The following is a 53,980-nucleotide window of genomic DNA, read 5'->3' as shown; positions in this document are numbered from 1 at the left end:
TTGTCCTTCACGTTGGCGGACAACTTGGCGGCAAAGTGCTCCATCGCCTGGATGTCGGCCTCGATCTGGCTGAAATCCGTGTACCCGTAGTCGCGCAGCCAAGCGGGACCGCGGTCCTCCTCCGGGATCATCTTCGCCTCCCCCGACGTAATACCTCACCGACGCCGGACATCAGCGACGCATTGGTGAGCGTAGTCGGTCACCGCCAGTCCCGGGGCACCCACTCTGCGCCTGTGGACAGTCGGAAACGATCGATGATTGAGGATCTATCGGGGGAGCGCGGACTGCCTCCAGGAGCGAGGCGCGCGCGCCGGGCGGGCGGAGGCTGCCCAGGAGGAGACGGCCGGGCGCGGCGAAATTGTATTCAACGAGGTGGATCGGGCCGCGACCACGGCGACCAGCGCGGCCAGCTCGAGATCGGTCGGGTTGCCCCGGACTACGCTGACCAGCGGTTCCTCATCCATCGACCGAGCGTACGACGTCGCGGGGGATGTCCGGTGACACGCGTCCCACACTCGGCTGATCGATTCGCTGTCGCTGGACATGACCGGGTATTTTCCTTCCGATGTCTTCTTCTCCCCCAGCCGTTGTCGCTGACCGTTACCGGCTTGTCGCGCCGCTCGGTCAGGGCGGGATGGGTCGCGTCTGGCGTGCGACCGATGTCGTGCTGCACCGCGACGTGGCCATCAAGGAGCTGGTTCCGCCGCCCGGTCTGACTCCGGCCGAGCGGCAGGAGATGCGCGAGCGGTCACTGCGCGAGGCGCGGGCGATCGCCCGGCTCAACAACATCAACGTGGTACGCGTCTTCGACGTCCTCCGTACAGATGCGGACCCGTGGATCGTCATGGAGTACGTGGCGTCCCGCTCGCTGCAGGACACGCTCGCCGCCGACGGGCCGTTCAATCCGGTCCGCGCCGCCGAGATCGGCCTCGGCGTGCTGGGGGCGCTGCGGGCCGCGCACCGCGCCGGCGTCGTGCACCGCGACGTCAAGCCGGGCAACGTGCTGCTCGGCGCCGACGGCCGGGTCGTGCTCACCGACTTCGGCCTGGCGACCGTCCCCGGCGATCCCAATGTCACCCGCACCGGCCTCGTGCTCGGCTCGCCGGCCTACATCGCGCCCGAGCGGGCCCGCGACGGCACAGCGGGTCCCGCCGCCGACCTGTGGTCGCTCGGCGCCACTCTCTACGCCGCGGTCGAGGGCACGTCCCCGTTCGCGCGCCCTTCTGCGATCGCCACGCTCGCGGCCCTGGCCACGGAAAATCCGCCGCCCGCGCGCAACGCCGGCCCGCTCAAGCCGGTGCTCAACGGGCTGCTGCGCAAGGACCCGACGCACCGGATCAACGCGGAGGAGGCCGAGCGCCTGCTCAACCGGGCCGCCGGCCGCCGTACGAAGCTTGCCTTCCCGATGAGTCCGACCATGCGCCGTCCGGGCGTCGGTCGTGACCGCCTGGGTGGTCTGATGGCGCCCACCGGGTCGACTCCGGTCGTGCCCGGTCCGAGGCCACCGGTGGCGCCCGCCCGTCCGGTCGATCCGCCGGGCCGCCCGCCCGTGTCGGGGGGACGCCCGGCGGTCGGCGAGGGCCGGCCGCCGGTTTATGTGCCGGGCAAGGCACAGGTCGGCCGCCCGCCGGCCGATCGACCCACGCGCGTCGACGGACCGAAGGTCGACGCCCAGCCACTCGACGCCACGAGAGTCGACACGCCACCAGTCCGAGAAGACAGAGCACCAAGACGATTCGGTACGCGAGAAGCGTCCCCGATCACACCCGGCCAGCCGCCGGCGGCCCGCCCGACGCCGCCCGTGACTCCGCCGCCCGTGACCCCGCCGGCCAGGACGACCCGTGGCGCCGCCGGCTTCACCGCCGCCGACGTGGCAGCGAACCGCCGCCGCCAGGCGGCCCCCGAGCACGAGCAGTCCCTGGCCGACGCAACTGCCCTGGTCACCCGCGGGGAAGCCCCGCCCGCCGACCCCACCACGGTCGTCGGCCCACCCATCGACCGCACGACGGTGGTCGGCCCGCCCGCCGACCGCACGACGGTGGTCGGCCCACCCGCGGACCGCACGACGGTGGTCGCTCCGCCCGCGGACCGCACGACGGTGGTCGGCCCTCCCGCGGACCGCACCACGGTTGTCGGCCCGGTCGACGCCACCAGCATCGTCGGCCCGCTGGCGGTGCCCTCCGGCGACGCGACCACGATCGTTCCCGCGCCGAAGAAGCAAACCCCGACGACGCCCCCAGCAAAGGCGGTCCCGGCGGAGCCCAAAGCGGCCGCCGCGTCGACGGCTACTCCGGAGAAGGTCGAAAGTCCCGACAAACCGGAAATCGTCCTACCGGCGACCACGGACAAGGCTGCGCTTGCCGGCAAGTTTGTAACTCCGGAGAAGGCGACAGCTCCGGAGAAGGCGACAGCTCCGGAGAAGGCGACAGCTCCGGACAAGACGACAGCTCCAGAGAACGCGACAGCACCGGACAAGACGACCGCTCCAGAGAAGACGACAGCTCCGGAGAGGGCGGCGTCTCCGGAGAACGTGACCTCTGCCGAGAAAACAGCACCCGCAGAGGAAGCAGCGGCGTCGGAGAAGACCGCTGCCGCCGAAAATGCCTCTGAGAAGACGGCTGCCGCGAACAAGGCGGCAACGCCGACCAAGCGGAACCGGTCCAAGTCGGCCAAATCGTCTCAGCTCAAGGGCGCTGCCGCGAAGGCAGCTGCGGTGACGGCGCCGGCTGCGGTGACGGCGCCGGCTGAGGTCAAGCCGGAGAGCGCGGATCAGGCGGATCAGAAGGCCGCCGAGCCCGCCACCGAAGATGAGGCCACGAAGTCCGAGTCGGAGCAGGTCAGCGACAATGCCGGAGCCGACCCTCAGCTCCACGAGCCGGATGCCAAGCAGAAATCCGGTGCCGACTCGAACGCTGCGCCCAAGCCTGGCGCCAAGGCCGAGCTCGCCGCGACGGCCGATGCCGACGCCAAAGCCGGATCCGACGCGACCGCCGCGGCTGACGCGAACCCCGGATCCAAGGCCAACGCGAACGCCGAGACGAACGCAAACGCCGAGACCGACGCGAACGCCGCGGCCGACACGAGCAACGAGCCGAAAGCGAACGCCGCGCTCGGGACCAAGCCGGAAGCGGCCAAGGCCCGAACCACGAAGATCCAGCCCGCTTCCCCGCGCCGGACCAAGGCCACCCGGGACGACGATGAGGCGATCGAGCCCATCTCGCCGGTCCCGGCGATCAACCGGTCGACGCGGCCGGCCTGGCGTCCGATGGAGGTGCGGCCGTCGTCGCGGGGTGGGGTCACCGTCTTCGGGACTCGGCTCACCTATCCGCAGGCGGGCATCGGGGCCGGAATTCTGCTGCTCATTCTGATTTTGGTGGTCACGCTGGGCGTCAAGGCGTTCGGCAACGACGACGAACCCGGCACCAAGCCGACCGCCGCGCCCACGGCCGCCGGCGCCGGCAATGGCAGTGGCAACGGCAGTGGCAATGCCAGTGGCAGTGCGAACGGCAAGGGCAACGGCGCCGCTACCAGCACCGGCAAACCGTCCGCCGGTGCGGCCCAGCCGCCCGCCGGAGGTGGGACCTCGGCGAAACCGTCGAGCGCGCCGGCGTCCCCGGCGGCCTCGAGCGCGCCGGGCAACCTCGTCCTGCCCGCCGGGTGGCGCATCTACACCCAGAAGGCCTCCGGCAGCGCGCCGGGCTACACGATTCCGATCCCCAGCGGCGCGAAGATCTCCGGCGGCAGCGGGTCGTCGCTCGAGTTCCGGTGGAACAACCGGCTGCTGATCGTGGACCGCTCGGGGTCGCCGCAGGCAGATGCGTACCAGGACTGGAAGACGCAGGAAGCGTCGCGGCGTGGGGGCTACCGCAACTACGGGCTGATCAAGCTGGTCCGGGTGACCTACCGCGACTTCGACTCGGCCGCCGACTGGGAGTTCACGTACACCACGAACAGCGGGAACCCGCAGCACGCGGTGAAGCGCAACATCCGGGTCGACGACAGCCGGGCGTACTCGCTCTCCTGGTATGTGTCGCCGGAGGACTGGGGTGCCGCGCAGAGCGATCTTCAGCTGCTCTACCAGGGCTTTCAGCCAAAATAGCCGCTGATTGGCGCGCCGATGTGCGTGAAGCCGGATGAATGGGTAATTCATTCGGCATCACGGATGGAGGTGCAGTCATGAACTGCCGACGGCACGGCAGTAAGCCCACGATCGGTCTCTGGATGCTGGTCGCGGTCGCCGACCTGGGGATCCTGGTCGCGGCCACCAGCGCGCTCACCGTTCTTCTCGTTCTCGCCGGCCTGGTCGTGCTAGCCGGCGGCGTCCTCGCCGCCCGCTCGATGCTACGACGGACCGACGCCACCCCCGCGGTCGCGCGCGCGACGCAGACGGTCGCCCGCCGCCGCGTCTGATCGGGCGCCGACCCGACGGCCACCGGAAAAGGCCAGCGCATAGCGCGATCGGCTACAGTCCCCGGGTGTCGATCGACGGTGTGACTGATCTCTGGGACAAGCTGCTCGGCGCTCAGCCCGACCCGCCCGCCCTGCTCGTGCTGCTCACGGCCCTGGCCGCCCTGCTGGCGGTGTCCTTCCGCCCGGTCTGGCGGGTGGCTCGCAACGCGGTGACCATCGCGCACGAGGGCGGCCACGCTTTGATGGCGCTGCTCACCGGGCGCCGGCTCCGCGGCATCCGGCTGGAGTTCGACACGTCCGGCCTCACCCTCTCGTCCGGTCGCCCGACCGGGCCGGGGATGATGCTGACGCTGCTCGGCGGCTACATCGCGCCTTCCCTGATCGGCGTGCTCGGCGCCTGGCTGCTCGGCGGCAACCGGATCACGCTGCTGCTCTGGCTGGCCGTGGTGCTGCTGCTGCTCATGCTGATCAACGTGCGGAACCTGTTCGGCGTGGTCTCGCTGCTGATCACCGGCGCGATCGTCTTCATCGTCTCCTGGTACGCATCACCGCAGGTGCAGGCGGCTTTCGCGTACGTCGGCGTCTGGTTCCTGCTGTTCGGGGGTGTCCGTCCCGTCTTCGAGCTGCAGAGCCTGCGCAGCCGCGGCCGGATGCCCGAATCGGACGCCGACCAGCTCGCCCACATCACGCACGTCCCGGCCCTTTTCTGGGTCGGCGTCTTTCTCCTGGTCGACCTGGCCGCCCTCGTGGCCGGCGGTTTCCTGCTGGCCGGGCAATGGCTGCCCACTGCGACCGGCTAAAGCCGCGATCGGCCGAAGCGGCGACCGGCTGAAGCCGCGACCGGCTAAAGGGGAATGTTGCCGTGCTTCTTCGGCGGCAGCGTCTCCCGCTTGGTCCGTAGCGTGCGCAATGCCCGGGTGACCTGCACCCGCGTCGACGACGGCCGGATGACCGCGTCCACGTAACCGCGCTCGGCCGCGATATAGGGATTGGCGAGCGTGTCCTCGTACTCCTGAATGAGCTCGGCCCGCCGCTCGGGACTGTCGATCTGCCCGCGATAAAGAATGTTCACGGCGCCCTGCGCACCCATCACCGCGATCTGGGCGGTCGGCCAGGCGAAGTTCAGATCCGCGCCGAGATGCTTCGAACCCATCACGTCGTACGCGCCACCGTACGCTTTCCGAGTGATGACGGTGACCTTCGGAACGGTCGCTTCGGCGTACGCGTAGATGAGCTTCGCCCCCCGCCGGATGATGCCGTCCCATTCCTGCGAGGTACCCGGGAGGAAGCCGGGCACATCGACGAAGGTCACCACCGGAATGTTGAAGGCGTCGCAGGTGCGCACGAATCGGGCCGCCTTCTCGCTCGCCGCGATGTCGAGTGTGCCGGCCAGATGCATGGGCTGATTGGCGACCACGCCGACCGGGCGCCCTTCGACCCGGCCGAAGCCGACCACGATGTTCTGCGCATACAGCGGCTGCACCTCGAGAAAATCCTCGACCACGTTCTCGACGACCTTCTTGATGTCGTACGGCTGATTGGCCGAATCCGGGATCAGCGAATCGAGCGCGAGATCGTCGTCGGTCGGCGAAAGCGTGGACAGCTCCTCGAAGACGACCGGCTCATCGAGGTTGTTGGACGGCAGATAGGACAGCAATGCGCGTACGTAATCGATGGCGTCCTCTTCGTCGGAGGCCAGATAGTGGGCGTTTCCGCTGCGCGAGTTGTGCGTACGCGCGCCGCCCAGCTCCTCGAAGCCGACCTCCTCGCCGGTCACCGTCTTGATCACATCGGGACCGGTGATGAACATGTGCGACGTCTGGTCGACCATGACCGTGAAGTCGGTGATCGCGGGGGAGTAGACGGCGCCGCCCGCGCACGGGCCCATGATCAGCGAGATCTGCGGGATGACGCCGCTCGCCCGCACGTTGCGGAAGAAGATGTCGGCGTAGAGGCCGAGCGCGACCACGCCCTCCTGAATGCGGGCGCCGCCGGAGTCGTTGATCCCGATGATCGGGCAGCCGATCTTCATGGCCAGGTCGAGGACCTTCACGATCTTCTCGCCGAAGACCTCGCCGAGCGAGCCGCCGAAGACCGTGAAGTCCTGCGAGAAGACGCAGACCTGTCGGCCGTCGATGGTGCCGTAGCCGGTGACCACGCCGTCGCCGTAGGGCCGGTTCTTGTCGAGCCCGAAGTTGGTGGTGCGGTGCCGGGCCAGCTCGTCGAGCTCGACGAACGAGCCCTCGTCGAGCAGCAGCTCGATCCGCTCGCGGGCGGTCTTCTTGCCCCGGGCGTGCTGCTTCTCGACCGCCCGGGCCGAACCGGCGTGCACGGCCTCGTCGGTGCGCCGCTCGAGGTCGGCGAGCTTCCCGGCGGTGGTGTGGATGTCGGCCTGGGCCGAGTCCTGCTGCGTCGTCACGGGTGATCCTCGCGGTTCATGAACGGTCGTGAAGGAGCCTCACCGGTGATCGTAATGCCGCGCCGGGCGGGCGTCGCTACGGGTGCGTTTCGCACCCAATGCCCTATTCGTTACTCCGGTCGTGACGAACTGGATGACCGCGGCCGGGCTCGCCCTCATCGCAGGTGGCCTCGCCACATTGATCAGCTTCCGGGCGATCCTGTTCGGCGGCCGGGGCCGGGGCCGGGGCTCGCGCCGCCGCCAGGCGCGGGCGATCGAGGCGCCCCGGAGGCGCCCGGCGCTCACGTCGGGCCGGCCGGCGGAGGAGCCGACACGCCGCCGCTCGGGGGTCCCGGTCGGAGAGACGGCGCGTCGCCGGTCGGGTGCCTCGGTCCAGGGGCCGGCGCGACGCCGGTCGGGGGCCTCGGTCGAGGGGCCGGCGCTTCGCCGGTCGGGGGCACTTGTCGAAGAGGCGGCGCTTCCACAGTCAGGCGTCTCGGTCGAGGAGGCGGCGCTTCGCCGGTCGGGTGTCTCGGTCGAGGAGGCGGCGCTTCGCCGGTCGGGCGTCTCGATCGAGGAGGCGCCGCGTCGCCAACCGGTCGATGAGCCGGCGCGGCGCCGCTCGGCGGCGCCGGTCGAGGAGAGTGCCGTCCCGGGGCCGGTGATGCCCGAAATGTCCCGTCGGTCCCGGCGAGGCCGACGGCGGGCGTTGGTGGCGGCCGCGGCAAAGGAAGCGCAGCCGATCCGCCACCTGTCCGAAGAGGACGACGATGGCGGCCTGGCGTCAATCGGATTCGCCGCCGACGAGGGCTTCGACGCCGATTTCTCCCCCGAAGCGGAAATGTCGGAAATCGGCGCCGGGCGAGCGGACAGCACGGTGAGCCAGGCGGCCACGGTCGGCGAGCAGGAGTTCGAGGTCGAGGCGGAAACGGAAGCCGAGCGCGACCCCGAGCCCGGGTTCGAGCCCGATCCCGGGCTCGTTCTCGACCCCGACCTCGACCCCGGACTCGATCTCGAGCCCGAGCTCGCGCCCGTCCCCGAGCCGGTTCCCGCGCCGAGGGCGGAACGCTACGGCGACCGCGTTGAGGGCTGGGTCCGCCCCGCCTACCGCGACCAGCCCGACGAACCGCGGCCCGGCGAATACTGGACCCCCATCCCGGTCGACCTGGCCGGCGACCCCGAGCCGTCGGCCAAGGGCTACGGCTGGCCGCGACCGGTCGAGCGCCTCCCCGCCGTCCCCGACTACGAGCCGGCGACCGGCTTCGACCTCGTCCCGATCTCCGAGCCGACCGAGGTCGTCCCGGCCTGGCCTCGCAACGACGAGCGCCCCGGCCGCATCCGCCTGCCGCGCTCCTGGTCGACCCGCAACGACAAGAACGAGATCCGCAACGACAACAACGAGACCCGCAACGACAACAACGAGGCGAGCAACGACAACAACGAGGCGATCAACGACAAGAACGACAAGGCCCGGAAGGGCGAGCCACGCCGCCGCCCCCGCCCCCGTCCCCGGCCCCGCCCCGACGAGCCCGAGCGCAGCACCACCGTCTACGTGAGCCGGCACGCGGCCGATCCACCGCCGCACTAGGCTCGGTTGATGCACGCCTCGCCGTACAGCGACCTCGACCGCCCGCCCCTCTCGGTGCGCGGCCTCGAGCGCGCGCTGGTCACGCCGGATTCGCTGTGGACCAAGATTGAGGTACGCGCGGAGACCGGCTCCACCAACGCCGACGTCACCGCCGCGGCGGTCGCCGGCGCGCCCGAGGGCCTGGTGGTGGTGGCCGAGCAGCAGACCGCGGGCCGAGGCCGTCGCGACCGCACCTGGACGTCCCCACCCCGGGCCGGCCTCACGTTGAGCATGCTGCTGCGCCCCGGCGTACCGGATCCGGAGCGTGACTGGCCGGCGGCATCGCCCGGCGCGTTCTCCTGGTTGCCGCTTCTGGTCGGGGTCGCCCTGCTCGAGGCCGTGCGCCGGGTCGCCGAGGTCGAGGCCGCCCTCAAGTGGCCGAACGACCTGCTGGTCAAGGACGGCAAGTGCGCCGGCATCCTGGCCGAGATGACCGGCGACGCGGTCGTGGTCGGCATCGGGCTGAACGTGTCGACCCGCGCCGAGGAGCTCCCACAGACGAACGGCGTGCCCGCGACCTCGCTGCGGGTGGCCGGCGCCGCCAGCACCGACCGCGATCCGCTGCTGCGGGCCCTGCTGCGCGGCGTCTCGAGCTGGTACGGCGGATGGCGTGAGGCGGGCGGCGACGCCGAGCTGTCCGGATTGCTCGGGGCCTATCGACGGGGGTGCGCGACGATCGGCCGGCCGGTGCGGGCGCTGCTGCCGGGCGGGGGCGAGGTGAGTGGCCGGGCCACGGGGGTCGACGTCGATGGCCGGCTGGTGATCCGTACGGCTGATGAGACCGACCTTCGCGTCTCGGCGGGTGACGTGCTGCACGTACGCTGAGCGCGTGGCGTTCCCGGACGAGGTTCTCACCGACGAGGAGGAGGTCGTCTTCCACCTGCATCCGCACGGGAAGACGGCGATCCGCCCGGCCCTGGTCTCCCTGCTGGCGCTGGCCACGCTGATCCTGGCCTGGGTGATGCTGCCGCAGAACGGCGGCGGGTTCCTAGCGTTCGGCGCGGTCGCGCTCATCATGGGCTACTACGGCATCCGGTACGGCGTGGCGCCGCTGATCGTCTGGCGCTGCACCCACTACGTTGTGACCGACGAGCGCATCCTGCTCCAGGACGGCGTCTTCGCCCGGGAACGGCGCGACCTGCCGCTCAACCGGATCAACGACCACCTGCTGAGCCAGTCCGTGCTGGACCGTCTCTTCGGCACCGGCACGCTGACCATCGACTCGATCGGCGAGCAGTCGGCGGTCCTGACCGCGCTGCCGCACGCGCACCAGTTCCAGACCGCCCTCTACGAGCTGATCGAGCGCGCGCCCGCCGACGAGGAAGACGAAGAGGAAGAGGAAGCGCCGGCGCCGCCGGCTAGTGGGTGGCGTCGAGCTCGGCCTCGGCACTGAGCTCGGCGAACCCGGCCACCGCGTCCAGCTCGGCGAGCTCGGCCTCGTGCCCGTCGACCGGCGGCTTCAGGAAGACGAACGTGCGGTAGGCCCAGAACCGGAACACCGTCGCGATGACGATGCCGACCAGCGTCACGCCCATGAAGGCGATCTCGTCGTTCTTCTCGGTGAGACCGAACCCGTACTTGCCGATCGCCACCAGCCCGGACTGGATCACCATGCCGATCAGGTTGAACCCGAAGAACAGCGTGTACTCCCGGCGCAGGGCCGTGCGCGTGTGGTGCCGGTAGGTCCAGTAGCGGTTCGCGATGTACGCCAGCGTGGTGGTCACGACCGTGGCGAGGACGCTGGCCTTGACCGCGCCGATCGGCAGGGCGGCCCAGGTGATCGCCATGTAGAGGAGCGTGTTACCGGCGCCGATGACACCGAAAGCGATCGCCTCGGGGGCGAGGCGGCGCAGTCGATCCGTCAGCGTGCTGGCTGAAGGCATGGGACAACCTAACGGGAGGGAATGGCGGTCACGCCGAGTCACGTACGGGGGATGGCGAGGCCACGTTAGCCGCGTGGCGCTCGGGCTGCTGCCCCGTGCTGACCTGACCGGGGGAAGGTGTGTCACGGAACACGAAGCGGCGGTACGACCAGAATCGGAACAGCGTGCCGGCCGCGGTGCCGACGAGCTGGCCCGATACGTTGTCGGCGAGCGGGGTCTGCAGGGCCGGCCAGATCTGCCCGAGCCCGTAGTGGCTGATCGCCAGGCAGGCCAGGCCGATGCCGAGGCCGATCGCGTTCAGCACGAAGAACATGGTGTACTGCCGGGCCATGTTCGCGTGGGACCGGTGCCGCCAGGTCCAGAACCGGTTGCCGGCGAAGGCGACGGTGGTGGCGATCACGGTGGAGATCGTCTTGGCGAACAGCGTCTCGACGCCGCTCTGCAGCAGCACGTTGAAGATGGCGAGGTCGATCGCGAACGAAATTCCGCCGACCGTGCCGAACTTGCTCAGCTCGCGGATCAGCGCCCGGAACTTGACGCGCAGGCGGGACGGCTGCGTCGGCGAGGTCTCGGGCACGTCCCGAGAGTACCGGCGGTCGTCACGGTCCGCTGTTTTCGCCAGCGGGTCCCGGGCTTTCGTTGGCGAGTCTTAACCGGTTGATCGTGCCGGGTGACGCTGCCGGTACGGTCGGTGACGCAATCCGTCGATCTCGCTGATCTCGGCCAACCGCGCCCGGCACTCGCCGCACCAGGCCAGGTGGGCCCGCATCCGGGTGGCGTCGCGCGCCGCGAGCCGGCCGCGCAGCTGCCCGCCGAGCCGGTCGCCGGCCCACCGGCACTCGGGGTGCTCGGCCACCGCCACGTGCTGTTGCAAGTAGAGGCTGCGTAGCCCCTCACGCGCCCGGTGCGCGAGCACGGCCACCGCGTTCGGCGTCATCCCGAGCATGCCGGCCACCTCGGCCGGGGAGTTGCCCTCGACCGCGGTCTGCCAGAGGACGTCCCGCCAGCGCTCGGGCAGCTGGCGGAACGCGGCCGCGGCGTACGACCGCTCGAGCCGGTCGAGCGCCGGGTCGCTGAACGGCTCACCCTCGTCGTAGCGGGTCAGGTCGTCGGTGAACTCGAGCCGCCGGTCGCGCCGGGCCCGGTGATAGCAGACGTGCCGCATGGTCGTGTGCAGGTAGGCGCGGAAGGCGACCAGCGGGCCGCGCCCGGCGCGCAGGGAGGCGAACACCTTGGCGAAGGTCTCGGCGACCAGATCCTCGGCGTCGGCCGGATCGCGGGTCAGGCCGTACGCGAGGTGCCGCGCCGCCGCTCGGTGCCGCTCGTACAGCGTGCCGAACGCCGCCGTGTCGCCACCCCGGACCGCCGCCAGTAGCTCGGTGTCCGAGTCCGGCGCGTCTGCCGGGATCGTCATTTCCTGCCTCCGGAAGCGGGGACTAGGCGGAAAGACCGTATATCGGCAGTTTAAGGGGTTAAGTCCGATTTGTGGAAGTGGGCCGAACGGTCACCGTTTTCCGGACGGTGCGCGAAGCTGCGTCGTTCGCCGAAGGATCGATCGTCTGCAAGCAAGAGCACCGAGGATTGTGCGGTCTTCCACAGGAATTGCCGATGAACCTCACGTGGCGCGGCCTTAGGCTCAGGTGACTCCCATGACCGCACAGGTCATTGGTCAGTGCCGACCGAAGGAGATCACCTTGCCTCAGCCCCCGACGTCTCACCCCCGCCTGCTCGCCTGGGTCGAAGAAGTAGCCGCCCTGACCACGCCCGACCGGATCGTCTGGTGCGACGGATCGGAGGCCGAGTGGACCGGCATCACCGATGCCCTGGTCGACTCCGGCGCGCTGGTCCGGCTCGATCCGGCCAAGAAGCCCAACTCGTTCTGGGCCCGCACCGACCCCGGCGACGTCGCCCGCGTCGAGGAGCGCACCTTCATCTGCTCGGTCGACGAGGCCGACGCCGGACCCACCAACAACTGGATGGCGCCGGCCGAGATGAAGGCCACGATGACCGAGCTCTACCGGGGCTGCATGCGAGGCCGGACGATGTACGTCGTCCCGTTCTGCATGGGTCCGCTCGACGCGCCGCAGCCGATGTTCGGCGTCGAGCTCACCGACAGCCCGTACGTGGTGGCGAGCATGCGGATCATGACCCGGATGGGGGCCGGGGTCCTGGCCGCTCTCGAGGAGTCGAACGCCGAGTTCGTTCCGGCGCTGCACTCGGTCGGCGCGCCGCTGTCGCCGGGCGAGAAGGACGTCGCCTGGCCGTGCAACGAGACGAAGTACATCTCGCACTTCCCGGAGACCCGGGAGATCTGGTCGTACGGGTCCGGCTACGGCGGCAACTCGCTGCTCGGCAAGAAGTGCTTCGCGTTGCGCATCGCCAGCGTGGCCGCCCGCGACGAGGGCTGGCTCGCCGAGCACATGCTGATCATGAAGCTGACCTCGCCCGAGGGACAGGTCCGGTACATCGCCGGCGCGTTCCCGTCGGCCTGCGGCAAGACCAACCTGGCCATGCTCGAGCCGACGCTGCCGGGCTGGAAGGTGGAGACGGTCGGCGACGACATCGCGTGGATGCGCTTCGGCTCGGACGGGCGGCTGTGGGCGACGAACCCGGAGTTCGGCCTGTTCGGCGTGGCGCCCGGCACCGACTTCCACACCAATCCGAACGCGATGCGCACGCTCGCCCGGGGCAACTCCGTCTTCACCAACGTGGCGCTGACCGACGACGGCGACATCTGGTGGGAGGGCATGGGTACGCCGCCGACGCACCTTCGTTCCTGGCGCGGCGAAGACTGGACGCCGGAGTCGGACGCGCCTTCGAGCCACCCCAACAGCCGGTTCTGTACGCCGATCGAGCAGTGCCCGATTCTCGCCGACGAGTACCACGACCCGCGCGGCGTCCCGATCGACGCGATCCTCTTCGGCGGCCGCCGCAAGACCACGGTCCCGCTGGTCACCGAGGCTCGCGACTGGGTGCACGGCGTCTACCTCGGCGCCACCCTCTCGTCCGAGACGACCGCCGCCGCCGTCGGCCAGGTCGGCGTGGTGCGCCGCGACCCGATGGCGATGCTGCCGTTCATCGGCTACCACGCCGGCGACTACTTCCAGCACTGGATCGACATGGCCAAGGGCGCGCCCGGCGACGCGGCCAAGCTGCCCAAGGTCTTCTACGTCAACTGGTTCCGGCGCGGCGAGGACGGCCGGTTCCTGTGGCCGGGCTTCGGCGAGAACAGCCGCGTGCTCAAGTGGATCGTCGAGCGGCTCGACGGCCGCGGCGAGGCGGTGGAGACCCCGGTCGGCCACGTGCCGACGCCGACCGCGCTCGACCTGACCGGGCTCGACCTTCCCGCCGCGGACCTGGCCGCGGCGCTGGCGGTCGACCGCGACGAGTGGCTGGCCGAGATTCCGCAAGTCACCGAGTGGTTCACCAAGTTCGGTGACAAGCTTCCCGCGGTGTTGTGGGCCGAGCTCGACGCCCTCCGAGCCCGGCTCGCCGACTAGCCCCGCCGGCTTTGTCCGCCTCGGGGACGTTCTCCGGGGCGGACAAAGAGTGTCAACCGCCCGGCCGACGCCGCCGCGCGCGCGGAGGGCTAGGGTTTGGGGCGATGAGTCTGCGGTCCCTGGTCTATTCGTTCTACGAGCGGCGGCTGGCCGGAAAGCTGGCCGGCAAGCCCGTGCCCCAGCACGTCGGCGTCATGTGCGACGGAAATCGGCGCTGGGCGAAGGAAATGGGCTTCGTCGACCCCAACGACGGCCACCGGGTCGGTGCCGCGCGGGTCAAGGAGCTGCTCACCTGGTGCGACCAGGCGGGCATCAAGCACGTCACGCTCTATCTGCTCGCCACCGACAACCTGCGGCGCCCGGCCGCCGAGCTCGACCCGCTGGTGCGGATCATCGAAGATCTCGCGACCGAGCTCGCCGAGGACGGCAACCCGTGGCGGCTGCGCATGGTCGGCGCGCTCGACATCCTGCCCGCCACCACCGCCGCCACGCTGAAGGCGGCGCAGGAGAAGACCCGCGACCGCACGGTCGGCGTCGAGGTCAACATGGCCGTCGGCTACGGAGGCCGCCGCGAGATCGCCGACGCCGTCCGCTCGCTCATGCAGGAGCACGCCGCGCGCGGCGGCACGCTCGAGGAGCTGGCCGAGATCCTCGACGTCGAGCACATCGCCGAGCACCTCTACACCCGCGGCCAGCCCGATCCCGACCTGGTCATCCGCACCAGCGGCGAGCAGCGTCTCTCCGGCTTCCTGCTCTGGCAGTCGGCGCACTCGGAGTTCTACTTCCACGACGCCAACTGGCCCGACTTCCGCCGTATCGACTTCCTGCGGGCGCTGCGGTCGTACGGCAATCGCCAGCGCCGTTACGGGGCCTGAGCTCAGAAGCTCTTCAGGCCCTCCGTCAGGAACTCGGCCACCACGTCCGGCGACTCCAGGGTCAGGTCGGCGGCGGTGGACACCTCGGCGCCGGTCTCCGGGTTGGCGACCGCGACCGCCACGCCGAAGAAGCCGGGGTCGACGGCCTCGCGGGCGCGCAGCGCGTCGAACGCCTTGATGTCGGACATGTCGTCGCCGAAGTACCAGGCGCAGCGCGCGTTGCGGACGCCCTCGGTGATGACCATGCCCTTGTCCTGGTCGACCGGCGGCTTCAGCTCGATCACCATGCGGCCGCCCTGGATCTTGAGGCCCTGCTTCTCGGCCTGCTCGTGACCCCAGCGCTCGACCTCGGTCGCCAGCTGCGGCGCGGTGCGGTAGTGCAGCGCCACCGACAGCCGCTTGAACTCGACCAGGATCTGCGGCGGCAGCTCGGCCTTGGCCCGCTCGGCCAGCTCGCTCATGGCCGGTATCCACGGCAGCGCGGCCGGCTCGGTGACGACCGCACCCTCGTGCCACACCTCGAGCCCGTACAGCCCGTAGAGGTCGACCCGCTCGAGCGACGCGAACCGCGACCGCAGGAAGCTGACCGGCCGCGCCGACACGATGGCCACGCGGTGCACCGACTCGGCGAGCCGCTCGAGCACGCCGGGGATGGCCGCGACCGGCTGCGACGCGTCGGGATCGTCGGTCACCGGCGAGAGGACGCCGTCGAAGTCGAAGAAGAAGGTGGTCTCGGCCGCGCGGCCGGCCGTGACGGCCCAGGCCTCGGCGACGCTCGGCGGATGGTTCGGACGCTGAGTCTCTGCCACGAGGTCAGATTACCTGGCCGACGGCCGGATGGCGGCCTGAGAAATTGCCGCGAGCCCGGTTTTGCGTACTACCGCGTGACGCGGTTGACCGCTAGCGTTCTAACCATGACCCGGGGTCATCCCGAGTCAGCCGGCCGGCCCGGACCTGCGACAAGTGCGCCACAGGGCCCCGCAATCCGACCCTGTGCATGTGCCGGGGGCCGGAGGTGCGGACCGCGGGCGTCGACGGGTTGCACGCCCGCTGGAGCAGGCCTGTGACACCACGCCGATCTGACGCCGAGGTCACCAAATCCAGCAGCAGCCGTGACCGGCACGCTGACTCCGAACCGGCCCCTGCGGGCCGTGTTTTCGTTCTGGACACCTCGGTCCTGCTGTCCGACCCGGCGGCCTTTCGCCGGTTCACCGATCACGAGGTGGTCATCCCGCTCGTGGTCATCACGGAGTTGGAGGGCAAGCGTCACCATCCCGAGCTGGGCTGGTTCGCGCGGCAGGCGCTGCGCATGCTGGACGAGCTGAGGATCAAGTTCGGTCGTCTCGACCAGCCGGTGCTGTGCAACGACGAGGGCGGCACCCTGCGCGTCGAGCTGAACCACGCCGATCAGAGTGTGCTCCCGCACGGTTTCCGCAATGACTCGAACGACACCCGCATCCTCTCGGTGGCGCTCGGCCTGGCCGCCGAGGGCCGCGACGTGACCCTGGTGAGCAAGGACATGCCGCTGCGGGTGAAGGCGGCCTCGGTCGGCATCACCGCCGACGAGTACCGCCACGGCCAGGCCAGCGACCCGACCTGGACCGGCATGGCCGACCTCCAGCTGACCGAGGAGCAGGTCTCGGCCCTCTACGGCGGCGACGAGCTCGAGATCGAGGAGGCCGAGAACCTGCCCTGTCACACCGGCCTCGTGATCCACTCGTCGAAGGGCTCGGCGCTCGGCCGGGTGACCCCCGACAAGACGGTACGCCTGGTCCGCGGCGACCGGGACGCGTTCGGCATCCGCGGCCGCTCCGCCGAGCAGCGGGTCGCCCTCGACCTCCTGCTCGACGAGTCGATCGGCATCGTCTCGCTCGGCGGCCGGGCCGGCACCGGCAAGTCGGCGCTCGCGCTGTGCGCCGGCCTCGAGGCGACGATGGAGCGCAACCGCCACAAGAAGGTGATCGTCTTCCGCCCGCTCTACGCCGTCGGCGGCCAGGAGCTGGGCTACCTGCCCGGCACCGAGAACGAGAAGATGTCGCCCTGGGCGCAGGCGGTCTTCGACACCCTCGGCGCGGTGGCCCACGCCAATGTGGTGGAGGAGGTCATGGCCCGCGGCATGCTCGAGGTGCTTCCGCTCACCCACATCCGTGGCCGCAGCCTGCACGACGCCTTCGTGATCGTCGACGAGGCCCAGTCGCTGGAACGCAACGTGCTGCTCACCGTGCTCTCCCGCATCGGGCAGGGATCGCGGGTGGTGCTCACCCACGACGTCGCCCAGCGGGACAACCTGCGGGTGGGCCGGCACGACGGGGTCACGGCCGTGATCGAGGCGCTCAAGGGCCATCCGATCTTCGCGCACGTGACCTTGACGCGTTCCGAGCGGTCGCCGATCGCGGAGGTGGTCACCGATCTCCTGGAGGACATCCCTCTCTGAGGTGACCCTCGACTGGGGGAGCTTTCGACCGGTTTGCACGTAAATTTGGTGTGAGCAACCCCACAAGAGTGCGTCGGCATTTCACATCTACTTCACCTTGCGCAATGGTGTTCGGCGAGCGCCATCGCGTGGTCATCTTCGTCGGAGATCGACGTCGGGCCACCAGCTCGATCGAGGTTGATCGAGTTGTCGGCCCGAGTGGTCGCGGTGCTCGCGGCACGCCCCACCGCCCTCGCGGCGGCCGGACGTGCCGCGTCATTGCCCCCGACGAAGGGATACTTCGTGAGTCGGCCTTGGAGCCGGGTCGGAGTACGTTCCGCGTCGGTCGGCCTGCTGGTTGCGGGCTTGATCGGCGGCGTGTACCTCGGCAAGGACCGCGTGGTCCAGGCGCCACAGCAGAGTTCCGAAGCGTCGAACGTCGTCCAGGTGGATGTCGACGACATGCAGCTGCTCAAGCAGCGGCAGAGCCAGCACGCCGCGGCTCGCGCGTTCCAGCGCGAGGCCGAGGGCGACGCCGCCGAGAAGGCGGCCGCCGAGGCGAGGGCCGCCGCCGACAAGGCACACGACCTGGAGACGAAGGCGATCGCGGCCAAGAAGAAGGCCGCCGACGATGCCGCGAAGAAGAAGGCTGAGGAGAGCGGCGGCCCGGTGGCCTACAACGGACCGGTTCCGAGCTCCTGCAACGAGTACACCGGCGCCCGGAAGACCGGGTGTGCGCTGATGCTCGACGCCGGCTTCGGCATCGACCAGTTCCCGTGCCTCGACAAGCTGTTCAAAAAGGAGAGCGGGTGGAACTACCGCGCCTCCAACAGCAGCTCCGGGGCGTACGGGATCCCGCAGGCTCTGCCCGGCAGCAAGATGGCGAAGTTCGGCGACGACTGGAAGACCAACCCCGCCACGCAGATCAAGTGGGGTCTGGACTACATCGAGGGTCGCTACAACACGCCCTGCGGCGCCTGGTCGCACTCGCAGAGCACGGGCTGGTACTGACCGGTCTATTTAGACAAACGCGACAAAACGGGTCCAGCGCGGCGATCGCGATGGACCCGTTTTGCTGTGATCAAATGCCTGTATGGTCCGAAATGCCGCGCTCATCGTTATTGGTGCCATCGCGAGCGTGGCGGTTGCCTGCGCGCCGGCGCACGCCGTCGCGTACGACCATCATCGCCCGATCCGCGAGGTGGTCGGCGGCCTGGTCGCGCCGCCCGGCATGTTCCCGTGGATGGTCCGGCTCTCGATGGGCTGCGGCGGCGCCCTGATCGCGCCGCGCGTCGTGCTCACCGCCGGGCATTGCGTCGACGGGACGGGTGACACCACCACCATCAAGGTCACCGCCGGCGTCGTCGATCTCAAGTCGCCCAAGGCGCTCACGGCGCATTCGGTACGCGTGATCCGCGCGGCCGGCTTCCGCGACGAGACCCGTGGTGACGACTGGGCCGTGATCCGCCTCGACCACGTGCTCGACCTGCCCGTCCTGCCGCTGGTCAAGGACAGTTCCGGCGACCGCGGCCCGTTCGTGGTGATGGGCTGGGGCCAGACCCGGGAGGACTCGGTCCGGCAGGAACGGCGCCTGCACTACGCCCCGGTCCCGGCCGTCTCCGACGAGAAGTGCGCGGCCGAGTACCAGAAGGCCGACGTCAAGCTGGTGCCCCGGGAGCAGATCTGCGCCGGCAAGCGGGGCGTCGACACCTGCCAGGGCGACTCCGGCGGCCCGATGGTCGGCAAGAACGCGCTCGGCCAGTGGGTGCAGGCCGGCATCGTGAGCTGGGGACTGGGCTGCGCGCGGGACGGCTACCCGGGCGTCTACACCCAGATCTCGGCGTTCCGCGACGACATCGCGAGGGCGACCCGCAAGCTGAGCTGAGTCGAGTGACTCGTGGCAGCGGTTGCCGTTGCCTGGAACCATGGATGCCATGAGTTACGGCGGCTCGGACCCTCAGTCAGATTCGGCCAGGTTCGGCACCGACGCGTTCTACGCGTCCCTGGGGCGGGCCTTTGTGACCATGTGCGCCGTCATTCCCGTCCTGTTCCTGATCGAGGCGATCGACAAGGGCATCGGCGGCGGCGAGCTCGACGTGGCCGGCGGCATCATCCCGCGCCACGTCTCCGGCCTCGACGGCGTCCTGTTCAGCCCGTTCCTGCACGCCGGCTGGGACCACCTCTACGGCAACGCCGTGCCGCTCATCCTGGTCGGCACGTTCGCGCTGGCCGGCGGCGTGCGCCGGTTCATCTGGTCGACCTTCGTCATCATGCTGGTCAGCGGCCTCGGCGTGTGGATCGTCGGCGATCCCACCACCGTGGTCGTCGGCGCGAGCGGCGTCATCTTCGGCTATCTCGGCCTGCTGCTGACCCGGGGACTGGTCGAGCGCAGCTGGTGGAACCTGGGGGTCGCCGCCTTCATCGGCCTGCTGTACTGGTACCAGCTCTACAACATCCTGCCGACCGACGCCGCGATCTCCTGGCAGGGTCATCTGCTCGGCCTGCTCGGCGGCGTGATCGCGGCCATCCTGTTCCGCCGCAAGAAGCCGAAGACGCAGCCCGCCCTCTACTCGCCGACCACGACGACGCTCCCTCCGATCTGAAGCTTCGAGATCAGCCCGGCCGCCCGCTCGACCGTCCGCAGCTCGCGGTCCCGGGGCATGAGGATGAGGTCGGTGAAGCCGGCGGAGGCGAAATCGGAGCACGCGCGCAACGCCTCGTCGTCGGTGGCGGGCAGCGGGAACTGCACGCCACGCCGCAGCGTCGAGGGGTCGCGGCCCACCGCCTCGCAATGCCGATCGAGCACCCTGAGGAGGCGGGCGAGGTCTCCGGGCTCGGTGTCGAAGGTCGCGGTGAGCCATCCGGTCGCTCTCTCGGCGACGGTACGCATGCCACGCCGCTCGCCGTTGCTGGCGATCCAGAGTGGCAGGGGCCGCTGGACCGGCTTCGGGTCGGAGCGGGCGTCGGTCAGGCGAAAGTGCTTCCCCGCGAAGCTGACCGACTCCTCGTCCCACAGGCGGCGCAGAACGCGGGCGGTCTCGTCGAGGCGCTCGACCCGTTCGCGCGGCGAGAGCGACGGAAGGCCGGCCATCTCGTCGGCGACCGGATCGCCGCCGGCGCCGATGCCCACCTCCAGGCGTCCGCCGCTGACATGGTCGACGGTCGCCGCCATCTTGGCGAAGAGCGCGGGATGGCGGTAACCGACGCCGGTCACCAGCGTGCCGAGCCGGATGCGTGACGTGCTCGCGGCCATCGCGGCCAGCACGGTCCACCCCTCGAAGATGTCGCCGGTGCGGTCGCGGCCCATCGGGATGAGGTGGTCGAAGACCCAGGCGTGGTCGAAGGGCAGGTCGTCGAGCAGCGACCGGTGCTGCCCTCGGGTCTTGATACGCGGCTGGGATATCTGCTCAAACACGCCCAGATCGAGCTGGCCGAGCGTGGCCGGGCAGCGCTCGAGCCGCTGGGTGTCAACGGGCGCGAGCTCGCGGTGCTGACCGTGCTGGGCGAGGGCGAGGCGCTGGCCCAGCAGCAGGCGGCGGGGCGGCTCGGCGTCGACCGCACGACGATGGTCGACCTGGTGGACGCGCTGGAGGGCAAGGGCCTGGTCGAGCGGCGCTCGGATCCGGCCGACCGGCGGCGCAATCTCGTACATCTCACCGCTCGTGGCCGCGAGGTGCTCGCCGACGGCGAGCGGATCCACCAGGACGTGGAGAAGACGTTCCTCGGCGCGCTCAGCGCGCAGGAGGGTGAGCAGCTCAAGGACCTGCTGCGGCGGGTGCTGCGGTCCTGAGCCGGGCACCCGCCGCCGCTGGTCAGAGGACCGGGTCGCCCATCGGCACGGTGGGCAGGTGGCCGTCGAAGTCGACCGCCGAGTAGAGCGCCAGCTTCTCCAGCCGGTGGTACGAGTCGATCACCCGGATCGTCCCGCTCTTGGACCGCATCACGATCGACTGCGTGTGCGCGCCGCCGGACCGGTAGCGCACGCCCTTGAGCAGGTCCCCGGTGGTCACGCCGGTGGCCACGAAGAAGCAGTTGTCGCCGGTGACCAGGTCGTCGGTGGTGAGCACCCGGTCGAGGTCGTGGCCGCCGGCCAGTGCCTTCTCCCGTTCCTGCTCGTCCCGCGGCCACAGCTTCGCCTGGATCATGCCGCCCAGGCACTTGAGCGCGCAGGCCGCGGTGATGCCCTCGGGCGTGCCGCCGATGCCCATGAGCACGTCCACGTCGGACTCCATGCGGGCGGCCGAGATCGCCCCGGCGATGTCGCCGTCCGAGATGAACTTGATGTTCGCGCCTGCCTGCCGGACCTCCTCGACCAGCTTGGCGTGGCGCGGGCGGTCGAGGATGCAGACCGTCACGTCGGACACGCTGGACCGCTTGGCCTTGGCGATGCGGCGCAGGTTCTCCGCCGTGCCGGCGTTGATGTCGACGACGTCGGCGCAGTCCGGGCCGACGGCGATCTTCTCCATGTAGAAGACCGCGCTCGGGTCGAACATCGCACCCCGCTCGGCCACCGCCAGGACCGCGATCGAGCCGGGCATGCCCTTGCTCATCAGGGTGGTGCCGTCGATCGGGTCGACCGCCACATCGACCTCGGGACCGGTGCCGTCGCCGACGTGCTCGCCGTTGAACAGCATCGGGGCTTCGTCCTTCTCGCCCTCGCCGATGACGACGGTGCCCCGCATCTGGATCGAGTTGATGAGCTTGCGCATGGCGTCGACGGCGGCGCCGTCCCCGCCGTTCTTGTCGCCCCGGCCCACCCAGCGGCCGGCGGCCATGGCGGCGGCCTCGGTGACACGGACCAGGTCGAGAGCGATGTTGCGGTCGAGATCCTGCGGAACCCGGGCAGGCATAGGGACGCCTCCTCGCGACGTTGCGGGGGTGGTTGGTCCACCGATCCTCACATGCGCGGACGGGCAAAGTCCCGGATCAGCGACATGGTTAACAATGGTGGGGTGGAACCCGCGCCGCTGACCGATCCCGACCCGTCCTCCCCGGCCGGGGGCGGTGCTCCGGGCGTACCGCAGAAGACCGAAAGCCTTCCGGACGGGGTGCCCACCGACCCCACCGAGGTCCCGCGCCTCCGGCGCCGGGAAGAACGCTCGCCGCGGGACATGGCGTTGTCGCTGGCGGTGCTGCTGGTGCCGATCGCGTTGCTGCTGATCTTCTACCGGGTCGTGCTGAGCGGGGACGCGCCGGTGACCGTCGACCCGGCCGCCACCCTCCAGGAGGCCCGCGCGGCCGGCGTCTTCACCGTCGCCACGCCGACCGGCCTGAGCGACGACTGGCGTCCGGCGAGCGCGACGTTCCAGCGGCAGACGAACGGCGCGACCCTGCGGATCGGCTACGTCGACCCGGACAAAGACCCGGTGCAGTTGGTGGAGAGCAACGTCCCGGCGGCCACGCTGCTGCCGGGCGAGCTCGGCACGAGCGCGAAGGCGCTGGGCAACTTCCGGACGCCGGCCGGGGTGTGGCGCGTCTACGACGGACGCCCCGGGGAGCAGGCGCTGGTCCTGGCCGATCCGGCGCGCACGATCGTGATCGTCGGCAAGACCGACATGAAGAACCTGGAGACCCTGGCGTCCTCGCTGAGTTAGACGGTCATCTAAGCTCCCCCGCCATGATGAATCTACGGGGGGCTTTCGTCCCGTTCGCCATAGCCGGCGTTCTCGCGGCCGGAGCATGTGGCTCGCAAGCCGACGGCACCGGCGCGGCCGCGCCGGCCACCACCGCGACCACCACGAAGCCGGCCGACCCCAAGGCCGCGCTCGCCGCCTCGACCAAGGAACTGGCCGCCGGCAACTACGCCTTCAAGGCCGATTCGCCGATCGCCAAGGCCGACGGCAGTATCGACGCGGCCGACAAGAGCGCCAAGCTTCTGATCGACACCGCCGCCGAGTCGTTCAAGGTGAAGTTCGAAGTGGCGCTGGCCGGCACCGATCGCTGGGTGCGGATCACCACCAACGGCAAGAGCGTGCTCGACCGCGGCGCGAGCCCGGACACCTGGTTCCACGTCGACTCGACCAAGGTCAAGAAAGGCGGCGACCTCGACATCGATCTCAGCAACGCCGACATCATGGATGTCAGCGCGCTTGTCGACGCCGTGAGTGACGTCAAGGCCGACGGGAACACGATCACCGGCAAGATCGACGGCACCAAGGTCGACTCGGCCGACGGGTTCCTCGACAACGACACGATCAAGGACATGGCGGCGGCCGGCAAAGCGCTGCCGTTCACCGCGACCCTCGACGACCAGGGCCGGCTCGCCGAGCTAGCGATCGACGCTCCGGCCGCGGACAGTGTGCCGGCCGGGAAGTGGACCTTCACCGTCTCCGGCTACGGCGAGCAGAAGCCGCAGACCAAGCCGGCGGGCACGGTCAAGGAGATGCCGGCCTCCAGCTATTCGATGCTGAACGGCTGATCTTGTGAAAGGCCGGCGGCTTGCTCCGCGTCTCTTTTTGAGACCGGAGGCCTACTCCGCGTCGCCGGCTCGTGCGGCCCGGGCGGCGTCGATGCGCTCCCGGGCCCCGTCGAGCCAGCGCTGGCAGACGTCGGCCAGCCGCTCGCCGCGCTCCCACAGCGCCAGCGACTCCTCGAGCGAGCTGCCGCCCTGCTCCAGCCGCTCGACCACGGTGGCGAGCTCGGCGCGAGCCTGCTCGTAGCTGAGTTTTTCGTCGGTCATTCGCTCTCCTGTACGGCCGCGTGCAGCTCACCCTCGGCGAGCCGCACCCGGAGCAGATCGTCGGGCTTTACCTCGGTCGCCGCCCGGACCACGTGGCCGTCGGCACGTTGCACGATCGCGTAGCCGCGCTGCAGCGTCGCGGCCGGCGACAGGGCCCGCAACCGGGCCACCGTATGCCGCAGGTCGTCGTCGGCGCGGCGCAGCCGGTGCTCGAGGCTGCGGACCGCCCGCTCGCGCATCGCCGTCACGTCGGCCGCACGCTGGTCGATCAGCAGCTCGGGACGGGCCAGCGCGGGCCGCGACCGCCACGACTCGATGCGGTGCTCCTCGCGCTCGACGAGCGTGAGCACCGACCGCTCGATGCGGCGGCGGGCGATGTCGATCAGCTGCCGTTCCTCGGCCAGGTCGGGCACGATCCGCTTGGCCGCGTCGGTCGGCGTCGAGGCCCGCAGGTCGGCCACGTAATCCAGCAGCGGCGCGTCGGTCTCGTGGCCGATCGCGCTGACCACCGGGGTGCGGGCGCCGAAGACGGCCCGGCACAGCGCCTCGTCGGAGAAGGGCAGCAGGTCTTCGACGCTGCCGCCGCCGCGGGCGATCACGATGACGTCGATCGTGTCGTCGTTGTCGAGCACCTTGAGCGCGTCGATGATCTGCGGGACCGCGGTCGGGCCCTGGACCGGCACGTTGATCACCCGGAAGTCGACGGCCGGCCAGCGGCGTCGCGTGTTCATCAGCACGTCCCGCTCGGCGGCGCTGGCCCGGCCGGTGATCAGGCCGATGCGCTGGGGCAGGAACGGCAGCCGGCGCTTGCGCTCGCGGGCGAACAGGCCCTCGGCCGCCAGCAGCTTCTTGAGGCGCTCGAGGCGGGCCAGCAGCTCGCCCAGGCCGACCTGGCGGATCTCGTCGGCGCGCAGGCTGAGCGTGCCGCGGGCGGGGTAGAACTCGGGCTTGGCGTGCAGCGTGACCCGCGCGCCCTCGGCCAGCTCGGGCGCGCCGGCGTCGAGCACGTCGCGGTGGGCGGTGACGGTGAGACTGAGGTCGGCCGAGGGGTCGCGCAGGGTCAGGAACACCACCGACGAGCCCGGGCGGCGGCTGATCTGGGCGACCTGGCCGTCGACCCAGACCCAGCCGAGCTTCGCGATCCAGGCCCCGACCTTCTGACTGACGACGCGCACCGGCCACGGCTCGTCGGCGGTGCTCTTCGGCGTGGAGGTCGGCTCGGGCTCACTCACCCGGCCAGACTACGGAAGACCTCCGACATTCTCGTCGTCCGCTATCTCGGCCCGCGCCTCGGCGTGCGTGTGCCGCCCGGCCGGGTGACGTGGCGCCGCCCGGTGGGCCGGGGTCAGCACGGTGGCCAGGAGCACGGCGAACAGGCCCGCGCAGCCCCAGAACAGCACGTCGGCGACGGCGTGGCCGGGATGCGACATCGGGAACGGGAAGCCGTTGGCGCCGCCGATGGCCAGGCCGGCCACGCCGATGACGAGACCGGCCAGGTAGGCGTACCGGCTCGGCCGCTTCTCCAGGAGGCCCAGCGTCAGCAGCACCAGGCCGCTCCCGAGCAGCACGACGTGGAAGATCACGAAGCGCGGGTCGTCGAGGCCCATGACCAGGTCGAGCAGGCCGAGCGCGATGAAGGCCCACGCGACCAGCAGCCGGATCATGGTTACCGCGGAGGGGATGAGCCCGCCGTCATCGTCCGCCTCGGCTTCTTCCGGCTCGGCTTCGCCCATGCGACCGAGTATCGCCGCCGGACGGGCCTCATTTGGCCGATTCGTGCGGGTCAGGCCCGGCGGTAACGCACGAGCACGCCGATCACCACGAGCACCATTCCGACGTACGACCAAAAAAGCGCATCGGTGGCGACGGCGACGAAGTCCACCGTCCAGTCGGCGCCGTGCGCGAGCCGCTCCGCGGTCGCCCAGTCGTCGGCCACCGCCCCCCGCTGGGCCCACGCGAAGGGCCAGCCCCGGTCCTCGATGTAGGCGAACTCGCAACACGTACGCACGCGGGCGGACACCAGCCCGACGGCCGTGCCGGCCACCGCGAACAGGATCATCGTGACCGTCGTGACCAGTCGCGGCAACCGGATCCGATGCGGCATGAGCAGCACCAACCCGACCACCGCGAAGACGATGCCGATCGTGAGATCGACTGCGGCGGTCGGCCCGTGCACCGCGAACAGTGCCCAGGTCAGGCCGCCGACCAGGGAGAAGGCGCCGAGCAGCCACCGGCCCGCGGCGACCCAGAGGTTGGTCTTCCGGTCGTGCGCTATGTCATCCACCACCGCACGAGTATCGACGACCGGCCCTGTGGCGCATCTCGCAGAGGGGCACCGCCCACCGAGCGGCACGTACCATGGCCGGGTGACCGAAGCTCGCAAGCGTGTTCTGCTGGCCAAGCCGCGCGGCTACTGCGCCGGCGTCGACCGGGCGGTGCAGACCGTCGAGGAGGCGCTGAAGCTTTACGGCGCCCCGGTCTACGTCCGCAAGCAGATCGTGCACAACAAGCACGTGGTGAGCACGCTCGAGGCCCGCGGCGCGATCTTCGTGGAGGAGAACGAGGAGGTCCCCGAGGGGTCCACCGTCGTCTTCTCGGCGCACGGCGTCGCGCCCGAGGTGCACGAGCAGGCCCGGGCGCGCAACCTCAAGGCGATCGACGCGACCTGCCCGCTGGTCACCAAGGTGCACCACGAGGCGAAGCGGTTCGCCGCCGACGACTACGACATCCTGCTCATCGGTCACGAGGGCCACGAGGAGGTCATCGGCACGTCCGGCGAGGCCCCGGCGCACATCCAGCTCGTCGACGGTCCCGAGGCGGTCGACAAGGTCGTCGTGCGCGACCCGGCCAAGGTCGTCTGGCTGTCGCAGACCACGCTGTCGGTCGACGAGACCATGGAGACGGTGTCCCGGCTCAAGACCCGGCTGCCCCTGCTGCAGTCCCCGCCCAGCGACGACATCTGCTACGCCACGCAGAACCGTCAGCACGTGGTCAAGGAGATCGCCCCGTCCTGCGACGTGGTGATCGTCGTCGGCTCGAAGAACTCGTCGAACTCCGTGCGCCTGGTCGAGGTCGCGATCGACGCCGGCGCGCGGGCCGGCCACCTGGTCGACTACGCCGCCGAGATCCAGGACGAGTGGCTGTCCGGGGCGACCACGGTCGGCGTCTCGTCCGGCGCGAGCGTGCCGGAGGACCTGGTCATGGACGTGCTGGCGCACCTGGCGTCGCGCGGCTTCGGCGAGGTCACCGAGTACACCACGGCCGAGGAGCGCCTGACCTTCTCGCTGCCGCAGGAGCTGCGCCGCGACATGAAGGCCGCGGCCGCGAAGAGCTAGCGCCGGCTTCTCGCGCCTCCCCGCGCTCGCGCCCACCCTTGGTCGCGGGTCCTCCTTTTCCCCGCGCCTTCCCTTCCCGGGCGGGCTAGCTCAGCTCAGGCGCTTGAGGCTGGCGGGGTGCGACCTCGACCTGCGGCGGCGGCGGCATCTCCTGGTGCGACACCCCCATCTCGGCCAGCTTGCGCGCGCTGACCAGCACCCTCGACTCCAACGAGCCAACCGCTTTGTTGTACGCCGTGACGGCCCCGCCGAGCGCCGTGCCGAGCTTGCCGACGTGGTCACCCAGGGTGGCCAGCCGCCCGTAGAGCTCCCGGGCCAGCCCGTGCACCGCCACCGCGTTGCGGGCCAGCTCTTCCTGCCGCCACGAATAGGCCACCGTGCGCAGCATCGCCACCAGCGTGGCCGGGGTCGCCAGCACCACGTTGCGCCGGAACGCGTGCTCCATCAGCGTCGGGTCGTGCTGCAGCGCCGCGTCGAGGAACGGGTCGGCCGGCACGAACAGGACCACGAAGTCGGGCGACGGCTCGAACGCCGTCCAATACTCCTTGGCCGACAGCGCGTCGATGTGTGAGCGCAGGTGGCGGGCGTGCTGGTCGAGGCAGGCGTCGCGGGTGCGCTCGTCGCGCGCCTCGGCCGCCGACAGATAGCCCTCGAGCGGCGCCTTCGCGTCCACCACGATGCTGCGGCCGCCGTGCAGGCGTACCACCAGGTCGGGCCGCACGCCCTGCTGGTCGGTCACGCCGGTGACCTGCTCGGCGAAGTCGCAGTGCTCGAGCAGGCCGGCCGCCTCGACCACCCGGCGCAGCTGATGCTCGCCCCAGCGCCCCCGCACCTGCGGCGCCCGCAACGCCGCCACCAGCTGTTTCGTCTCGGTGCGCAGCTCGCCCGACACCGCGCCCATCTGCCGCACCTGCTCGCGCAGCTCGGCGTAGGCGTCGATCCGCTCCCGCTCGAGCTGGGCCACCCGCAGCTCGTAGCGGCGCAGCGTGTCCTGCAGCGGGGCGACGGCGATGGCCACCGCCTCCTGCGACTGGGCGGCCGACTCGTAGGACAGCGCCCGCATCGACTGCTCCAGCCGCTCCTCGCCGTCGCGGTGGGCCTGGACGGTGGCCTCGAGCCGGGCGATGTCGGCCGCCGCGCGCATGCGGGCCGCGAGCCAGCCGAGGGCAGCGCCGGCCGCCAAGCAGAGGAGCACCACGGCCAGCGTCGAGACGGTCACATCGGGCAGATTGCCAGAAGGGTACGACAAGAACCGCGAGGGTACCGTTGAAACATGAGTGTGTTGCTGATCCTGGGCATCGTCATCGTCGTCCTGCTGGTCGTCATGCTCGCGCGCCGCAACGGCGCCGCGAACCAGCAGACCCACCTCGAGGACGCGCGGGCCGACGCCCAGCGGTGGTACGAGCGGCTCGGCGGTCAGCTGATGAACCTGCACGGCGACGACCCGGCCGCCCGGCAGGCCCTCTCCGACGCCGGCGAGCGCTACAACGCGGCCGGCGGGCAACTCCAGCAGGCCAAGACCGTGCGCCAGTTCGAGCTGGCCCGCGAGTCGGCGCTGGAGGGCCTGAACTACGTGCGCGCCGCCCGGGTCGCCATGGGCATCGACCCCGGCCCCGACCTGCCGCCGCTGGCGAGCGCGCAGGGCGCCGGCCGGCTGACCCAGGAGCGCGAGGTCAACGTGCAGGGCCAGCACTACAAGGCGGGCCCGATGCCCGGCGCCGACACGCCCTACTACTACCCCGGCGGCCGCGTGCAGGGCCGCCCGGTCCCGGCCGGCTGGTATTCGACGCCGGTCTGGAAGACGGCGCTGGGCGCCGGCGCCGGCGTCCTCGGCGGCATGCTGATCTTCGACGCCCTGTTCTCGCCCGGGTTCGGCGACATGGGCTACGGCGACGGCTTCCAGGACGGCTACCAGGACGCCGCCCAGGACTTCGGCGGCGGCGACTACGGCGGCGACAACATGGGCGACTTCGGCGGCGGCGGCGACTTCGGCGGCGGCGGCGATTTCGGCGGCGACTTCGACTTCTAGGAGACGGGTTCGGCCGGCAGCCTTCTCGCCAGCTCCCGGCGCAGGGCTCGCGGGCCGGGCCAGATCTCGGTGAGGTCGGCGGTGAAGGCGACGCCGCCGGCGGTGTCGGTCATGGCCGGGCCGCCCGGGCCTTCGCCCTGCACCGGGTGCACGCGGTCGAGGTCGACCGGCGTGACCTCGAGCACCGACCGCAGCCCGCGGCGGCGCACCACCACATGAGCGATGTCCGGCCACGCCAGCAGGATGGGGTCGCTGTCCTGGGCGGCGAGCTCGAGGCCGCCGGAGGAGAGGCGGATCCAGGTCTTCAGCGCGCCCCGGGTCGACCACGCGTACGCGCCGGCCGCCAGCATGCTGATCGCCGCCGCCTCCAGCCCGGTCTGCCACCAGGGGTTCCCGGTGCCGCCGGCCAACAGCGCGGCGATCGGCGACACCGCGCCGAACGAGACCATCAGCAGTGCGAAGACGGTCACGAACGTCCGCCACGGCGAGGACCGGAACAGCACGGTGTCGGCGGCGGGCGCCTCGACCTGCTCGGGCGCGATCGACATGCCTTTCATGCTGCAACAGCGAGGACGGCCGGGACCGGCGTTTGCCGGTCCCGGCCCAGCAATCAGAACGCGCAGGCGATGACCAGCTCGGGCGTCCGGTCGGGCAGCCGGTCGAGCTTGGCGATCCGGCCGGCCGCCTTCAGGTCGCCCTCGATCAGCGCCAGGCGGTCGAGCAGCGCCGCCGGACCGAGTGCCTCGGCCAGCGGCACGTCGGCCTTCATCGACAGCTTCCGGTCGGACTTGGCCCGGCGCACCTGGCGCAGCGCTTCGCCGGCCAGGTCGAGCAGGCCGGCGTCGCCGTCCTCGCCGGCGACCCGGGTCAGCTCGTACTTCGTGGGCCAGGTCGAGCGGTGGACCGAGCCGTACCGCCACCACGACCAGACTTCCTCGGTCACGTACGGCAGGAACGGCGCGAACAGCCGCAACAGCACCGACAGCCCGGCCGCCAGCGCCGCTCGCGCCGAGTCGGCCGGCGGGCCCTCGGCGTACGCCCTCTCCTTGACCAGCTCGATGTAGTCGTCGCAGAAGGTCCAGAAGAACTGCTCGGTGACCTGCAGCGCGTCGGTGTGGTCATACCGGTCGAAGGCCTCGGTCGCGGCGCTGACCACGGTCGCTAGCCGGCTCAGCATCGCCCGGTCGAGCGGTTCGGTCACCGGCTGTCGCAGCGCCTCGGCCGCGCCCAGCCCGAGCGCGAACCTCGACGCGTTGAGCAGCTTCGTCGCCAGCCGCCGGCCGACCTTGATCTGGGCCGGGTCGAAGGCGAGGTCGGCGCCGGGGCGGCCGTTCGCCGCCCAGTACCGCACCGCGTCCGAGCCGTTCTGCACCAGCAGGTCCAGCGGCGTGACGACGTTGCCCTTGGACTTCGACATCTTCTTGCGCTCGGGGTCGAGGATCCAGCCGGAGAGGACCGCGTTGCGCCAGGGCAGCACGCCGTTCTCGAGTTCGGCCCGCAGGACCGTGGTGAACAGCCAGGTCCGGATGATCTCGTGCGCCTGCGGCCGGTGATCCATCGGGAAGACCCGGCGGAAGAGGTCCTCGTCGTCGAGCCAGCCGCCGACGATCTGCGGTGTGAGCGACGACGTGGCCCACGTGTCCATGACGTCGGGGTCGGCCGTGAAGCCGCCCGGGACGTCGCGCTGGGACTCGTCGAAGCCCGGGGGACACTCCGAGGAAGGGTCAACCGGCAGTGATGATTCGTCCGGTATGAGAAGCTGGGCGTAGTCCGGTTCGCCAGCGTCGTCGAGCCGGTACCAAACCGGGATGGGCACGCCGAAGAACCGCTGCCGGCTGATCAGCCAGTCCCCGGTCAGCCCGTTCACCCAGTGCTCGTAGCGGTGCCGCATGTGCTCCGGGAACCACCTCAGCTCCCGGCCGCGGGCCAGCAGCCGATCGCGCAGCTCGGGCTCGCGGCCGCCGTTGGTGATGAACCATTGCCGGCTCGTGACGATCTCGAGCGGCGAGTCGCCCCGCTCGTAGAACTTCACCGGGTGCGTGATCGGTGTGGGCTCGCCGACCAGGTCGTCCGCCTCGCGCAGCAGCCGGACGATCTCACGCCGGGCCGCGTTGACGGTCAGGCCCGCGAACGGCTCGTACGCCGCCGCCGGGACGTCCACCGGCCGGTCCGGCAGGAAGCGCCCGTCGCGGCCGAGAACGACCCGCGTCTCCAGCTGGAGATCACGCCACCAGGTGACGTCGGTCAGATCGCCGAACGTGCAGACCATGACGATGCCGGTGCCCTTGTCCGGCGCCGCCAGCGGGTGCTCGTGGACCGGCACCTCGACGCCGAAGAACGGCGTGCGGACCGTGCGGCCGACCAGGTGCCGGTAGCGCTCGTCGCCCGGGTGGAAGACCAGCGCGACACAGGCCGGGAGCAGCTCCGGCCGGGTGGTGTCGATCTCGACCGGCCCGTCCGGGCCATGAAAGCGGATCCGGTGGTACGCGCCGGGCCGCTCCCGATCCTCCAACTCGGCCTGGGCGACGGCCGTGCGGAAGCCGACGTCCCACAGCGTCGGCGCCTCCGCCGTGTACGCCTCACCGCGCGCCACGTTGTCGAGGAACGCCCGCTGCGAGACGGCCCGGGCCCGCTCGCCGATCGTCGTGTAGGTCAGTCCCCAGTCGACGGACAGCCCCAGCTTGCGCCACAGCTCCTCGAACGCCTTCTCGTCCTCGACGGTCAGCCGCTCGCACAGCTCGACGAAGTTGCGCCGGGAGATCGAGACGGCCTGCTTCGGCGCCGTGGCCGGCGGCTGCCACTCGGGGTCGTAGGGAAGCGCCGGGTCGCACCGGACGCCGTAGACGTTCTGCACCCGCCGCTCGGTCGGCAGCCCGTTGTCGTCCCAGCCCATCGGATAGAAGACGGTCTTGCCGCGCATCCGCTGGAACCGCGCGACCGTGTCGGTGTGCGTGTACGAGAAGACGTGCCCCATGTGCAGCTCGCCCGATACGGTCGGCGGAGGGGTGTCGATCGCGTATACATCCGCCCGCTCCTTGGAACGGCTGAACGTATACGTGCCCTCCTCCTGCCAGCGGCGCGCCCACTTGTCCTCGAGCCCGTCCAGCGACGGTCGCTCGGGAAGACCGGCGCGCGCGGTCAAACCCGTATCAGTCATGCGTAGAATGCTACGGCTGTCGACAAATGCCGTCCCCCGATTTCGCCCGCCCTCAGGCCGCCGCCTCGAAGTCGAGCAACCAGCGTTTCACCGGCAGGCCCCAGCGGTAGCCGCCGAGGGAGCCGTCGAGCCGCAGCACTCGGTGGCATGGGGTGAACAGGGCGACCGGGTTGCGGGCGCAGGCCGAGGCGGCGCCGCGGATGGCGGCGGGGCGGCCGGCCAGCTCGGCGAACTGGGTGTAGGTCACCGGGTGGCCGGGCTTGATCTCGCGCATCACCCGCCACGCGTGGGCCATGAACTCGCCGCCCGTGCGCTGCTCGACCACCACCCGGTCGAGCGCGCCGCGGTCGCCGTCGAGATAGGAGCGGACGTGGCCGGTGACCGGGCCGATGTCGTCGGCGGGCGCGGCCGGCTCGAGCAGGCCCCGATGGATCAGCGGCAGCAGCTCGCCCACGTCGTCGGTGAAGCCGGCGGCGCGCACCGCGCCGGTGTCGCCGACCACGATGGTCAGCGGGCCGGTCGGCGTATCCATGGTCTGGTACTTCAACATCTCGTCCTCCAGGTGGTTCGGGGACACAGCTTGGCCTCTCGTGGCCGGCCGCGCGCGACTTTCTTCGTGCCTGTGGATAACTGCGCTCAGGACGCACGCCACAGGCGGATCAGGGCGTACGAGCGCCACGGCCGCCAGCGTGCGGCGTGCTTCTCCAGGGCCTTGGGCGTCGAGGGCAGGCCCAGGGCCGCGGCGCCGCGACGCACCGCGAGGTCGGTCGGCAGGAACACGTCCGGGTCACCGATCGCCCGCATCGCCACATATCCGGCGGTCCAGGCGCCGACCCCGGGCACCTCCATCAGCCGCGCCACCGACTCCTCGCGGTCGGCGCCGGGCTCCAGGTCGATCTTGCCGGCGGCCACCGCCGCGGCCAGCTGACGGATCGTCTCCCGGCGGGCGACGGGCATGCCGAACGCCACGTCGGGCAGATCGGCGATCGCCTGCGCGGACGGGAACCCGGCCAGGTCGGGGCCGTCGAATCCGCCGGCCGCGCGGCTCATCCGGGTCAGCGTCGTGCGCGCGCCGGACACACTCACCTGCTGCCCGACGATCGCTCGCACGGCCATCTCGAATCCGTCGACCGCGCGCGGTACGCGTACGCCCGGCTCGGTTTTGATCTGCTCGCTCAGCGCGGGATCGGCACCCAGCGTGGCGTCCACGGCGTCCGGATCGGCGTCGAGGTCGAAGAGCCGCCGGCAGCGGGCGACGGCCGGCGCGAGGTCGCGCACATCGCTCAGGCGCAGCGTCGCGGACACCCAGCGATCGGCCGGGGTGAGTGCGACGGTCGCGCTTCCGTGCGGCAGGACCAGACCGCGGCGGTACGTGTCACCCGACCGTTCCTCCACACCCGGAAGTGCCCGCCGTTCGAGGAAGTCGAGCAGTGCCGGGACGTGCAACGGCGATCGGTACGCGAGCCGGAGGTTGATCGTGCCCGGTTCGGCGTTCCTGATCGGGCGGTGTTCGCGAAGCTGGCTCGGCGTCTGCGCGTACACCTCCTGCATGGTGTCGTTGAACTGCCGCACGCTGCCGAAACCGGACGCGAAGGCGATCTCCGCGAGCCCCAGTCCGGTGGTCTCGGTGAGGATGCGCGCGGTCTGCGCCCGTTGCGCCCGGGCCAGTGCGAGAGGCCCGGCACCGAGCTCGGCCGTGAGCATCCGGTTGAGGTGGCGCTCGGTGTAGCCGAGGCGACTGGCCAGGCCGGGCACGCCCTCGCGGTCGACCACGCCGTCGCCGATCAGCCGCATCGCCCGGCCGACGAGATCGGCGCGCACGTCCCACTCGGGGGAGCCGGGCGCCGCGTCCGGCCGGCAGCGCTTGCAGGCGCGGAACCCGGCGCGCTGGGCGGCGGCCGCGCTCGGGAAGAACGTGACGTTCTCCCGCTTCGGAGTCATCGCCGGGCAGGACGGGCGGCAGTAGATGCCGGTGCTGGTCACGGCGGTGTAGAACCAGCCGTCGAACCGCTGGTCCCGGCTGTCCACGGCCCGGTAGCACCGTTCGAAGTCCAGTTCCATGCCCTCGAGTGTGCTGGGTTTCCCCGGAAAAAGCTGGCGGGATTCGGACATGACCGTCAGCTCGGTGATCACCTTCGGAGGCTGCGTAGACTGGGCTTCCGTGAGCCTCACCATCGGAATCGTCGGCCTGCCCAACGTCGGCAAGAGCACCCTGTTCAACGCCCTGACCAAGAACGACGTGCTCGCGGCGAACTACCCGTTCGCGACGATCGAGCCGAACGTCGGCGTCGTCGGGCTGCCGGACGAGCGCCTGGAGAAGCTCGCGGAGCTGTTCAGCAGCGAGAAGGTGATCCCGGCGCCGGTGAGCTTCGTCGACATCGCCGGCCTGGTGCGTGGCGCGTCCAAGGGGCAGGGCCGCGGCAACGCGTTCCTCGCGAACATCCGCGACGCCTCGGCGATCTGCCAGGTCGTGCGCGCGTTCTCGGACCCGAACGTGCTGCATGTCGACGGCAAGGTCTCGCCCGCCGACGACATCGAGACGATCAACACCGAGCTGATCCTGGCCGACCTGCAGACGGTCGAGAAGGCGCTGCCCCGCCTGCAGAAGGAGGCCAAGCTCAAGAAGGACCGCGCGCCGGTGGTGGCCGCGGCCGAGGCCGCGTTCAAGGTGCTCAACGACGGCGTCACCCTCTACTCCGGCGGCAAGGACATCGACCTGGCCCTGCTGGGCGAGCTGCACCTGCTCACCACCAAGCCGTTCCTGTACGTGTTCAACGTCGACGAGGCCGAGCTGGGCAATGCCGCGTTCCTCGACGAGCTGCGCGCGCTCGTCGCTCCGGCCGAGGCCGTCTTCATGGACGCGAAGATCGAGTCGGAGCTGATCGACCTGCCGCCGCACGAGGCCATGGAGCTGCTGGAGTCGACCGGCCAGACCGAGCCCGGCCTCAACCAGCTGATCCGGGTCGGCTTCGACACGCTGGGCCTGCAGACGTACCTGACCGCGGGCCCGAAGGAGGCGCGCGCCTGGGTGATCCCGACCGGCGCGACGGCGCCCGAGGCGGCCGGCGTCATCCACAGCGACTTCCAGCGCGGCTTCATCAAGGCCGAGATCGTCAGCTACGACGACCTGATGGCCGCGGGCTCGATGGCGGCGGCGAAGGCGGCCGGCAAGGTCCGCATGGAGGGCAAGGACTACGTCATGCGCGACGGCGACGTCGTGGAGTTCCGCTTCAACGTCTGAACGCGCCAGGCGCCGGCCCCCTCTGGGGAAGAGGGCCGGCGCCTATTCGGGGGCGGGTGTCAAGCTGGGTTCTGCAGCAGGGCCGTCTGCTCGACCACCCAGTTTCCGCAGTGCGGGCACCGGTGGGCCGGCTCGGCCGCCGGGCTCGGCGCGATCTCCTGCACCCGGGTCGGTACGGCGCGGCGGCCGTGCATGTTGGCGGCGGTCCACAGCGTGTACCACTCCTGGACGACCGCGGGCGGGACCTGGAAGTGCTCGGCCAGCCGGCGGACCAGCACCCACGAGGGCATCGCCTTGCCGGTGAGCACCTTGGACAGCGTGGCCTTGCTGTAGTCAACCTGCTTGCCGAGGGCGCTCAGCGACGGCTTGCCGGCCTGGACGACGGCGTAGTTGAGCCGCTCGATCAGGTCGGCGTAGGCGGCCTCGGGGTTCATCAGCTTCGCCCGTAACCGGGTCATCTCGTGGTCGCGCTGGGGTAGCGCGGTCGGGCCGCTGGTGGCGTCGCGCGAGATCGGGCGGCGCCGCTGACCGAGCGCACCGCTCCACCGCGGTGCCGCCGTCATGCCGCACCGCCCGCGCGGCCACGACGGCTCCACAGCAGCGTGCCGCCGCCGATGACGAGGAGAAGGACGAGGGCGCCCCAGCCGGGGTGGTGGTAACGCACCGTCGCCGGCCGCGCGTCCCACCACTCCGGGGGAGTGGGTCGGTTGATGTCAGTGAACACGGACGATGGTTCCTTCCATCTGTAATTGGTCCTGGACCCCGAGAAAAAGATCTCTGGTGAAGAGCGGCGGGCCCCGGTGGTGATCAAGGCCGCGTCGCCGTGGATCCGATTCCAGCACGCAGAGTTGCCCCGATCAAGTGGTCGCGCGTGGTCCGATTTGGTGCGCGGCCCGGCAAAATGATCGCGAATCGATTTCACGATCATGGATTGTCGGCGTATTCCAGGAATTGCCGAAAAAGGGGCCGGCGAGAACTCGCCGACCCCTTGATCTCGACCGGGAAGACCGCCACCACAGCCGCTTTCCGGTCATTGCTGTCGCCGATGCGGGGTCCAGGACCAACCAGACTCCATCGGGCGGTACGCGATCGGTACCCTACCCGGGCCGTGGGCTCGTGACTAGGCCCGGTAAGGGTGGTGCGGGTGCCGCGCTACGTGAGCCTGTGCCCCGGTGGCTGAGATGTGCCACCCCGTGGCAACACGTCGAAACCGGGTGTGGCCGTTGGCAGGCGACGCGATCGGGTTCGCGGCTGCGGATGATCACCCTGGGATGCGCCGACGGGAAACGTCGCGAAACGATCGGTAACGCCGGGCGGGATCTTGTGCCACTCGTCCGGCGGGTGTGGCCGGCCGGTTTTCGGCGCGGGTGGGAGCGCCATTCCGGACGGTTTATCGATGCGCTTTGCGGGCGTTTTTCATGAATGGCATGACGATCTTCGTGCGGGGGCTGCCGGAAATGGGTCCTCGCCATTTCTCGACCGTCGTAATGACACGCAACCGCTTCGCCATTTACTATGCTGCAAGCCGCCAAAGCCGCGGTGCGGCATTCCGGCGAAATTTCGGAAATGTCGGTCGGCCTGCCTCACGGAGCGTGATGGCTGAGGATGTACGTCGTGAGGGCCCTCCCGCGGTTCCTATTGTTTCCCGACCAGCTCCCGCTCGTAGCAGACGGACAGATCGGAGCCCACGTAGACGCCGTAGAGCGGGATCTGCCGATAGCCCTCGCGCTCGTAGAAGCGGATCGCGTCCGGCTGGGCCGGGCCCGTCTCCAGGCGTAGCGTGGTCCAGCCTCGATCCCGGGCCTTCTCCTCGAGGGCGCGCAGCACCGCGGTCGCCACGCCGGAGCCGCGGCTGCCGGGCTCGACGTACATCCGCTTGACCTCGGCGCTCGTCGCGTCGAGCCGGCGGAGGGCGCCGCACCCGACCGGCCGGCCGTCGGCGTCGGCCGCGACCAGAAAGACATCGATGTCGGCGGCCGATGGCGCGGCACCGGGCTCGTGGTCGTCGCTGCCGTAGCGCGCGTCCAACTCGGCGCGCTGGGCCGTGCGCAGCGCCTGGCCGGCCGGGTCGTCCCAGTCGCGTTCCTCGATCGTCCACATGCCGCTCGCCCTTTCCGTCGCGCTCTCCGCCGCACCGCCGCTCTCCGCCGCCCGGCCGCTCCCGGCAGCTCTCCGCCGCACTGCAGCTCTCCGCCGCACTGCAGCTCTCCGCCGCACTGCAGCTCTCCGCCGCACTGCAGCTCTCCGCCGCGGCCCGCGCCGCTCTCCGCCGCGGCCCGCGCCGCTCTCCGCCGCGGCCCGCGCCGCCGCTCTCCGCGCCAGCACCCGGCAGTGCGCGGCCAGGAGCGGGCGCTCTCCGCCGCCGTCCGTGCCTCCGCTTCCGTCGTCGCCGAGCATGGCGGTAACGTAACAAGCGTTACGGTAACATCCGTTACGGAATCGCAGGGGGAGACGCGTGTCACGGACGGCGGACCGGCCGGCTCAAGCGGAAGCACTATCCCGGGCAGTCTGGGAAGTGCTGGCCGAGCAGGGCCTCGAACGACTGACGGTGCGGGCCGTCGCGGCCGCGGCCGGGTGCACCACCGGCCTGGTCATGCACCGGTTCCCCAACCGGCGGGCGTTGCTGCGGCACGCCCGCGAGCTGCTGCACGAGACGAGCCGTGGGCGGGTCGAGGCGCTGGAGGCGGCGGCCCGGTCGCCGCGGGAGGCGTTGCGAGCGGTGCTGCGGCAGGGCCTCGCGCTCGACGACGAGACGATCAGCGGAAGCGTGGTCTGGATCGGCTTCTTGGCCGCGGCGTTCGCCGACGAGGAGCTGATCGAGATTCACCGGCGCAACAACCGGCTCTGGCGCGAGCGCCTGGAACGACTGGTCGCGGCGGCGGCGCCGGAGTGGCCGGCCGGGCGGGTCTCCACTGTGGCGCTGGCGCTGAGCGCGATGGTGGAGGGGGCGGCGGCCTTCGCGGCGGCCGATCCCGCCGCCTACCCGGCCGCCGCGCAGGAACGGATGCTCGACGCCGCGCTGGAGTCCTACGGCCTGGCCGGCCGCAACAGCGACCGGCCGGCGTAGCGGCGCGTATGGGTGAGCAGAGCAAAGGGCGCGATCAGGCCAGCGAGACGGCGACCTGCTCGAGCGCGTCGTACGACTCCTGCATGCCGCCCTCCATGCCCGAGCCGATGACCGCGTCCCGGATTTCCTGGGAGTGGTACTCGCAGAGGGACTCGAGGTACGTCCGGCCGTCCTTCTCGGTCAGCGTCACGGTGACCACGCCCGCGGTGCCGTCGGGGTCGGGCACGCCCTCGAAGGCCTCGGTGTTGACCAGCCGCTCGGGCGGTGCGACCTCGCGGAACTCGCCGTGGAAGGCCACCTCGAAGCCGCCGTTGGCCACCATCACGTACCGCCAGAAACCGCCGACCCGCAGGTCGACCTCGACGCTCGTGACGTTGCCCTTGTTGCCGGCCCACCATCGCTTGATCAGCGCAGGCTCGGTGTAGGCGCGCCAGACCAGGTGCCGGGGCGCGTCGAACTCTCGGGTGATCAGGATCTGGGTGTCGGCCGGGAGTGTCACCTTGGCCGTGCCACTAGTCGTCGCCATGAGATTCCTCCTCTTTGAGCTCCGCCAGGACGGTGTCCATCAGGTCGAAACGGGCGGTCCACGCCTGCTCGTACTTCGTCAGCCAGTCGTGGATCGGGCGCAGCGGCTCCGCGTTCACCCGGTAGAGCCGCTGCCGGCCCTCGTCGCGGACGCGCACCAGGTCGACCTCGCGCAGCACGCGCAGATGCTTGGAGACCTGGGGCTGGGCCAGGCCGAGGAGCTCGACCAGGTCGTTGACCGGCCGTTCGCCCTGGGCCAGCAGGTCGAGAATCTGTCGCCGCCGTGGTTCGGCCACCGCGTTGAACGCGTCCGTCGTCGTTGCCGCTCGTGCCATGACCCAATCGTATACCCATAACGGAATACGTCAAGACGCAAGAGCGGGAGAGGGCGGTGCGGGCTGGATCAGGAGTCGGCGGCGGCGTTCAGCGCCCGGGCCAGCGCCGGCAGGTCGAGCTCGCCCAGGTGGTCGAAGATGTGCCGGCGGACGCTCTCCAGATGGGTCGGCCAGGCCTCTCGCAGGCGGGCCAGCCCGGTGTCGGTGAGCACGGCGTTCCAGCCGCGGGCGTCGGAGTCGCACTTGATGCGCTTGATGTAGCCGTGGCCCTCGAGCTTGGCGGCCAGCCGGGTCATGCCGCTCAGCGACATGTCGCAGGCCTGGGCCAGCTCGCTCATCCGCATCAGGCCGCCCTCCGACTCGGACAGGTGGCGCAGCACGCTGTACTCGCTGGCCGTCATGCGCTGCTCACGCTCGAGATCGGCGTTGAGGGCGCGGGGCAGCACCAGCATCAGGCGGCCCAGGGCGCGCATCACCGCCTCCTCCTCCGCGGTGAGCGGAGTGACCTCCTCAGGCGTTGTGGCGGACATGACATTGATCCTACGACGGTCCCGCCGCATTATTTGCTTGACGTAGCAAACAAAGGAGCACGATGACCAAGATCGGCATTATTCTCGGTAGCACCCGTCCCGGCCGTAACGGCGAGGCCGTCGCCAAGTGGGTGCTCGACGTCGCGTCCAAGCGCACCGACGCCGAGTTCGAGCTGGTCGACCTGCTCGACTACAACCTGCCGCACCTGGACGAGGCGGTTCCGCCGTCGCTGGGGCAGTACACCCAGCCGCACACGCTCGAGTGGGCCCAGAAGATCGGCTCGCTCGACGGCTTCATCTTCGTCACCCCCGAGTACAACCACTCCACCTCCGGCGCGCTGAAGAACGCGATCGACTTCCTGTTCGCCGAGTGGAACAACAAGGCCGCCGGCTTCGTCGGATACGGCTCGGTCGGTGGCGCGCGCGCCGTCGAGCACCTCCGGCTCATCGCCGGAGAGCTGATGATCGCCGACGTACGCGCCCAGGTCCTCCTCTCCTTGGCCCAGGACTTCGAGAACTACAGCGTCTTCCTGCCCAAGGAGCACCAGGAGCAGGCCCTGCACACCGTGATCGACCAGGTCGTCGCGTGGAGCAAGGCGCTGGAGACGGTTCGCAAGCCGGCCTGATCGGCTCGCCCGTGGGGCCCGGGTGCTTGCTTCCCGGGCCTCGCGCTGCACAATGCTCTGGTGCAAAACCAGACAACTAGTGACTCTTGGCAGCAACTGCTCGAAATGCCACGAAAGTCTTGGTGGGCCAGGCTGCCGTTCGGCGTGCGAATGGCCGTCGGCGCCAGCGCGGTGCTGGTGGTCGTGGCCGGCGGCGCCGTCGCGGTCGCCACGCTGACCGGGGGCGGCGAGCGGGCCGGCACCCGGATCGTGACCCAGGCCGGCGACGCCGAGGCCGCATTGCCCGAGGTCCCGGCGGACGGGGAACCGCACGCCGCCGCGCCGCTCCGGCGCGGAACGGCGGGACCGGCCCGGGCCGCCGGCGAGACGAACGCGAGCGGCCCGGCGAACGGAACCGGCCCGGCAAACGCGACGGGCCCGGCAGACGCGACCGGCTTGACGAATGGGAACGGCCCGAACGCGACCGGCCCGGCGAACGGGACCGGCGAAGGGAACGGGACCGGCGAAGCGAACGCGACCGGACCGGCGAGCGCCGGCAAGGTGGCCGAGCCGCCGCCGGTGAAGGCGGGCGATCCGGCCCGGCCCGGCTCCCCGGGCGAGACCACCCGCACCGAGACCGAGACGCGGGCGATCCCGTTCGAGACGCGCGTGGTGCGGGATCCCAAGCTGCCGCGGGGCGCCGAGAAGGAGAGGACGCCCGGCGTGCCCGGGGTGGAGACCCTGCGCTATCTGGTGACGCTGCGGGACGGCCGGCCGGTCGAGCGCAAGCTGATCGACGCGGTGGTCACCCAGCAGCCGCAGCACCGGGTCGTCGCCTACGGCACCCGCCGGGGCCTGGGGCACCGTGACCGGAACTGTGGCGAGGCGCTGAACTTCTGCGTTCCCCTCGGGCGCGGTGCGGTCTGCCCGGCCAACGACAAGGACAAGGCCAAGGACAAGGCCAAGGCCGAGGACGGGGGCGAGGACCGGGACGGCCGCGAGGAGGATGCCACCCTGCCCGATCTCGTGCTCGACGCCGACCTCGGCTATCTCGAAGGGGTGGCCTGCTGACCGGCCGCGGAGAAGACTGGGGCGCGTGACGGGGGCATTGACCGACGACCGCCTGGCCGAGCTCGCCGCCCGGATGACCGAGGTGCCCGGCGTGATCGGCGTGGTGCTGGGCGGCAGCCGGGCCCGCGGCGCGCACACCCCGGAGTCGGACACGGACGTCGGCCTCTACTACCGCGCCCCGCTCGACGTCGACCGGCTCGGCGCGCTGGCCAAGGCGATCGCCGGCCCGGCCGCCGTGGTCACCGCGCCCGGCGGCTGGGGACCGTGGGTCGACGGCGGCGGCTGGCTCAAGATCGACGGGCACGCGGTCGACTGGATCTACCGTGACCTCGGCCGGGTGCTGTCGGTCTGGGCCGACTGCGAGCGCGGGCGATATGCCTTCCATCAGCAGGCGGGCCATCCGCTGGGCTTTCCCGATTTCGCGTACGCGGGTGAGCTCGCGCTCGGCCGGGTGCTGGCCGATCCGACCGGGGAGTTGGGCGAGGTCCGCGACCGGATGCGGGCCTACCCACCGAAGCTGGCCGAGGCCCTGGTCGCGGGACTGTGGGAGGCCGACTTCCTGGTCGCGGTCGCCCGCAAGGCCGTCACCCGCGGCGACAGCGCGTACGTGGCCGGTTGTCTGTTCCGGCTGGTGGGGGTGTGCGCCCACGCGCTGCACGGCGCCGCCGGCCGCTGGCTGATCAACGAGAAGGGCGCGGTCGCCGCGGCCGCCGCCCTGCCCGGCGCGCCGGAGCGGTTCCGGCAGCGGGTGGACGAAGTCTTCGGCCAGGTCGACGGCGACCCGGTGCACCTGACCGCGGCGATCGACACGGCCGCCGATCTCGTGATCGACACCGCCGACGCGTGCGCCATGATGATGCGGTGACCGCCGACGAGCCGACCATCCTCGCCACGAGCGCCGGGTTCCGGCGTGGGCCCCGCGGGCCGTACGACGTCCACGTCGGTCCGATGCTCCGCTTCGCCGCCGAGCTGGCGGGTTCGCCCGAGCGCCCGCGGTTCTGCGTGCTGGCCCAGGCGACCGGCGACCCGCAGACGCTGATCGGCGCCTGCTACTCGGCGCTGGCCGAGGCCGACTTCCGTGCGTCGCACCTGCAGTTGTTCCCGATGCCCAACGTGGACGACATCCGGGGACATCTGCTGAGGCAGGACGTCATCTGGGTCGAGGGCGGGAGCGTGGCCAACCTCTGCGCGGTCTGGCGGGCGCACGGGCTCGACGCGATCCTGCACGAGGCGTGGCAGTCGGGGGTGGTGCTGGCCGGGATCTCGGCCGGGTCGATCTGCTGGCACCAGGGCGGCAGCACCGACTCGTACGGGACCGAGTTGCGCGGTTTCACCGATGGGCTGGGCTGGCTGCCGTACAGCAACGGAGTGCACTACGACGGTGAGGCGCAGCGCCGGCCCAAGATGCACGAGCTGATCGCCGACGGCACCCTCGGCGACGGCTACGCGACCGACGACGGCGCCGGCCTGCTCTACCGCGGCACCGAGCTGGCCGAGGTGGTGGCCGACCGGGACGGGCCGGGAGGCTACGAGCTGAAGCGGGCAGCGGACGGCACGGTGACCGAGACGCCGCTGCCCACCCGGGTTCTGGACTACGAGGAGTAGTGCAGGATCACGTTGTGCACGTGCTGGGTCTTCTCCACGCCGCGGAACTCGACCTCGTGCTGATGCGTGCCGACGGTGATGACGATGGTGCCCGAGGAGAAGAAGTCGCCGGCCCAGCTCTTGTTGCTGACGACGCTGACCGAGCTGACCTTCGAGTACGGGATGCTCGTGATCGCGACGCGCTTACCGACGAAGGACTTGTCCTGGATGATGATGCGCCGGTTGGTCAGCCCGATGAAGCCGGTGCCGGCGCCGACCGCGTCGTAGACCGCGATGATCTGTTCGCCCTCGAGCAGGCCGCTCTGAATCTGCTGGAGCTGGCCCTTGTTGTCGTAGATGACGTCGCTCATGGGCGCAGCCTAGCGAGCCGCCTCTATGGCGTCGTCTGCGTCGCCCCGACCACGGTCCGGTAGAAGTCCTCGATCCGCGCGGCCAGGGTGACCTCACCGTCGGTGATGGCGTCGCCGTCCCGGGCGCCCAGGCAGATCTGAGTGTGACCGTCGAGCCGCCGGATACTGGGCCTTATGCGCAGTGTGTCCGCCGCCACCTTGATTCGTTCCGTCAATGCGGCATGCTGACTCTCGTCGCATGCCAGCTCGCGCTTGAGCTGAACGCCGTCCCGCGTCCAGCCGCTCAGCTGAGCAAGTGCGTCCGTCAGATAGTCGGAGCCGTTCCCCCGCCGTCTTCTGGCCCGCATCGCCGCACCCCCTAGGCGTCGTTGCCGGCTTGTGGCCAAACTGTCGCCGTGTCGTCATGGTCGGTGCCCACAGTCTTGCCTTCCGGGACAAGCATGTCCACGCCCACATATACGTGTTTGCGTGACGATCGGGACGGCTCGGGCAACCTGAACGGTGACTTTTTGTGGAAAGCTCAATTCCCATGCCGGGGGAACAGCACGTCAGCGCCGTGAAATCACGGCGAGTAATCGTCGGAGCCGCCATCATCACCGACGGTCGCGTGCTTGCCTGCGAGCGCTCGGCGCCGCCCGAGGTGGCCGGCCGCTGGGAGTTCCCGGGCGGCAAGGTCGAGCCGGGCGAGACCGACGAGGAGGCGCTCGCCCGCGAGTGCGTGGAGGAGCTCGGCGTACGCGTCGAGGTCGGCGCCCGGGTCGGCCCCGATGTCCCGCTCGCGCACGGCCGGGCCGTGCTCCGGGTCTTCGCCGTGCGGCTGCTGGACGGCGACACGCCCGAGGCGCTGGAGCACACCGCCATGCGCTGGCTGTCCGCGGACGAGCTGGACAGTGTGCGCTGGCTGCCCGCGGACAAGCCGATCGTCGCCGCCCTGCCTCCACTACTGCGGGGTTGAGTACGTCTTCCGCAGCTCCCGCTTGAGCACCTTCATGCTCGGCCCCAGCGGCAGCGACTCCGCGAAGCGCACCTGGCGGGGGTACTTGTGCTTGCCGAGCTTCTCCCGTGACCACTCGATGAGCTCCTCGGCGGTGACCCCGCCGGGGTCGGCCACGACCACCGCGCAGATCTCCTCGCCGAGGACCGCGTCCGGCACGCCGATGACCGCCACCTGCTGGACGGCCGGATGCCGGGCCAGCGCCTCCTCGACCTCCCGCGGGTAGACGTTGAAGCCGCCGCGGATCACCAGGTCCTTCTTGCGGTCGACGATCGTGATGAAGCCTTCGTCGTCCTTGGTGCCGAGGTCGCCGGTGCGGAACCAGCCGTCGACCACCGCCTGCGCGGTCGCCTCGGGGTTGTTGAGGTAGGCCGAGAAGACGTTGTGCCCCCGGATCACGATCTCGCCGAGCTCGCCGTTCTCCAGGAACTCGATCCGCTCGTCGATCTCGGGCCGGGCGATCTCGACCTCGACGCCCCAGATCGGGTGCCCGACCGTGCCCGCCTTCACCCCGAACGCGGGCTGGTTGGTGGTCGCGGTCGGCGACGTCTCGGAGAGGCCGTAGCCCTCGAAGACGGTCGCGTGGAACGTCTCGCTGAACTTCTCCAGCACCGCCACCGGCAGCGACGCGCCGCCCGAGACGCAGAGCCGCAGCTCGGGCAGCCGGTCGGCCTTCGGCGCGGCCTCGAGCAACCCGATGTACATGGTCGGCACGCCGTGGAAGATGGTCACGTTCTCCTTGACCATCAGGTCGATCGCCGCCTCGCCGGTGAACCGGGCCAGCAGCACGATGGTGCCGCCGAGCCGGAAAGTGCCGTTCATCCCGACCGTCTGCCCGAACGTGTGGAACAGCGGCAGGCAGCCCATGACCACGTCGTCGTCGCGCAGATCGTGGATGTCGAAGACGTTGACCATCGTGTTCATCACGAGGTTGAGGTGGGTGAGCAGGGCGCCCTTCGGCTTCCCGGTGGTGCCGCTGGTGTAGAAGACCACCGCCACGTCCTCGGCCTCGCGAGAGACGTACGTGCGCAGCGGCGGCACGGCCGACGCCGCGTCCTCGAGCCGGCGGACGCCCTCGACGGCAGGGCCGACCGAGACGACGGGAACACTGGCGATCTTCGAGGCCTCGACCGCGTTGGCGAGCTGGCTGGAGTGCGCGACCAGCAGCTTCGCCCCGCTGTCGGAGAGCACGTAGGCGTTCTCGGACGGGGTCAGCAGCAGGTGCATGGGGACGATCGTGGCGCCGACCGCCAGGACGGCGTAGTAGACGCGGGGGAAGTCGGCCAGGTTGGGGATCTGGATGGCGACCGTGTCGCCGGGACCGATGCCGAGCTCGCGCAGGCCGGCCGCGTACGCCAAGGTCTGCTTCCAGAGGTCGCGGTAGGTGATCCGCTCGGTGGTCGCGCTGTCGATCACCGCCAGCTTGTCGGGATATTTCCGGGCCGCCTCGGCCAGGACGGTGGCCAGCGACAACTGCGTCATGCCAGGTGCCCTCCGATCTTGGTGTACCCCCGCAGCAGGTCGCGGGAGATGATCAGACGCTGCATCTCGTCGGTGCCCTCGTAGATGCGCATCAGGCGAACCTGGCGGTACCAGCGCTCGATCGGCAGCTCACGGGTGTAGCCCATGCCGCCGTGGATCTGCATGACCCGGTCCACGACCCGGTTGACCATGCCCGCGCCGTACAGCTTCGCCATTGACGAAGAGTGCCTTGGGTCCCCGCCTTGGTCAACGGTCCAGGCGGCACGGAGGATCAGCCAGCGGGCCGCCTCGATCTCGACCTCGGAATCGGCGATCATCCATTGGATCGCCTGGTTCGTGCCGATCTTGGCGCCGAACGTCTCGCGGGTGTTCGCGTACTCGATCGCCATGCCCAGCGCCCGCTCGGCGATGCCCAGGGCGTTGGAGGGGATGAGGTAGCGGCCCTTGCCGATCCACTTCATGCCGAGCTCGAAGCCCTGACCGATCTCGCCGAGGATGTTGCGGTGCGGCACGCGTACGTCGTCGAAGATGAGCGACGCCGGACCGCCCTCGCCCATGGTCTGGATGAACTCGGAGCGCCAGCCCATCGACCGGTCGACCAGGAAGGCGGTGGCGCCGCCGGCGCTGGCCCGCTTCGACGGGTCGGTCACCGCCACCACGATCGCGAAGTCGGCGTCGTTCCCGTTCGTGATGAAGGTCTTCTCGCCGTTGAGCACCCAGTCGTCGCCGTCGCGCACGGCCCGCAGCTTGATGTTCGCGGCGTCCGAGCCGGCGCCCGGCTCGGTGATCGCGAAGCAGGAGATGCGGTCGCCCTCGATCGTCGGCAGCAGGAACTCCTCCCGCTGGGACGCGTTCGCGAAATAGAGGATGTTGTCGGCCTCGCCGCCGAACTTGAACTGCACGAAGGTGCGGCCCACCTCGGTCCAGATCAGCGACTGGAGGACGGCCGGCAGGTTCATCCCGCCGTACTCCTCCGGCGTGGACAGGCCCCAGAAGCCGAACTTCTTGGCCTTCTGCTGAAGCTCGCGAAGCTCGCTGAGCTCGAGGCCGGGCTGGTGGCGGCGCTCGCGGAGCAGCGCCTCCTGCTCCAGCGGCATGACCTCTTTGGTGATGAACTGACGAGCGGTGTCGCGAATCGCACGTTCCTCGTCGGTGAGCGAGAAGTCCATGTCCCTTAAACTAGCGGTGTAAGTTTTTGCGCGTCCAGTGCTGAATCCTGGGAGATTGGTGAAAGATGGCGCGACCCAAGCAGGCCTTGCTGACCCGTGAGCGGATCCTCGCCGCCGCGGGCGCGCTCATCGACGCCGAAGGGCTCGAGGCGCTCTCGATGCGCCGGCTGGCGACCGAGCTCGGCGTCCAGGGACCGTCGCTCTACAACCACTTCCCGACCAAGGCCGAGATCGTCGACGCGGTCGCCGACGCCGTGGTCGAGCAGGTCGATCTCACCGTCTTCGGCCGGCTGGAATGGCACGAGGCGCTGCGGGCCTGGGCCACCTCGTACCACGCGGTGCTGGCCCGCCATCCGAACATCGTGCCGGTGCTCGCCCAGGGGCCCGGCCGGCGCCCGGCCGGCCTGGCCATGGCCGAGGCCGTCTTCGGCGCGCTGGTCGAGGCCGGGTGGCCGCCGGCCCGGGCCACGCACATCGGCGCGCTCATGCGCTACCTGGTGACCGGCTCGGCGCTGGGCTCGTTCGCGCTGGGCTTCGACATCGATCCCGAGCTCTATGACCAGTACCCGCATCTGCACCGCGCGCCGCTGCTGGCGGCGCATCATGAGGCCGTGGACGAGGGCGCCTTCGAACTCGGCCTCGACCTGTTGATCAGCGGCCTCCGGGCCCGACACGAGATGGGTGTCCGCCGATGACCTCGCTAGACCGACCGCACCTGTTCATCGCCGGGGAGTGGGTGCCCTCCTCCGGCTCGTCCTCCATCGAGGTGGAGAACCCGGCCACGGAAGAGGTCATCGCGCACGTGCCGGCGGGCACGGCGTCCGACGTCGACCGCGCGGTTGCGGCGGCCCGCGACGCCTTCGACGGCTGGGCGGCGACGCCGATGGCCGAGCGCGGGGCGGTGCTCGATCGGCTGCACACGGCGCTGTCGGCCCGGGCCGACGAGGTCGCCAAAACGGTGGGGCTCGAGCTGGGCACGCCGCTCAAGGTGGCGAAGGCGGTCCAGGCGGGACTTCCGCTCACGGTCCTTCGGGGGTACGCCGATCTGGCCGCGCGCGGGTCGGCTGCCGAACAAATCGGAAATTCCCTGATCGAGCGGGAACCAGTGGGAGTTGTCGGGGCGATCACCCCGTGGAACTACCCGCTGCACCAGGTCGTGGCCAAGGTGGCGGCAGCGCTGGCCGCCGGTTGCACGGTGGTGCTGAAGCCGAGCGAGCTGACGCCGCTGGTCGCGTACCTCCTGATGGACGCGGCGGTGGAGGCCGGGGTGCCGGCCGGGGTGCTCAACATGGTCACCGGCACCGGCCCGGTCGTCGGCGCGGCCATCGCCGGGCACCCGGGCGTCGACATGGTCTCGTTCACCGGGTCGACCGCGACCGGCAAGGCGATCGCGCACGCGGCCGCCGACCGGATCGCCAAGGTCGCGCTCGAGCTCGGCGGCAAGTCGGCGAACGTCATCCTCGAGGACGCCGACGTCACCAAGGCGGTGAAGGTGGGCGTGGGCAACGCGTTCCTCAACTCGGGGCAGACCTGCACGGCCTGGACCCGGATGCTGGTGCACCGGTCGCACTACGACGAGGCGGTCTCGCTCGCGGCGAAGACCGCGTCCGGCTATTCGGTCGGCGACCCGTTCGACGAGGGCACCCGGCTCGGCCCGCTGGTCTCCGGCGCCCAGCGCGCGCGGGTCCGTGGCTTCGTCGAGCGGGCCTCGGCGCGGCTCGTGGCCGGCGGCCTCGACGCGCCGGTGCCCGCGGCCGGGCACTTCGTGGCGCCGACCGTCTTCGCCGATGTCGACCCGGACAGCGAGCTGGCCCAGGAGGAAATCTTCGGGCCGGTGCTGTCGATCATCCCGTTCGGCGACGACGACGAGGCGGTGGCGATCGCCAACAACTCGCGGTACGGGCTGGCCGGCGGCGTCTGGGGCTCGCCGGAGCGGGCGCTGGCCGTGGCCCGGCGGATGCGGACCGGCGCCGTCGACGTCAACGGCGGCGCGTTCAACCCGTTCGCGCCGTTCGGCGGATACAAGCAGTCGGGTGTGGGACGCGAGCTCGGCGAGTACGGTCTGGACGAGTTCCGTCAGGTGAAGGCGATCCAGCGATGACGACATACTTCAACGGCGTGGTGGTGCGGTCGGCCGGCGCCCGGCCCGAGGTGGCCGAGCTGCGGCTGCCCGAGGTCGGGCCGGGCCAGGTGCGGGTCCGGGTGCGGGCCGCCGGGGTGTGCCACTCCGACCTGTCCATGGTGAACGGGACGATCCGGGCCCCGTACCCCCTCGTCCTCGGTCATGAGGCGGCCGGCGAGGTGGTCGATGCGGGCGCGCACGTGACCCGGGCCGCCGTCGGTGACCACGTGGTGCTCAACTGGCAGCCGCCGTGCCGGACCTGCTGGTTCTGCACCAACGGCGAGCCGTGGCTGTGCTCGACGTCGTCCGGGGTCGCGGCCCTGGAGAACGGCATCACGCTCGACGGCGCGCCGGTGCACGTGGCGCTCGGCCTCGGCGCGTTCGCCACCGAGGTGATCGCCCCCGAGAACGCGGTGATCCGGGTGCCGTCGTCGCTCGGCTTGGACCGGGCGGCGCTGCTCGGCTGCGGCGTGCTGACCGCGACCGGCGCCGTGCGCAACACCGCCCAGGTGGCCCCGGGCGAGTCGGTCGTGGTGATCGGCCTGGGCGGCGTGGGCCTGTCGGTGGTGGCGGCGGCCCGCGCGGCCGGCGCCTCGGACGTGATCGCCGTGGACGTGTCCGAGGCCAAGAAGGAGCTGGCCGAAGCGGCCGGCGCCACCGATTTCGTGGTCTCGTCGGACGCGCTCTCCAAGGAGATCCGGGTGCGCACGTCGGGCCGCGGCGCCGACCACGCGATCGAGTGCGTGGGCCGGGCGGTCACGATCCGCGCGGCCTGGCGGGCGACCCGCCGCGGCGGCAAGGTCACGGTGGTCGGCATGGGCAGCAACGACGACCTGGTGCAGCTGTCCGCATTGGACATCTTCTCCTCGGCCCGTACGCTGCGGTCGTCCGTCTACGGCAACGCCGACTTCGACGCCGAGATCCCCCGCCTGGCCGACGACGTGCTCACCGGCCGGCTCTCGGTCGACCACCTGATCTCCGACCGCATCACGCTGGCCGACGTGCCCGCCGCGTTCGACCGGATGGCCCGCGGGGAGGGCGCCCGCTCGGTGGTTCAGCTCTGATGCGGCCCGGTCCGGGCGAGGTCATCCATTTCTCGGAGGACCCCACTCTGACGGTCTTCGAGCCGCATGTCGCCCGCACATCGGACACGGATGTCCCGTACGTCTGGGCGGTGGATGGCCGCAACGCGCCCAGCTATTGGTTCCCCCGGCAATGCCCGCGCGCGATGGCGTGGGTCCGCGAAGGCACCACACCGGCCGACCGCGACCGCATCATCGGCGCCGGCTGCGGCACGCGGGTCCACGCCATCGAGTACGCCTGGCTGGACGCGATGCACACGACGAAGCTGTACGCCTACCGCTTCGCCGACGACGCGTTCCACCAGGTGGCCTCGCCGGGCGCCGAGCCGCACGCCCTGGTCGCCACGACGGCGGTGCGGCCGCTCGGCCCGCCGGAGCCGGTGGGCGACCTGATCGAGGCGCACGCTTCGGCCGGCATCCAGCTGCGCCTGCTCGCCAATCTCTGGGACTTCTGGGACGAGGTCATCGAGAGCACGGTCGGCCACAGCGGCATCCGCCTGCGCAACGCCCGACCCCGACCGGTCAGGCCGTCGTCAGCAACGCCGTGATCGTGCGGGCCAGCGCCGCCCGGGACGCGCTCACGGACATGTTCATCGCCTCGCGCCAGGTTGACCAGGTGGGCCACATGCTCACCGCGGTCAGCGCGTTCAACAGCTCCTCGTTCCCGGAGATCTCGGACGCGAACAGCACGGCGAGCTCATCGCGCACCCGTGCGACGTGCAACCGCCGGTACTTCTGCAACGTCTCCGAGAACGGCTCCTTCAGCGCGGACGCCTTGGCGTTAGGTGCGATCTGCTCCAGCATGCGCGCCCGCTGTTTGACGTATGCCTCGATTCGGTCGGGGAGCGGCAGCTTGGGCGACACCGGCCGGTGGCCGGCGTCGCGCAACTCCAGGACCCGCTCGCCGCTGGCGGCGAACAGGGCCTCCATGTCGGCGAAATGGCTCCACAAGGCCCGCAGCGACACCCCGGCCTGCTTGGCGATCTTCTCGGCCGTCGGGCGCAGGTCGCCCTCGCGGATGAGCTGCAGGTGGGCGTCGACGATGGCGTTCCGGGTGCGCTCCGAGCGGGCCGTCCGGCCGTCGACGCGCGGGGTCGAAGCGGTCACCGGTCACTCCGGTAGCGGTTCAGCTCGCGGCGGGCCAGCGATCGTTTGTGCACCTCGTCGGGGCCGTCGGCGAGACGCAGGGTACGCGCGGCGGCCCACAGGGAGGCGAGCGGCGTGTCCTGGCCGACGCCGGCCGCCCCGTACGTCTGGATCGCCTTGTCGATGATCCATTCCACCGTGGACGGCACCGTGATCTTGATGGCCTGGATCTCGGTGTGCGCGCCCTTGTTGCCGACCGTGTCCATCAGCCAGGCCGCCTTCAGCACCAGCAGCCGCGCCTGCTCGATGCGCACCCGGGACTCGGCGATCCAGTCCTGCACGACGCCCTGCTCGGCCAGCGGCTTGCCGAACGGGGTGCGGGCCAGCGCTCGCGTGCACATCAGCTCGAGGGCGCGCTCGGCCATCCCGATCAGCCGCATGCAGTGGTGGATGCGCCCGGGGCCGAGGCGGGCCTGCGAGATGGCGAACCCGCTCCCGGGCGTGCCGATCAAATTGGCGGCGGGCACGCGTACGTCCTCGAAGTAGACCTCGGCATGGCCGCCGTGGTCACCGTCCGTGTAGCCGAAGACCCGCATCCCACGGGAGATGCGCACGCCCGGCGTGTCCCGCGGCACCAGGATCATGCTCTGCTGCAGGTGGCGCGCGGCGGTCGGATCGGTCTTGCCCATCACGATGAAGATCTTGCAGTTCGGGTTCATCGCGCCGGAAATGTAGAACTTGTGGCCGTTGATCACGTAGGAGTCGCCGTCGCGCACGATCGACGTGCCGATGTTCGTCGCGTCGGAGGAGGCCACGGCCGGCTCGGTCATCGCGAAAGCCGACCGAATCGTCCCCTCCAGCAGCGGCTCGAGCCAATCGCGCTTCTGGTCGGCAGAGCCGAACTCCGACAGCACCTCCATGTTCCCGGTGTCGGGCGCGGCGCAGTTCAACGCGGCCGGCGCCAGCGACGGACTCCGGCCGGTGATCTCGGCGAGCGGCGCGTACTGGAGGTTGGTCAGCCCGGCACCGTGCTCGCCGGGCAGGAAAAGGTTCCACAGGCCGGCCGCGCGCGCCTCCCTCTGGAGATCGGGCAGCACCGCCGGCGGTCCCCAGCCCTCGTGGTCGGCCAGCGACGGCTCGGCCGGGTAGACGTACGAATCCATGAAGGACAGCAACCGCTTGCGGTAGTCCTCGGTCTTCGCGTCGAAGCCGAACTCCATCAGTTCCCCTCCAGCGCCTCGTGGCCGCGCATCACCAGCGGGCCGACCAGGTTGCCGATCGTCTCGAAGCCGCCACCGACCGTCTGCCCCTGAACGTATCGGTAGTGCACGCCTTCGAGGATCACGGCGAGCTTGAATGCGGCGAATGCCACGTACCAGTGCAGGTCACTCACGTCGCGTCCGCTGCGCGACGCATAACGGTCGGTCATCTCACCCAGGGTGGGATGACCGGGCACATCCAGCGGTACGGTCGCCCGGCCGTCCGCGACCTGCAGCGGCAACCCGGCATAGACCAGCATGAGCGCGACGTCGCTGAGCGGGTCGCCGAGCGTGGACATCTCCCAGTCCAGCACCGCGTTGATCTGCAGCCGGTCACCGATCAGTACGTTGTCGAGCCGGTAGTCGCCGTGCACGACCGCGCCGGGGCCGCCGGCCGGGATGTCCACGGCCAGCCGCGCGTGCAGCTCGTCGATCCCGGCCACGTCACGGCTGCGGGAGGCGTCGAGCTGCTTCTTCCATCGCCGTACCTGACGCTCGTTGAAGCCCTCGGCCTTGCCGAAGTCGCCGAGCCCGATCGCCTCGGGTTTCAGCGAGTGCAGATCGGCCAGCGTGTCCACCAGGTCCAGGATCAGCCCGTGGAGCGGGGCGGCGCCGAGCGCTTCCAGGTCCGATTCGTCGCGATAAATCCGGCCGTCGACGTGCTCCATCAGATAGAACGGTGCGCCGATGACGGAAATGTCGGTACAGAGCAGCACGGGCCGCGGCGCCGGGAAGCCGGCTTTCGACAGCGCTTCCAGGACGCGGTGTTCGCGGGCCATGTCGTGCGCGGTGGGCAGGACATGCCCCAGCGGTGGACGCCGCAGGACCCAGCGCTGCGACCCGTCGGTGATCGCATAGGTCAGGTTCGACCGGCCACCAGCGAACATTCGCCCGGAAATCTCGGTCTTCGAGCCGAGATAGGCCTGCAGGGCCGCGAGATCGAGACCCTTCACCGCGCGCCACCCGCCTCGAACGCCCGCTGGATCTTGTTCATCCCGCCCAGCCACCGATCGGTATCGGACGCCCGTAGCTTGTAGTAATCGGCGACCTCGGGGTGCGGCAGGATCAGGAAGCTCTCGCCCTCGATCGCCTTGGCCGCGACCTCGGCGACCTCTCCCGGCTCCAGCGCGCCGTCGGCCAGCATCGCGGCG

General features: G+C 70.6%; 59 protein-coding genes and 1 pseudogene (2 of these 60 only partly in view). 28 read left to right on the top strand and 32 right to left on the bottom strand.

Annotated features, from left to right (window positions below):
• Both ACQP2F_RS42545 and ACQP2F_RS42540 read right to left on the bottom strand, forming a co-directional pair.
• On the bottom strand, window positions 1–131 hold the 5' end (the start) of the coding sequence (locus tag ACQP2F_RS42545) for a hypothetical protein (RefSeq protein ID WP_433298099.1). 298 nt of this gene lie to the left of the window's left edge; only the first 131 of its 429 coding nucleotides appear in the window; the start codon lies at window positions 129–131; its stop codon lies off the left edge, out of view.
• A 135-nt stretch (window positions 132–266) separates the two neighbouring features.
• The gene (locus tag ACQP2F_RS42540; protein WP_433298097.1) at window positions 267–464 is read right to left on the bottom strand and encodes an acyl-CoA carboxylase epsilon subunit; all 198 of its coding nucleotides are present in this window, start codon (window positions 462–464) and stop codon (window positions 267–269) included.
• A 101-nt stretch (window positions 465–565) separates the two neighbouring features.
• On the opposite strand from ACQP2F_RS42540, the pseudogene ACQP2F_RS42535 reads away from it, so the two are divergent.
• The 3 genes and pseudogenes from ACQP2F_RS42535 to ACQP2F_RS42525 all read left to right on the top strand — a co-directional run.
• Window positions 566–1,849: pseudogene (locus ACQP2F_RS42535) on the top strand (serine/threonine-protein kinase); the annotation flags it as partial.
• Between the two features lie 2,327 nt (window positions 1,850–4,176).
• Complete coding sequence (locus ACQP2F_RS42530) at window positions 4,177–4,410, top strand: hypothetical protein (RefSeq protein ID WP_433298095.1); 234 nt, start codon at window positions 4,177–4,179, stop codon at window positions 4,408–4,410.
• A 65-nt stretch (window positions 4,411–4,475) separates the two neighbouring features.
• On the top strand, window positions 4,476–5,210 hold the full coding sequence (locus tag ACQP2F_RS42525; RefSeq protein ID WP_433298093.1) for a M50 family metallopeptidase: 735 nt from the start codon (window positions 4,476–4,478) through the stop codon (window positions 5,208–5,210).
• A gap of 44 nt (window positions 5,211–5,254) precedes the next feature.
• Here ACQP2F_RS42525 and ACQP2F_RS42520 read toward each other — a convergent pair whose 3' ends face one another.
• Window positions 5,255–6,829 (bottom strand): acyl-CoA carboxylase subunit beta, encoded by a 1,575-nt coding sequence (locus ACQP2F_RS42520; protein WP_433298091.1) that lies wholly within the window; start codon window positions 6,827–6,829, stop codon window positions 5,255–5,257.
• A 121-nt stretch (window positions 6,830–6,950) separates the two neighbouring features.
• On the opposite strand from ACQP2F_RS42520, the gene ACQP2F_RS42515 reads away from it, so the two are divergent.
• The 3 genes from ACQP2F_RS42515 to ACQP2F_RS42505 are packed head-to-tail and all read left to right on the top strand — an operon-like array spanning window position 6,951 to window position 9,828.
• The gene (locus ACQP2F_RS42515) at window positions 6,951–8,396 is read left to right on the top strand and encodes a hypothetical protein (RefSeq protein ID WP_433298089.1); all 1,446 of its coding nucleotides are present in this window, start codon (window positions 6,951–6,953) and stop codon (window positions 8,394–8,396) included.
• A 9-nt stretch (window positions 8,397–8,405) separates the two neighbouring features.
• Window positions 8,406–9,260, top strand: coding sequence for a biotin--[acetyl-CoA-carboxylase] ligase (locus tag ACQP2F_RS42510; RefSeq protein WP_433298087.1), 855 nt, complete (start codon window positions 8,406–8,408; stop codon window positions 9,258–9,260).
• Window positions 9,261–9,264: 4 nt separating this feature from the next.
• Entirely contained in the window at window positions 9,265–9,828 is a 564-nt protein-coding gene (locus ACQP2F_RS42505) for a PH domain-containing protein (RefSeq protein WP_433298085.1), read from the top strand.
• Here the strand turns inward: ACQP2F_RS42505 and ACQP2F_RS42500 are convergent.
• The 3 genes from ACQP2F_RS42500 to ACQP2F_RS42490 form a co-directional block, all read right to left on the bottom strand.
• Window positions 9,794–10,318, bottom strand: coding sequence for a GtrA family protein (locus ACQP2F_RS42500; protein ID WP_433298083.1), 525 nt, complete (start codon window positions 10,316–10,318; stop codon window positions 9,794–9,796). The genes ACQP2F_RS42505 and ACQP2F_RS42500 overlap by 35 nt on opposite strands.
• A 28-nt stretch (window positions 10,319–10,346) precedes the next feature.
• Window positions 10,347–10,895 carry a GtrA family protein gene (locus tag ACQP2F_RS42495; RefSeq protein WP_433298081.1) on the bottom strand — a complete coding sequence of 183 codons (549 nt, stop codon included), beginning with the start codon at window positions 10,893–10,895 and terminating at the stop codon, window positions 10,347–10,349.
• 72 nt (window positions 10,896–10,967) lie between these two features.
• Window positions 10,968–11,732 carry a sigma-70 family RNA polymerase sigma factor gene (locus ACQP2F_RS42490; protein ID WP_433298079.1) on the bottom strand — a complete coding sequence of 255 codons (765 nt, stop codon included), beginning with the start codon at window positions 11,730–11,732 and terminating at the stop codon, window positions 10,968–10,970.
• 235 nt (window positions 11,733–11,967) lie between these two features.
• Between ACQP2F_RS42490 and ACQP2F_RS42485 the strand changes: the two genes are divergently transcribed.
• Both ACQP2F_RS42485 and ACQP2F_RS42480 read left to right on the top strand, forming a co-directional pair.
• Window positions 11,968–13,818, top strand: a complete 1,851-nt coding sequence (locus ACQP2F_RS42485) for a phosphoenolpyruvate carboxykinase (GTP) (protein ID WP_433298077.1) — start codon at window positions 11,968–11,970, stop codon at window positions 13,816–13,818.
• Between the two features lie 104 nt (window positions 13,819–13,922).
• Window positions 13,923–14,693, top strand: coding sequence for an isoprenyl transferase (locus ACQP2F_RS42480; protein WP_433298075.1), 771 nt, complete (start codon window positions 13,923–13,925; stop codon window positions 14,691–14,693).
• 2 nt (window positions 14,694–14,695) lie between these two features.
• Here ACQP2F_RS42480 and otsB read toward each other — a convergent pair whose 3' ends face one another.
• Window positions 14,696–15,502 (bottom strand): trehalose-phosphatase, encoded by an 807-nt coding sequence (otsB, locus tag ACQP2F_RS42475; RefSeq protein WP_433298073.1) that lies wholly within the window; start codon window positions 15,500–15,502, stop codon window positions 14,696–14,698.
• 254 nt (window positions 15,503–15,756) lie between these two features.
• On the opposite strand from otsB, the gene ACQP2F_RS42470 reads away from it, so the two are divergent.
• From ACQP2F_RS42470 to ACQP2F_RS42455, 4 genes are all read left to right on the top strand, one after another.
• A complete protein-coding gene (locus tag ACQP2F_RS42470) occupies window positions 15,757–17,127 on the top strand; it encodes a PhoH family protein (protein ID WP_433298071.1) in 1,371 nt (456 codons plus the stop codon).
• Between the two features lie 282 nt (window positions 17,128–17,409).
• Entirely contained in the window at window positions 17,410–18,117 is a 708-nt protein-coding gene (locus ACQP2F_RS42465; RefSeq protein ID WP_433298068.1) for a lytic transglycosylase domain-containing protein, read from the top strand.
• Window positions 18,118–18,244: 127 nt separating this feature from the next.
• Window positions 18,245–18,991 carry a S1 family serine peptidase gene (locus ACQP2F_RS42460; RefSeq protein ID WP_433298065.1) on the top strand — a complete coding sequence of 249 codons (747 nt, stop codon included), beginning with the start codon at window positions 18,245–18,247 and terminating at the stop codon, window positions 18,989–18,991.
• 49 nt (window positions 18,992–19,040) lie between these two features.
• Window positions 19,041–19,709: a rhomboid family intramembrane serine protease gene (locus ACQP2F_RS42455; protein ID WP_433307845.1), complete on the top strand. Its 669-nt coding sequence runs from the start codon at window positions 19,041–19,043 to the stop codon at window positions 19,707–19,709.
• Here the strand turns inward: ACQP2F_RS42455 and ACQP2F_RS42450 are convergent.
• Entirely contained in the window at window positions 19,673–20,521 is an 849-nt protein-coding gene (locus ACQP2F_RS42450; RefSeq protein WP_433298063.1) for an LLM class flavin-dependent oxidoreductase, read from the bottom strand. The two genes, ACQP2F_RS42455 and ACQP2F_RS42450, sit on opposite strands and share 37 nt — an antisense overlap.
• Here ACQP2F_RS42450 and ACQP2F_RS42445 point away from each other — a divergent pair.
• Complete coding sequence (locus ACQP2F_RS42445) at window positions 20,474–20,896, top strand: MarR family winged helix-turn-helix transcriptional regulator (RefSeq protein WP_433298061.1); 423 nt, start codon at window positions 20,474–20,476, stop codon at window positions 20,894–20,896. The genes ACQP2F_RS42450 and ACQP2F_RS42445 overlap by 48 nt on opposite strands.
• A 22-nt stretch (window positions 20,897–20,918) precedes the next feature.
• On the opposite strand, the gene glpX is transcribed toward ACQP2F_RS42445, so the two are convergent.
• Window positions 20,919–21,956, bottom strand: coding sequence for a class II fructose-bisphosphatase (gene glpX / locus ACQP2F_RS42440; RefSeq protein ID WP_433298059.1), 1,038 nt, complete (start codon window positions 21,954–21,956; stop codon window positions 20,919–20,921).
• A 102-nt stretch (window positions 21,957–22,058) separates the two neighbouring features.
• Here glpX and ACQP2F_RS42435 point away from each other — a divergent pair, with 102 nt between their 5' ends.
• Together ACQP2F_RS42435 and ACQP2F_RS42430 are read left to right on the top strand one after the other, a co-directional pair.
• Window positions 22,059–22,700 carry a DUF4245 domain-containing protein gene (locus ACQP2F_RS42435; RefSeq protein WP_433298056.1) on the top strand — a complete coding sequence of 214 codons (642 nt, stop codon included), beginning with the start codon at window positions 22,059–22,061 and terminating at the stop codon, window positions 22,698–22,700.
• 23 nt (window positions 22,701–22,723) lie between these two features.
• Window positions 22,724–23,524 (top strand): hypothetical protein, encoded by an 801-nt coding sequence (locus tag ACQP2F_RS42430; protein ID WP_433298054.1) that lies wholly within the window; start codon window positions 22,724–22,726, stop codon window positions 23,522–23,524.
• 51 nt (window positions 23,525–23,575) lie between these two features.
• Here ACQP2F_RS42430 and ACQP2F_RS42425 read toward each other — a convergent pair whose 3' ends face one another.
• Genes ACQP2F_RS42425 through ACQP2F_RS42410 form a run of 4 tightly spaced genes read right to left on the bottom strand, consistent with a single transcriptional unit; the run spans window position 23,576 to window position 26,072 of the window.
• Window positions 23,576–23,785 carry an exodeoxyribonuclease VII small subunit gene (locus ACQP2F_RS42425; RefSeq protein WP_433298051.1) on the bottom strand — a complete coding sequence of 70 codons (210 nt, stop codon included), beginning with the start codon at window positions 23,783–23,785 and terminating at the stop codon, window positions 23,576–23,578.
• Window positions 23,782–25,017, bottom strand: a complete 1,236-nt coding sequence (gene xseA, locus ACQP2F_RS42420; RefSeq protein WP_433298049.1) for an exodeoxyribonuclease VII large subunit — start codon at window positions 25,015–25,017, stop codon at window positions 23,782–23,784. Before xseA ends, ACQP2F_RS42425 begins: the two co-directional genes overlap by 4 nt.
• 9 nt (window positions 25,018–25,026) lie before the next feature.
• Window positions 25,027–25,518 (bottom strand): hypothetical protein, encoded by a 492-nt coding sequence (locus ACQP2F_RS42415; RefSeq protein WP_433298047.1) that lies wholly within the window; start codon window positions 25,516–25,518, stop codon window positions 25,027–25,029.
• A gap of 50 nt (window positions 25,519–25,568) precedes the next feature.
• Window positions 25,569–26,072 (bottom strand): hypothetical protein, encoded by a 504-nt coding sequence (locus tag ACQP2F_RS42410; protein ID WP_433298044.1) that lies wholly within the window; start codon window positions 26,070–26,072, stop codon window positions 25,569–25,571.
• A 79-nt stretch (window positions 26,073–26,151) separates the two neighbouring features.
• Between ACQP2F_RS42410 and ACQP2F_RS42405 the strand changes: the two genes are divergently transcribed.
• The gene (locus tag ACQP2F_RS42405; protein WP_433298042.1) at window positions 26,152–27,120 is read left to right on the top strand and encodes a 4-hydroxy-3-methylbut-2-enyl diphosphate reductase; all 969 of its coding nucleotides are present in this window, start codon (window positions 26,152–26,154) and stop codon (window positions 27,118–27,120) included.
• A gap of 85 nt (window positions 27,121–27,205) precedes the next feature.
• Here ACQP2F_RS42405 and ACQP2F_RS42400 read toward each other — a convergent pair whose 3' ends face one another.
• Window positions 27,206–28,339, bottom strand: coding sequence for a DNA recombination protein RmuC (locus ACQP2F_RS42400; protein WP_433307843.1), 1,134 nt, complete (start codon window positions 28,337–28,339; stop codon window positions 27,206–27,208).
• A gap of 54 nt (window positions 28,340–28,393) precedes the next feature.
• Between ACQP2F_RS42400 and ACQP2F_RS42395 the strand changes: the two genes are divergently transcribed.
• Window positions 28,394–29,149, top strand: a complete 756-nt coding sequence (locus tag ACQP2F_RS42395; RefSeq protein ID WP_433298040.1) for a hypothetical protein — start codon at window positions 28,394–28,396, stop codon at window positions 29,147–29,149.
• Here ACQP2F_RS42395 and ACQP2F_RS42390 read toward each other — a convergent pair.
• From ACQP2F_RS42390 to ACQP2F_RS42375, 4 genes are all read right to left on the bottom strand, one after another.
• Complete coding sequence (locus ACQP2F_RS42390; protein ID WP_433298037.1) at window positions 29,146–29,697, bottom strand: hypothetical protein; 552 nt, start codon at window positions 29,695–29,697, stop codon at window positions 29,146–29,148. The genes ACQP2F_RS42395 and ACQP2F_RS42390 overlap by 4 nt on opposite strands.
• Window positions 29,698–29,759: 62 nt before the next feature.
• Window positions 29,760–32,306: a valine--tRNA ligase gene (gene valS / locus ACQP2F_RS42385; RefSeq protein WP_433298034.1), complete on the bottom strand. Its 2,547-nt coding sequence runs from the start codon at window positions 32,304–32,306 to the stop codon at window positions 29,760–29,762.
• Window positions 32,307–32,358: 52 nt separating this feature from the next.
• The gene (locus ACQP2F_RS42380) at window positions 32,359–32,856 is read right to left on the bottom strand and encodes a methylated-DNA--[protein]-cysteine S-methyltransferase (RefSeq protein WP_433307841.1); all 498 of its coding nucleotides are present in this window, start codon (window positions 32,854–32,856) and stop codon (window positions 32,359–32,361) included.
• Window positions 32,857–32,942: 86 nt separating this feature from the next.
• Window positions 32,943–34,367 carry a DNA-3-methyladenine glycosylase 2 family protein gene (locus ACQP2F_RS42375; protein WP_433298031.1) on the bottom strand — a complete coding sequence of 475 codons (1,425 nt, stop codon included), beginning with the start codon at window positions 34,365–34,367 and terminating at the stop codon, window positions 32,943–32,945.
• Between the two features lie 100 nt (window positions 34,368–34,467).
• On the opposite strand from ACQP2F_RS42375, the gene ychF reads away from it, so the two are divergent.
• Window positions 34,468–35,547: a redox-regulated ATPase YchF gene (ychF, locus tag ACQP2F_RS42370; RefSeq protein WP_433298028.1), complete on the top strand. Its 1,080-nt coding sequence runs from the start codon at window positions 34,468–34,470 to the stop codon at window positions 35,545–35,547.
• 59 nt (window positions 35,548–35,606) lie between these two features.
• Here the strand turns inward: ychF and ACQP2F_RS42365 are convergent, their stop codons facing one another.
• From ACQP2F_RS42365 to ACQP2F_RS42355, 3 genes are all read right to left on the bottom strand, one after another.
• Complete coding sequence (locus ACQP2F_RS42365) at window positions 35,607–36,110, bottom strand: helix-turn-helix domain-containing protein (RefSeq protein ID WP_433298025.1); 504 nt, start codon at window positions 36,108–36,110, stop codon at window positions 35,607–35,609.
• Window positions 36,107–36,271, bottom strand: coding sequence for a hypothetical protein (locus ACQP2F_RS42360; RefSeq protein ID WP_433298023.1), 165 nt, complete (start codon window positions 36,269–36,271; stop codon window positions 36,107–36,109). The genes ACQP2F_RS42365 and ACQP2F_RS42360 overlap by 4 nt, the downstream gene beginning before the upstream one ends.
• A gap of 911 nt (window positions 36,272–37,182) precedes the next feature.
• Window positions 37,183–37,647, bottom strand: a complete 465-nt coding sequence (locus tag ACQP2F_RS42355; RefSeq protein WP_433298021.1) for a GNAT family N-acetyltransferase — start codon at window positions 37,645–37,647, stop codon at window positions 37,183–37,185.
• A gap of 355 nt (window positions 37,648–38,002) precedes the next feature.
• On the opposite strand from ACQP2F_RS42355, the gene ACQP2F_RS42350 reads away from it, so the two are divergent.
• On the top strand, window positions 38,003–38,614 hold the full coding sequence (locus ACQP2F_RS42350) for a TetR/AcrR family transcriptional regulator (protein ID WP_433298018.1): 612 nt from the start codon (window positions 38,003–38,005) through the stop codon (window positions 38,612–38,614).
• A 34-nt stretch (window positions 38,615–38,648) separates the two neighbouring features.
• Here ACQP2F_RS42350 and ACQP2F_RS42345 read toward each other — a convergent pair whose 3' ends face one another.
• The 3 genes from ACQP2F_RS42345 to ACQP2F_RS42335 all read right to left on the bottom strand — a co-directional run bounded on the left by ACQP2F_RS42345 (window position 38,649) and on the right by ACQP2F_RS42335 (window position 40,004).
• On the bottom strand, window positions 38,649–39,140 hold the full coding sequence (locus tag ACQP2F_RS42345) for an SRPBCC family protein (RefSeq protein WP_433298015.1): 492 nt from the start codon (window positions 39,138–39,140) through the stop codon (window positions 38,649–38,651).
• Window positions 39,127–39,474, bottom strand: coding sequence for an ArsR/SmtB family transcription factor (locus ACQP2F_RS42340; protein ID WP_433298011.1), 348 nt, complete (start codon window positions 39,472–39,474; stop codon window positions 39,127–39,129). The genes ACQP2F_RS42345 and ACQP2F_RS42340 overlap by 14 nt, the downstream gene beginning before the upstream one ends.
• Window positions 39,475–39,542: 68 nt before the next feature.
• Entirely contained in the window at window positions 39,543–40,004 is a 462-nt protein-coding gene (locus ACQP2F_RS42335; protein WP_433298008.1) for a MarR family winged helix-turn-helix transcriptional regulator, read from the bottom strand.
• A gap of 62 nt (window positions 40,005–40,066) precedes the next feature.
• Here ACQP2F_RS42335 and ACQP2F_RS42330 point away from each other — a divergent pair, with 62 nt between their 5' ends.
• The 4 genes from ACQP2F_RS42330 (at window position 40,067) to ACQP2F_RS42315 (ending at window position 43,285) form a co-directional block, all read left to right on the top strand.
• Complete coding sequence (locus ACQP2F_RS42330) at window positions 40,067–40,630, top strand: NADPH-dependent FMN reductase (RefSeq protein WP_433298005.1); 564 nt, start codon at window positions 40,067–40,069, stop codon at window positions 40,628–40,630.
• A gap of 105 nt (window positions 40,631–40,735) precedes the next feature.
• Complete coding sequence (locus ACQP2F_RS42325; RefSeq protein ID WP_433298002.1) at window positions 40,736–41,680, top strand: G5 domain-containing protein; 945 nt, start codon at window positions 40,736–40,738, stop codon at window positions 41,678–41,680.
• Between the two features lie 25 nt (window positions 41,681–41,705).
• Window positions 41,706–42,545, top strand: coding sequence for a nucleotidyltransferase domain-containing protein (locus ACQP2F_RS42320; protein WP_433297999.1), 840 nt, complete (start codon window positions 41,706–41,708; stop codon window positions 42,543–42,545).
• Window positions 42,542–43,285: a Type 1 glutamine amidotransferase-like domain-containing protein gene (locus ACQP2F_RS42315; RefSeq protein WP_433297996.1), complete on the top strand. Its 744-nt coding sequence runs from the start codon at window positions 42,542–42,544 to the stop codon at window positions 43,283–43,285. The genes ACQP2F_RS42320 and ACQP2F_RS42315 overlap by 4 nt, the downstream gene beginning before the upstream one ends.
• On the opposite strand, the gene ACQP2F_RS42310 is transcribed toward ACQP2F_RS42315, so the two are convergent.
• Together ACQP2F_RS42310 and ACQP2F_RS42305 are read right to left on the bottom strand one after the other, a co-directional pair.
• On the bottom strand, window positions 43,273–43,635 hold the full coding sequence (locus ACQP2F_RS42310) for a PH domain-containing protein (protein WP_433297994.1): 363 nt from the start codon (window positions 43,633–43,635) through the stop codon (window positions 43,273–43,275). The two genes, ACQP2F_RS42315 and ACQP2F_RS42310, sit on opposite strands and share 13 nt — an antisense overlap.
• Window positions 43,636–43,658: 23 nt before the next feature.
• Window positions 43,659–43,982, bottom strand: coding sequence for a 4a-hydroxytetrahydrobiopterin dehydratase (locus tag ACQP2F_RS42305; protein WP_433297992.1), 324 nt, complete (start codon window positions 43,980–43,982; stop codon window positions 43,659–43,661).
• A 182-nt stretch (window positions 43,983–44,164) separates the two neighbouring features.
• Here ACQP2F_RS42305 and ACQP2F_RS42300 point away from each other — a divergent pair, with 182 nt between their 5' ends.
• Window positions 44,165–44,590: a (deoxy)nucleoside triphosphate pyrophosphohydrolase gene (locus ACQP2F_RS42300; protein ID WP_433297990.1), complete on the top strand. Its 426-nt coding sequence runs from the start codon at window positions 44,165–44,167 to the stop codon at window positions 44,588–44,590.
• On the opposite strand, the gene ACQP2F_RS42295 is transcribed toward ACQP2F_RS42300, so the two are convergent.
• Window positions 44,576–46,111, bottom strand: coding sequence for a long-chain-fatty-acid--CoA ligase (locus tag ACQP2F_RS42295; RefSeq protein ID WP_433297988.1), 1,536 nt, complete (start codon window positions 46,109–46,111; stop codon window positions 44,576–44,578). The genes ACQP2F_RS42300 and ACQP2F_RS42295 overlap by 15 nt on opposite strands.
• Window positions 46,108–47,280: an acyl-CoA dehydrogenase family protein gene (locus ACQP2F_RS42290; protein WP_433297985.1), complete on the bottom strand. Its 1,173-nt coding sequence runs from the start codon at window positions 47,278–47,280 to the stop codon at window positions 46,108–46,110. The genes ACQP2F_RS42295 and ACQP2F_RS42290 overlap by 4 nt, the downstream gene beginning before the upstream one ends.
• Before the next feature lie 65 nt (window positions 47,281–47,345).
• Between ACQP2F_RS42290 and ACQP2F_RS42285 the strand changes: the two genes are divergently transcribed.
• Genes ACQP2F_RS42285 through ACQP2F_RS42270 form a run of 4 tightly spaced genes read left to right on the top strand, consistent with a single transcriptional unit; the run spans window position 47,346 to window position 51,032 of the window.
• Window positions 47,346–47,975, top strand: a complete 630-nt coding sequence (locus tag ACQP2F_RS42285; protein ID WP_433297981.1) for a TetR/AcrR family transcriptional regulator — start codon at window positions 47,346–47,348, stop codon at window positions 47,973–47,975.
• Window positions 47,972–49,381 carry an aldehyde dehydrogenase family protein gene (locus ACQP2F_RS42280; RefSeq protein ID WP_433297978.1) on the top strand — a complete coding sequence of 470 codons (1,410 nt, stop codon included), beginning with the start codon at window positions 47,972–47,974 and terminating at the stop codon, window positions 49,379–49,381. The genes ACQP2F_RS42285 and ACQP2F_RS42280 overlap by 4 nt, the downstream gene beginning before the upstream one ends.
• Window positions 49,378–50,466: an alcohol dehydrogenase catalytic domain-containing protein gene (locus tag ACQP2F_RS42275; RefSeq protein ID WP_433297975.1), complete on the top strand. Its 1,089-nt coding sequence runs from the start codon at window positions 49,378–49,380 to the stop codon at window positions 50,464–50,466. The genes ACQP2F_RS42280 and ACQP2F_RS42275 overlap by 4 nt, the downstream gene beginning before the upstream one ends.
• A complete protein-coding gene (locus ACQP2F_RS42270) occupies window positions 50,466–51,032 on the top strand; it encodes a DUF6886 family protein (protein WP_433297973.1) in 567 nt (188 codons plus the stop codon). The genes ACQP2F_RS42275 and ACQP2F_RS42270 overlap by 1 nt, the downstream gene beginning before the upstream one ends.
• Here ACQP2F_RS42270 and ACQP2F_RS42265 read toward each other — a convergent pair.
• The 4 genes in view from ACQP2F_RS42265 to ACQP2F_RS42250 are tightly spaced (each overlapping or abutting the next) and all read right to left on the bottom strand, a layout consistent with a single transcriptional unit that may run on beyond the window.
• Window positions 51,007–51,591 (bottom strand): TetR/AcrR family transcriptional regulator, encoded by a 585-nt coding sequence (locus ACQP2F_RS42265; protein WP_433297970.1) that lies wholly within the window; start codon window positions 51,589–51,591, stop codon window positions 51,007–51,009. The genes ACQP2F_RS42270 and ACQP2F_RS42265 overlap by 26 nt on opposite strands.
• The gene (locus ACQP2F_RS42260; protein WP_433297967.1) at window positions 51,588–52,790 is read right to left on the bottom strand and encodes an acyl-CoA dehydrogenase family protein; all 1,203 of its coding nucleotides are present in this window, start codon (window positions 52,788–52,790) and stop codon (window positions 51,588–51,590) included. The genes ACQP2F_RS42265 and ACQP2F_RS42260 overlap by 4 nt, the downstream gene beginning before the upstream one ends.
• Window positions 52,790–53,782 (bottom strand): phosphotransferase family protein, encoded by a 993-nt coding sequence (locus ACQP2F_RS42255; RefSeq protein WP_433297964.1) that lies wholly within the window; start codon window positions 53,780–53,782, stop codon window positions 52,790–52,792. The genes ACQP2F_RS42260 and ACQP2F_RS42255 overlap by 1 nt, the downstream gene beginning before the upstream one ends.
• Window positions 53,779–53,980 carry the 3' portion of an SDR family oxidoreductase gene (locus tag ACQP2F_RS42250; protein WP_433297962.1) on the bottom strand. Its footprint extends 614 nt past the window's final position, so only the last 202 of its 816 coding nucleotides appear in the window; the start codon falls outside the window, past its right edge; it ends in the stop codon at window positions 53,779–53,781. The genes ACQP2F_RS42255 and ACQP2F_RS42250 overlap by 4 nt, the downstream gene beginning before the upstream one ends.

Source organism: Actinoplanes sp. CA-030573, assembly GCF_050951115.1.
Taxonomy (GTDB): domain Bacteria; phylum Actinomycetota; class Actinomycetes; order Mycobacteriales; family Micromonosporaceae; genus Actinoplanes.
Note: the sequence above shows the minus strand (reverse complement) of the source record. Positions and strands in the feature narration are given on the sequence as shown.

Excerpts from the sequence above, each read along its gene's own strand:
- ACQP2F_RS42510 (WP_433298087.1), top strand. The coding sequence starts at position 8,406 with ATGCACGCCTCGCCGTACAGCGACCTCGACCGCCCGCCCCTCTCGGTG.
- ACQP2F_RS42365 (WP_433298025.1), bottom strand. The coding sequence starts at position 36,110 with ATGACGGCGGCACCGCGGTGGAGCGGTGCGCTCGGTCAGCGGCGCCGC.
- ACQP2F_RS42355 (WP_433298021.1), bottom strand. The coding sequence starts at position 37,647 with ATGTGGACGATCGAGGAACGCGACTGGGACGACCCGGCCGGCCAGGCG.
- ACQP2F_RS42530 (WP_433298095.1), top strand. The coding sequence starts at position 4,177 with ATGAACTGCCGACGGCACGGCAGTAAGCCCACGATCGGTCTCTGGATG.
- ACQP2F_RS42395 (WP_433298040.1), top strand. The coding sequence starts at position 28,394 with ATGAGTGTGTTGCTGATCCTGGGCATCGTCATCGTCGTCCTGCTGGTC.
- ACQP2F_RS42275 (WP_433297975.1), top strand. The coding sequence starts at position 49,378 with ATGACGACATACTTCAACGGCGTGGTGGTGCGGTCGGCCGGCGCCCGG.
- ACQP2F_RS42310 (WP_433297994.1), bottom strand. The coding sequence starts at position 43,635 with ATGAGCGACGTCATCTACGACAACAAGGGCCAGCTCCAGCAGATTCAG.
- ACQP2F_RS42330 (WP_433298005.1), top strand. The coding sequence starts at position 40,067 with ATGACCAAGATCGGCATTATTCTCGGTAGCACCCGTCCCGGCCGTAAC.
- ACQP2F_RS42540 (WP_433298097.1), bottom strand. The coding sequence starts at position 464 with ATGGATGAGGAACCGCTGGTCAGCGTAGTCCGGGGCAACCCGACCGAT.
- ACQP2F_RS42480 (WP_433298075.1), top strand. The coding sequence starts at position 13,923 with ATGAGTCTGCGGTCCCTGGTCTATTCGTTCTACGAGCGGCGGCTGGCC.
- ACQP2F_RS42455 (WP_433307845.1), top strand. The coding sequence starts at position 19,041 with ATGAGTTACGGCGGCTCGGACCCTCAGTCAGATTCGGCCAGGTTCGGC.
- ACQP2F_RS42390 (WP_433298037.1), bottom strand. The coding sequence starts at position 29,697 with ATGTCGATCGCGCCCGAGCAGGTCGAGGCGCCCGCCGCCGACACCGTG.
- ACQP2F_RS42375 (WP_433298031.1), bottom strand. The coding sequence starts at position 34,367 with ATGGAACTGGACTTCGAACGGTGCTACCGGGCCGTGGACAGCCGGGAC.
- ACQP2F_RS42485 (WP_433298077.1), top strand. The coding sequence starts at position 11,968 with ATGACCGCACAGGTCATTGGTCAGTGCCGACCGAAGGAGATCACCTTG.
- ACQP2F_RS42290 (WP_433297985.1), bottom strand. The coding sequence starts at position 47,280 with ATGGACTTCTCGCTCACCGACGAGGAACGTGCGATTCGCGACACCGCT.
- ACQP2F_RS42295 (WP_433297988.1), bottom strand. The coding sequence starts at position 46,111 with ATGACGCAGTTGTCGCTGGCCACCGTCCTGGCCGAGGCGGCCCGGAAA.
- ACQP2F_RS42500 (WP_433298083.1), bottom strand. The coding sequence starts at position 10,318 with ATGCCTTCAGCCAGCACGCTGACGGATCGACTGCGCCGCCTCGCCCCC.
- ACQP2F_RS42415 (WP_433298047.1), bottom strand. The coding sequence starts at position 25,518 with ATGGGCGAAGCCGAGCCGGAAGAAGCCGAGGCGGACGATGACGGCGGG.
- ACQP2F_RS42270 (WP_433297973.1), top strand. The coding sequence starts at position 50,466 with ATGCGGCCCGGTCCGGGCGAGGTCATCCATTTCTCGGAGGACCCCACT.
- ACQP2F_RS42325 (WP_433298002.1), top strand. The coding sequence starts at position 40,736 with ATGCCACGAAAGTCTTGGTGGGCCAGGCTGCCGTTCGGCGTGCGAATG.
- ACQP2F_RS42300 (WP_433297990.1), top strand. The coding sequence starts at position 44,165 with ATGCCGGGGGAACAGCACGTCAGCGCCGTGAAATCACGGCGAGTAATC.
- ACQP2F_RS42380 (WP_433307841.1), bottom strand. The coding sequence starts at position 32,856 with ATGTTGAAGTACCAGACCATGGATACGCCGACCGGCCCGCTGACCATC.
- ACQP2F_RS42335 (WP_433298008.1), bottom strand. The coding sequence starts at position 40,004 with ATGTCCGCCACAACGCCTGAGGAGGTCACTCCGCTCACCGCGGAGGAG.
- ACQP2F_RS42305 (WP_433297992.1), bottom strand. The coding sequence starts at position 43,982 with ATGCGGGCCAGAAGACGGCGGGGGAACGGCTCCGACTATCTGACGGAC.
- ACQP2F_RS42490 (WP_433298079.1), bottom strand. The coding sequence starts at position 11,732 with ATGACGATCCCGGCAGACGCGCCGGACTCGGACACCGAGCTACTGGCG.
- ACQP2F_RS42280 (WP_433297978.1), top strand. The coding sequence starts at position 47,972 with ATGACCTCGCTAGACCGACCGCACCTGTTCATCGCCGGGGAGTGGGTG.
- ACQP2F_RS42425 (WP_433298051.1), bottom strand. The coding sequence starts at position 23,785 with ATGACCGACGAAAAACTCAGCTACGAGCAGGCTCGCGCCGAGCTCGCC.
- valS (WP_433298034.1), bottom strand. The coding sequence starts at position 32,306 with ATGACTGATACGGGTTTGACCGCGCGCGCCGGTCTTCCCGAGCGACCG.
- ACQP2F_RS42260 (WP_433297967.1), bottom strand. The coding sequence starts at position 52,790 with ATGGAGTTCGGCTTCGACGCGAAGACCGAGGACTACCGCAAGCGGTTG.
- ACQP2F_RS42345 (WP_433298015.1), bottom strand. The coding sequence starts at position 39,140 with ATGGCGACGACTAGTGGCACGGCCAAGGTGACACTCCCGGCCGACACC.
- ACQP2F_RS42430 (WP_433298054.1), top strand. The coding sequence starts at position 22,724 with ATGATGAATCTACGGGGGGCTTTCGTCCCGTTCGCCATAGCCGGCGTT.
- ACQP2F_RS42340 (WP_433298011.1), bottom strand. The coding sequence starts at position 39,474 with ATGGCACGAGCGGCAACGACGACGGACGCGTTCAACGCGGTGGCCGAA.
- glpX (WP_433298059.1), bottom strand. The coding sequence starts at position 21,956 with ATGCCTGCCCGGGTTCCGCAGGATCTCGACCGCAACATCGCTCTCGAC.
- ACQP2F_RS42285 (WP_433297981.1), top strand. The coding sequence starts at position 47,346 with ATGGCGCGACCCAAGCAGGCCTTGCTGACCCGTGAGCGGATCCTCGCC.